The organism is Streptomyces sp. NPDC001728 (assembly GCF_040297565.1).
GTDB lineage: Bacteria > Actinomycetota > Actinomycetes > Streptomycetales > Streptomycetaceae > Streptomyces.
In genome coordinates, this window is the sequence record NZ_JBEOZK010000001.1 from 511,656 (window position 1) to 567,320 (window position 55,665).

The 55,665-nt window shown below is 71.8% G+C and carries 53 protein-coding genes, 4 tRNA genes, 1 other RNA gene and 3 pseudogenes (2 of these 61 running past the window's edge); 29 read left to right on the forward strand and 32 right to left on the reverse strand.

The annotated features are described in order from the left end of the window. Together ABT154_RS02290 and ABT154_RS02295 are read right to left on the reverse strand one after the other, a co-directional pair. Nucleotides 1-2,096, reverse strand: the 5' portion of a protein-coding gene (locus tag ABT154_RS02290) for a PAS domain-containing protein (RefSeq protein ID WP_351851748.1). It extends 1,900 nt beyond the left edge of the window; the window shows 2,096 of its 3,996 coding nt (coding positions 1-2,096); it begins with the start codon at nt 2,094-2,096; its stop codon lies beyond the left edge, outside the window. 164 nt (nt 2,097-2,260) lie between these two features. Continuing rightward, nucleotides 2,261-2,686, reverse strand: a complete 426-nt coding sequence (locus ABT154_RS02295; protein WP_351851750.1) for an SSI family serine proteinase inhibitor — start codon at nt 2,684-2,686, stop codon at nt 2,261-2,263. Between the two features lie 236 nt (nt 2,687-2,922). Between ABT154_RS02295 and ABT154_RS02300 the strand changes: the two genes are divergently transcribed. From ABT154_RS02300 to ABT154_RS02360, 13 genes are all read left to right on the forward strand, one after another. Then, a tRNA-Ser gene (locus tag ABT154_RS02300) sits at nt 2,923-3,013 on the forward strand. Nucleotides 3,014-3,292: 279 nt separating this feature from the next. After that, nucleotides 3,293-3,365 (forward strand) — tRNA-Arg (locus ABT154_RS02305). 142 nt (nt 3,366-3,507) lie between these two features. Then, the gene (locus tag ABT154_RS02310; protein WP_030204774.1) at nt 3,508-3,873 is read left to right on the forward strand and encodes a PH domain-containing protein; all 366 of its coding nucleotides are present in this window, start codon (nt 3,508-3,510) and stop codon (nt 3,871-3,873) included. Between the two features lie 128 nt (nt 3,874-4,001). Further along, nucleotides 4,002-4,826, forward strand: coding sequence for a BRO family protein (locus ABT154_RS02315; RefSeq protein ID WP_351851753.1), 825 nt, complete (start codon nt 4,002-4,004; stop codon nt 4,824-4,826). A 282-nt stretch (nt 4,827-5,108) separates the two neighbouring features. Then, nucleotides 5,109-5,969 carry a DUF2797 domain-containing protein gene (locus tag ABT154_RS02320; RefSeq protein WP_351852038.1) on the forward strand — a complete coding sequence of 287 codons (861 nt, stop codon included), beginning with the start codon at nt 5,109-5,111 and terminating at the stop codon, nt 5,967-5,969. A gap of 170 nt (nt 5,970-6,139) precedes the next feature. After that, nucleotides 6,140-6,475 (forward strand): antibiotic biosynthesis monooxygenase family protein, encoded by a 336-nt coding sequence (locus tag ABT154_RS02325; protein WP_351851755.1) that lies wholly within the window; start codon nt 6,140-6,142, stop codon nt 6,473-6,475. A 43-nt stretch (nt 6,476-6,518) separates the two neighbouring features. Further along, nucleotides 6,519-7,379: an amidohydrolase family protein gene (locus ABT154_RS02330; protein WP_351852040.1), complete on the forward strand. Its 861-nt coding sequence runs from the start codon at nt 6,519-6,521 to the stop codon at nt 7,377-7,379. Nucleotides 7,380-7,465: 86 nt separating this feature from the next. After that, entirely contained in the window at nt 7,466-8,263 is a 798-nt protein-coding gene (locus tag ABT154_RS02335; RefSeq protein ID WP_351851757.1) for a response regulator transcription factor, read from the forward strand. A 6-nt stretch (nt 8,264-8,269) separates the two neighbouring features. After that, nucleotides 8,270-9,793 carry a sensor histidine kinase gene (locus ABT154_RS02340; RefSeq protein WP_351851759.1) on the forward strand — a complete coding sequence of 508 codons (1,524 nt, stop codon included), beginning with the start codon at nt 8,270-8,272 and terminating at the stop codon, nt 9,791-9,793. 162 nt (nt 9,794-9,955) lie between these two features. After that, a complete protein-coding gene (locus ABT154_RS02345) occupies nt 9,956-11,227 on the forward strand; it encodes a bifunctional glycosyltransferase family 2/GtrA family protein (protein WP_351851761.1) in 1,272 nt (423 codons plus the stop codon). Further along, the gene (locus ABT154_RS02350; RefSeq protein ID WP_351851763.1) at nt 11,224-13,374 is read left to right on the forward strand and encodes an ArnT family glycosyltransferase; all 2,151 of its coding nucleotides are present in this window, start codon (nt 11,224-11,226) and stop codon (nt 13,372-13,374) included. Before ABT154_RS02345 ends, ABT154_RS02350 begins: the two co-directional genes overlap by 4 nt. An 87-nt stretch (nt 13,375-13,461) precedes the next feature. Beyond that, entirely contained in the window at nt 13,462-14,961 is a 1,500-nt protein-coding gene (locus tag ABT154_RS02355) for an MFS transporter (RefSeq protein WP_317878917.1), read from the forward strand. 35 nt (nt 14,962-14,996) lie between these two features. Further along, nucleotides 14,997-15,782 carry a TetR/AcrR family transcriptional regulator gene (locus ABT154_RS02360; RefSeq protein ID WP_351851765.1) on the forward strand — a complete coding sequence of 262 codons (786 nt, stop codon included), beginning with the start codon at nt 14,997-14,999 and terminating at the stop codon, nt 15,780-15,782. Nucleotides 15,783-15,984: 202 nt separating this feature from the next. On the opposite strand, the pseudogene ABT154_RS02365 reads toward ABT154_RS02360, so the two are convergent. Further along, a pseudogene (locus tag ABT154_RS02365) lies at nt 15,985-17,472 on the reverse strand (MDR family MFS transporter); the annotation flags it as partial. A 93-nt stretch (nt 17,473-17,565) separates the two neighbouring features. Then, a complete protein-coding gene (locus ABT154_RS02370; protein ID WP_351851769.1) occupies nt 17,566-18,018 on the reverse strand; it encodes a MarR family winged helix-turn-helix transcriptional regulator in 453 nt (150 codons plus the stop codon). A 190-nt stretch (nt 18,019-18,208) separates the two neighbouring features. On the opposite strand from ABT154_RS02370, the gene ABT154_RS02375 reads away from it, so the two are divergent. Then, nucleotides 18,209-18,436: a hypothetical protein gene (locus ABT154_RS02375; RefSeq protein ID WP_351851771.1), complete on the forward strand. Its 228-nt coding sequence runs from the start codon at nt 18,209-18,211 to the stop codon at nt 18,434-18,436. A 132-nt stretch (nt 18,437-18,568) separates the two neighbouring features. Here ABT154_RS02375 and ABT154_RS02380 read toward each other — a convergent pair whose 3' ends face one another. Further along, a complete protein-coding gene (locus ABT154_RS02380; protein WP_351852043.1) occupies nt 18,569-19,216 on the reverse strand; it encodes a TetR family transcriptional regulator in 648 nt (215 codons plus the stop codon). Between the two features lie 146 nt (nt 19,217-19,362). Between ABT154_RS02380 and ABT154_RS02385 the strand changes: the two genes are divergently transcribed. The 3 genes from ABT154_RS02385 to ABT154_RS02395 all read left to right on the forward strand — a co-directional run bounded on the left by ABT154_RS02385 (nt 19,363) and on the right by ABT154_RS02395 (nt 21,849). After that, complete coding sequence (locus tag ABT154_RS02385; protein ID WP_351851773.1) at nt 19,363-20,295, forward strand: oxidoreductase; 933 nt, start codon at nt 19,363-19,365, stop codon at nt 20,293-20,295. A 142-nt stretch (nt 20,296-20,437) separates the two neighbouring features. After that, nucleotides 20,438-21,010 carry a TetR/AcrR family transcriptional regulator gene (locus ABT154_RS02390; protein ID WP_351851775.1) on the forward strand — a complete coding sequence of 191 codons (573 nt, stop codon included), beginning with the start codon at nt 20,438-20,440 and terminating at the stop codon, nt 21,008-21,010. Then, nucleotides 21,007-21,849, forward strand: coding sequence for an alpha/beta fold hydrolase (locus ABT154_RS02395; protein WP_351851777.1), 843 nt, complete (start codon nt 21,007-21,009; stop codon nt 21,847-21,849). The genes ABT154_RS02390 and ABT154_RS02395 overlap by 4 nt, the downstream gene beginning before the upstream one ends. Here the strand turns inward: ABT154_RS02395 and ABT154_RS02400 are convergent. The 9 genes from ABT154_RS02400 to ABT154_RS02440 form a co-directional block, all read right to left on the reverse strand. After that, complete coding sequence (locus ABT154_RS02400; protein WP_351851779.1) at nt 21,830-22,165, reverse strand: hypothetical protein; 336 nt, start codon at nt 22,163-22,165, stop codon at nt 21,830-21,832. The two genes, ABT154_RS02395 and ABT154_RS02400, sit on opposite strands and share 20 nt — an antisense overlap. Before the next feature lie 554 nt (nt 22,166-22,719). Continuing rightward, nucleotides 22,720-23,634 (reverse strand): RNA polymerase sigma factor SigF, encoded by a 915-nt coding sequence (locus ABT154_RS02405; protein ID WP_351851781.1) that lies wholly within the window; start codon nt 23,632-23,634, stop codon nt 22,720-22,722. 235 nt (nt 23,635-23,869) lie between these two features. Further along, the gene (locus tag ABT154_RS02410) at nt 23,870-24,715 is read right to left on the reverse strand and encodes an RNA polymerase sigma factor SigF (RefSeq protein WP_351851783.1); all 846 of its coding nucleotides are present in this window, start codon (nt 24,713-24,715) and stop codon (nt 23,870-23,872) included. A gap of 223 nt (nt 24,716-24,938) precedes the next feature. Next, nucleotides 24,939-25,232, reverse strand: a complete 294-nt coding sequence (locus ABT154_RS02415) for a Dabb family protein (protein ID WP_351851785.1) — start codon at nt 25,230-25,232, stop codon at nt 24,939-24,941. Between the two features lie 9 nt (nt 25,233-25,241). Continuing rightward, nucleotides 25,242-25,406: a hypothetical protein gene (locus ABT154_RS02420; protein ID WP_351851786.1), complete on the reverse strand. Its 165-nt coding sequence runs from the start codon at nt 25,404-25,406 to the stop codon at nt 25,242-25,244. Nucleotides 25,407-25,856: 450 nt separating this feature from the next. After that, nucleotides 25,857-25,941: transfer RNA gene (locus ABT154_RS02425), tRNA-Ser, on the reverse strand. Nucleotides 25,942-25,996: 55 nt separating this feature from the next. After that, complete coding sequence (gene tadA, locus ABT154_RS02430) at nt 25,997-26,425, reverse strand: tRNA adenosine(34) deaminase TadA (protein ID WP_351852046.1); 429 nt, start codon at nt 26,423-26,425, stop codon at nt 25,997-25,999. Between the two features lie 80 nt (nt 26,426-26,505). Next, nucleotides 26,506-27,039, reverse strand: coding sequence for a tRNA adenosine deaminase-associated protein (locus ABT154_RS02435; protein ID WP_351851788.1), 534 nt, complete (start codon nt 27,037-27,039; stop codon nt 26,506-26,508). Between the two features lie 225 nt (nt 27,040-27,264). Beyond that, complete coding sequence (locus ABT154_RS02440; protein ID WP_351851791.1) at nt 27,265-27,474, reverse strand: hypothetical protein; 210 nt, start codon at nt 27,472-27,474, stop codon at nt 27,265-27,267. A gap of 92 nt (nt 27,475-27,566) precedes the next feature. Between ABT154_RS02440 and upp the strand changes: the two genes are divergently transcribed. Next, nucleotides 27,567-28,202 (forward strand): uracil phosphoribosyltransferase, encoded by a 636-nt coding sequence (upp, locus tag ABT154_RS02445; RefSeq protein WP_317874718.1) that lies wholly within the window; start codon nt 27,567-27,569, stop codon nt 28,200-28,202. Nucleotides 28,203-28,325: 123 nt separating this feature from the next. Here the strand turns inward: upp and ABT154_RS02450 are convergent, their stop codons facing one another. Then, nucleotides 28,326-28,955: a LytR C-terminal domain-containing protein gene (locus ABT154_RS02450; RefSeq protein ID WP_351851793.1), complete on the reverse strand. Its 630-nt coding sequence runs from the start codon at nt 28,953-28,955 to the stop codon at nt 28,326-28,328. Between the two features lie 115 nt (nt 28,956-29,070). Continuing rightward, nucleotides 29,071-29,367 (reverse strand): type II toxin-antitoxin system VapB family antitoxin, encoded by a 297-nt coding sequence (locus ABT154_RS02455; protein WP_015034993.1) that lies wholly within the window; start codon nt 29,365-29,367, stop codon nt 29,071-29,073. A gap of 97 nt (nt 29,368-29,464) precedes the next feature. Here ABT154_RS02455 and ABT154_RS02460 point away from each other — a divergent pair, with 97 nt between their 5' ends. Continuing rightward, nucleotides 29,465-31,051, forward strand: a complete 1,587-nt coding sequence (locus tag ABT154_RS02460; RefSeq protein ID WP_351851796.1) for a helicase HerA-like domain-containing protein — start codon at nt 29,465-29,467, stop codon at nt 31,049-31,051. A gap of 3 nt (nt 31,052-31,054) precedes the next feature. Here the strand turns inward: ABT154_RS02460 and ABT154_RS02465 are convergent, their stop codons facing one another. The 5 genes from ABT154_RS02465 to ABT154_RS02485 form a co-directional block, all read right to left on the reverse strand. Continuing rightward, the gene (locus tag ABT154_RS02465; protein ID WP_351851799.1) at nt 31,055-32,608 is read right to left on the reverse strand and encodes a M28 family metallopeptidase; all 1,554 of its coding nucleotides are present in this window, start codon (nt 32,606-32,608) and stop codon (nt 31,055-31,057) included. A gap of 127 nt (nt 32,609-32,735) precedes the next feature. Next, entirely contained in the window at nt 32,736-33,344 is a 609-nt protein-coding gene (locus ABT154_RS02470) for an HhH-GPD-type base excision DNA repair protein (protein ID WP_351851801.1), read from the reverse strand. A 110-nt stretch (nt 33,345-33,454) separates the two neighbouring features. Next, complete coding sequence (pip, locus tag ABT154_RS02475) at nt 33,455-34,390, reverse strand: prolyl aminopeptidase (RefSeq protein ID WP_351851804.1); 936 nt, start codon at nt 34,388-34,390, stop codon at nt 33,455-33,457. Between the two features lie 10 nt (nt 34,391-34,400). Further along, a complete protein-coding gene (locus tag ABT154_RS02480; protein ID WP_351851807.1) occupies nt 34,401-34,964 on the reverse strand; it encodes an RBBP9/YdeN family alpha/beta hydrolase in 564 nt (187 codons plus the stop codon). 88 nt (nt 34,965-35,052) lie between these two features. Further along, nucleotides 35,053-35,691: a TetR/AcrR family transcriptional regulator gene (locus ABT154_RS02485; RefSeq protein ID WP_351851810.1), complete on the reverse strand. Its 639-nt coding sequence runs from the start codon at nt 35,689-35,691 to the stop codon at nt 35,053-35,055. Nucleotides 35,692-35,973: 282 nt separating this feature from the next. Between ABT154_RS02485 and ABT154_RS02490 the strand changes: the two genes are divergently transcribed. After that, a complete protein-coding gene (locus ABT154_RS02490) occupies nt 35,974-36,711 on the forward strand; it encodes a sulfite exporter TauE/SafE family protein (RefSeq protein ID WP_351851813.1) in 738 nt (245 codons plus the stop codon). A gap of 254 nt (nt 36,712-36,965) precedes the next feature. Here the strand turns inward: ABT154_RS02490 and ABT154_RS02495 are convergent, their stop codons facing one another. Continuing rightward, complete coding sequence (locus ABT154_RS02495) at nt 36,966-37,253, reverse strand: metal-sensitive transcriptional regulator (protein WP_317879144.1); 288 nt, start codon at nt 37,251-37,253, stop codon at nt 36,966-36,968. 81 nt (nt 37,254-37,334) lie between these two features. On the opposite strand from ABT154_RS02495, the gene ABT154_RS02500 reads away from it, so the two are divergent. After that, nucleotides 37,335-37,928 (forward strand): rhodanese-like domain-containing protein, encoded by a 594-nt coding sequence (locus tag ABT154_RS02500; RefSeq protein ID WP_351851815.1) that lies wholly within the window; start codon nt 37,335-37,337, stop codon nt 37,926-37,928. On the opposite strand, the gene ABT154_RS02505 is transcribed toward ABT154_RS02500, so the two are convergent. After that, on the reverse strand, nt 37,910-38,635 hold the full coding sequence (locus ABT154_RS02505; RefSeq protein WP_351851818.1) for a TetR/AcrR family transcriptional regulator: 726 nt from the start codon (nt 38,633-38,635) through the stop codon (nt 37,910-37,912). The genes ABT154_RS02500 and ABT154_RS02505 overlap by 19 nt on opposite strands. Nucleotides 38,636-38,699: 64 nt before the next feature. Between ABT154_RS02505 and ABT154_RS02510 the strand changes: the two genes are divergently transcribed. Beyond that, nucleotides 38,700-40,157, forward strand: coding sequence for an MFS transporter (locus tag ABT154_RS02510; protein ID WP_351851821.1), 1,458 nt, complete (start codon nt 38,700-38,702; stop codon nt 40,155-40,157). A gap of 69 nt (nt 40,158-40,226) precedes the next feature. Here the strand turns inward: ABT154_RS02510 and ABT154_RS02515 are convergent, their stop codons facing one another. Beyond that, on the reverse strand, nt 40,227-40,643 hold the full coding sequence (locus tag ABT154_RS02515; protein ID WP_351851823.1) for a YciI family protein: 417 nt from the start codon (nt 40,641-40,643) through the stop codon (nt 40,227-40,229). Nucleotides 40,644-40,987: 344 nt separating this feature from the next. Then, nucleotides 40,988-41,129, reverse strand: a pseudogene (locus ABT154_RS02520) (aldo/keto reductase); the annotation flags it as partial. On the opposite strand from ABT154_RS02520, the pseudogene ABT154_RS02525 reads away from it, so the two are divergent. Next, nucleotides 41,125-41,451: pseudogene (locus ABT154_RS02525) on the forward strand (integrase core domain-containing protein); the annotation flags it as partial. The pseudogenes ABT154_RS02520 and ABT154_RS02525 overlap by 5 nt on opposite strands. Here ABT154_RS02525 and ABT154_RS02530 read toward each other — a convergent pair. From ABT154_RS02530 to ABT154_RS02550, 5 genes are all read right to left on the reverse strand, one after another. Then, nucleotides 41,448-42,299: an alpha/beta fold hydrolase gene (locus ABT154_RS02530; RefSeq protein ID WP_351851826.1), complete on the reverse strand. Its 852-nt coding sequence runs from the start codon at nt 42,297-42,299 to the stop codon at nt 41,448-41,450. The pseudogene ABT154_RS02525 and the gene ABT154_RS02530 sit on opposite strands and share 4 nt — an antisense overlap. 56 nt (nt 42,300-42,355) lie before the next feature. Further along, nucleotides 42,356-42,565: a DUF4287 domain-containing protein gene (locus tag ABT154_RS02535; RefSeq protein WP_351851828.1), complete on the reverse strand. Its 210-nt coding sequence runs from the start codon at nt 42,563-42,565 to the stop codon at nt 42,356-42,358. An 81-nt stretch (nt 42,566-42,646) separates the two neighbouring features. Then, entirely contained in the window at nt 42,647-44,902 is a 2,256-nt protein-coding gene (locus ABT154_RS02540) for an FtsX-like permease family protein (protein WP_351851831.1), read from the reverse strand. Continuing rightward, complete coding sequence (locus ABT154_RS02545) at nt 44,899-45,573, reverse strand: ABC transporter ATP-binding protein (protein WP_351851834.1); 675 nt, start codon at nt 45,571-45,573, stop codon at nt 44,899-44,901. Before ABT154_RS02545 ends, ABT154_RS02540 begins: the two co-directional genes overlap by 4 nt. Nucleotides 45,574-45,635: 62 nt before the next feature. Continuing rightward, complete coding sequence (locus tag ABT154_RS02550) at nt 45,636-46,043, reverse strand: hypothetical protein (RefSeq protein ID WP_351851836.1); 408 nt, start codon at nt 46,041-46,043, stop codon at nt 45,636-45,638. A 214-nt stretch (nt 46,044-46,257) separates the two neighbouring features. Here ABT154_RS02550 and ABT154_RS02555 point away from each other — a divergent pair, with 214 nt between their 5' ends. After that, entirely contained in the window at nt 46,258-46,818 is a 561-nt protein-coding gene (locus ABT154_RS02555) for a hypothetical protein (RefSeq protein ID WP_351851838.1), read from the forward strand. Nucleotides 46,819-47,321: 503 nt separating this feature from the next. On the opposite strand, the gene ABT154_RS02560 is transcribed toward ABT154_RS02555, so the two are convergent. Next, nucleotides 47,322-48,149 (reverse strand): serine/threonine-protein kinase, encoded by an 828-nt coding sequence (locus ABT154_RS02560; RefSeq protein WP_351851841.1) that lies wholly within the window; start codon nt 48,147-48,149, stop codon nt 47,322-47,324. Nucleotides 48,150-48,449: 300 nt separating this feature from the next. Continuing rightward, nucleotides 48,450-48,537, reverse strand: a tRNA-Ser gene (locus ABT154_RS02565). Between the two features lie 117 nt (nt 48,538-48,654). Between ABT154_RS02565 and ffs the strand changes: the two genes are divergently transcribed. The 5 genes from ffs to ABT154_RS02590 all read left to right on the forward strand — a co-directional run. Continuing rightward, nucleotides 48,655-48,753: signal recognition particle sRNA small type (ffs, locus tag ABT154_RS02570), an RNA gene on the forward strand. A 160-nt stretch (nt 48,754-48,913) separates the two neighbouring features. Next, entirely contained in the window at nt 48,914-51,106 is a 2,193-nt protein-coding gene (locus ABT154_RS02575) for a DNA polymerase III subunit gamma and tau (protein WP_351851843.1), read from the forward strand. Nucleotides 51,107-51,167: 61 nt separating this feature from the next. Continuing rightward, on the forward strand, nt 51,168-52,418 hold the full coding sequence (purD, locus tag ABT154_RS02580; protein ID WP_351851846.1) for a phosphoribosylamine--glycine ligase: 1,251 nt from the start codon (nt 51,168-51,170) through the stop codon (nt 52,416-52,418). A 280-nt stretch (nt 52,419-52,698) separates the two neighbouring features. Beyond that, nucleotides 52,699-54,618 (forward strand): M48 family metalloprotease, encoded by a 1,920-nt coding sequence (locus ABT154_RS02585; protein ID WP_351851848.1) that lies wholly within the window; start codon nt 52,699-52,701, stop codon nt 54,616-54,618. Between the two features lie 247 nt (nt 54,619-54,865). Beyond that, on the forward strand, nt 54,866-55,665 hold the 5' portion of the coding sequence (locus ABT154_RS02590; RefSeq protein ID WP_351851851.1) for a N,N-dimethylformamidase beta subunit family domain-containing protein. The gene runs 661 nt beyond the window's last position; only the first 800 of its 1,461 coding nucleotides appear in the window; its start codon is at nt 54,866-54,868; its stop codon lies off the right edge, out of view.

Genomic DNA, 55,665 nt, shown 5'->3' on the forward strand with positions numbered 1-55,665 from the left:
TGCTCGGCGACCGCGACCGCGCGTGCGGAGTCGGCGGCGGAGTTCTGCTGGGCCGGAATCAGCTCGGCGGCACTCGCGGCGGCGGCCGTGTCTCCCGTACGGCCACGGCGGCGGCCACTGGGCTCGGCGGCACCGCCCTCGGGCGCGACCGGGCTCTCAAGGAACGCGTCCGTGGAAGCGCGCCGGGCCCGCCGCCGCCCCCCACCGGAGGTCTCGTCGGGCCCGTCGGCGAACGCGCCGGGAGCGGGGACGAGCCCCGGGCCCGACCCCGTACCGGAAACCGTGTCAGGAGCGACGACGGACGCGGAGCCCGCCGGAGGGAGCTGCGGGGCGGAACCCTCCGGACCGGCCGGTGAGGACGGCTGCGGGGACACCTGCGGGGACGGCTGGAGGGACGGCTGCGGGGACGCCTGGAGGGACGGCTGGAGGGACGGCTGCGGGGACGCCTGCGCGGGCAGCGCGAGCGCCTCCCGCCCACCACGGCCGCCAGTGCTTCCGGCCCCGTTACCCGTACCCGTCCCGGTCTCCGAGGGCGGTACCGTGCCCCGTCCGGCGCCGAGCGGGACTTCGAGGACGTACGCGCCGCCGCTCGTCCCCGGCACCTCATGGGTCTGCACGACGCCGCCGTGCGCCGCCACGACCCCGCGGACGACCGGCCCGTGGACGGGGTCGCCGCCCGTGTACGGACCGCGGACCTCGATGCGTACGACGTCACCGCGCTGGGCCGCCGCGACGACGATGGTGGAGTCGGCCGGTCCGGAGCCCTGTGCGGTGGCCCGGTTCCGGCCGGTCGCGTCGACGCCGGCGACATCGGCGACGAGATGCGCGAGCGCCGTCGCGAGCCGGGCCGCGTCGACCTCGGCCTCGATGGGCGGCGCGTGCACGGCGAACTGGGCGCGGCCGGGCCCGATCAGCTCGACGGCCCCGTCGATGCCGGCGGCCACCACCGAGTCGAGCAGCACGACGGTCTTGTCCAGCGCTTCCGTGCCCTCGTCCAGGCGCTGGTAGCCGAGGACGTTGTCGACGAGGGAGGTCATCCGGGCGTACCCGGCGGCCAGGTGGTGCAGGACCTGGTTGGCCTCGGGCCAGAGCTGCCCGGCGTCGTCGGCGGCGAGGGTGCCCAGCTGGGTGCGCAGCTCCTCCAGGGGGCCGCGCAGCGACTCGGCGAGCACGGCGGTGAGCTGTTCGTGCCGGGCGGCGAGGGAGGCGTACCGCTCCTGCTGCAGCTCGCGCTCGGCGGCGTTGCGCTCGGCGCGGTCGGCGAGTTCGGCGGCGTGTTCCTCGACGAGCTGCTCGTACGGCCTGCGGTCGGTGAAGGTCATGACGGCGCCGACGAGCTGGTCGCCGTCGCGGACCGGGGCGGTCGTCAGGTCGACCGGCACCCGGTCGCCCTTCTTCGCCCACAGGACCTGGCCCCGGACGCGGTGCTTGCGGCCGGACTTGAGGGTGTCGGCGAGCGGCGACTCCTCGTACGGGAAGGGCTCGCCGTCGGCCCGCTTGTCGAGGATCAGCGGGTGCAGTTCCTGGCCGCCGAGCTCGCCGGCGCGGTAGCCGAGGATCTGCGCGGCGGCGGGGTTGACCAGGACGACCCGGCCGTCGGTGTCGGTGCCGACGACGCCCTCGGCCGCGGCGCGCAGGATCATCTCCGTCTGGCGCTGCGAGCGGGCGAGTTCGGCCTCGGTGTCGAGGGTGCCGGTGAGGTCGCGGACGACCAGCATGAGGAGTTCGTCGCCGGTGTAGCCGCCGTAGGAGTCGTAGGCCTCCCGGCCGTCCTCCAGGCTGGCGCTGGTCACCTCGACGGGGAACTCGCTGCCGTCCGTACGGCGGGCGATCATCCGGGCCGGCTTGGTACGGCCGTGCTCGTCGGTGCCCTCGGGGCGGCGCATGGAGCCGGGGATGAGGCGCGAGTCGAACTCGGGCAGCAGATCGAGCAGACCGCGCCCGACGAGCGCGGTGCCCGGCGTCTCGAACATGCCGAGGGCGATGGTGTTGGCGTTGACGACCGTGCCGTTGCAGTTGACGAGCACGAGGCCGTCGGGGAGGGCGTCGAGTATGGCTGCGAGGCGAGCAGCGCCTCGGGATGGCCTGCTGCTCACGACGACGCTTCCTCCCTGACGCACTGCACGTGCTTGCCGATCGGCGGGCCCATCTTGCCCCTCGGGCCGCAGCCTGTCACTCAGGGGAGTCTAAGGGAGCCGCCGGGCGGTACTCCTGCCTCGTCCCCCCGTCACCGCCTTCTCACGCTCTCCTCACTCCCTCCTCATCCCCTGACGAGCGGAAGGACGGGCTCCAGGTTCTCCCAGCGGTCGATCTCGCAGCCGTTGGCGCGGGAGAAGCGGGCGTCGATCCGCCGGCCCTGCCAGGTGCCGGTGATGTGGGCGAGGGCGGGGCCGCCGTAGACCTGGGTGCAGAGCTGGTCGGCGGGGACGGGCTTGAACGGGTTCCCGCCCTCGGTGGCGAGCTGTCCAAGGCGCTTGCAGGCGGTCTCGGCGGCGGGATGGTTCCCGCCGGCCCGGTCGTCACATGTCAGGTCGAAGGTGCCGTCGGCTTCGGGATAGCCGCTCTCGGAGATCGTCACGGTCAGCGAGTCGGGCGTCGGGAGCAGCGGGAGCGGAGGCAGCGGGCCGAGCCCGGCGGTACCGGCGGCGGCGGTGGCGAGGGTGGCGATGGCGAGGCTGCGCAGCATGCGGATCTCCAGGGACGGGGGTGTGCGAGGGACGCCGGTGCACGGTGCGTCCCGCCCCGTCTAACGCTCCGGGAGCCGGGGCGTTGCGCAAGCGGGGTGCGCGGGTGGGCGGCAAGACGTGGCCGTGGGGCTTTGCTCTCGACCCCGGAGGGCTAGTACGGTGAGAATCGATTGGTGACGGGCGCTTCGCCTGTGTCATCATCTGCACGCACCACCCGCGTATGCGCGAGGTGCATGGAGGCGTCGCCTAGTCCGGTCTATGGCGCCGCACTGCTAATGCGGTTTGGGTCTTAAAGCCCATCGAGGGTTCAAATCCCTCCGCCTCCGCCCCACCCGAAGCCCCGGCCCCCAAGGCCGGGGCTTCGCCCGTTCCCGGCTTCTTCCCCCTGCCGACCCGAACGTGTGACCCCGGTCTCTTTCACCCGTCTTCCGCCCCGGCACCCCGCTCGGGCGCCTCCTGCCCCACGACGCCTCGACGCGACGTTTTCGCAGGTCACAATGGGTGTGGCCAATGGATTTCACATGGCGGCGGCAGTCATGTAATGTTCTTCCTGTCGCCGCGAGCGGGTCGAAAGACCGGGGAGCGAAGACAAAACAAAAGAACAAGCACTCGTAGCTTAACGGATAGAGCATCTGACTACGGATCAGAAGGTTGCAGGTTCGAATCCTGCCGAGTGCACAGCAGGACAGAGGCCCCCAGGAGAAATCCTGGGGGCCTCTGTCGTTGTCGTTGGCGCGGCGGCGGGGCCTTCGGGGGACTGTCTGTGAAGTCTGTGGGGGTTAGGGTCGGATGATCATTCTTTCTCTTCTGGGGGTGGGGCATGGCGCTCTTCGGGAACGCGCACGCGATCGATCCGGCTCAGGCTCAGCAGGACTTCGCCCGGCTGCTCGGGCCGGGGGAGCAGGTGCACGCCGCGTATCTGCTGATCCGCGACACGATCTTCTTCACCGACCGGCGGCTCGTGCTGGTCGACAAGCAGGGCATCACCGGCAAGAAGGTCGAGTACCACTCGATCCCGTACCGGAGCATCACGCACTTCGCCGTCGAGACCGCCGGCACCTTCGATCTCGACGCCGAGCTGAAGATCTGGATCTCGGGCAGCCAGCTGCCCGTCCAGAAGACCTTCACCAAGGGCGTCGACATCTACGAGGTGCAGGCGATCCTCACGCAGTTCGTCGCCAAGTAGGGCGTGGCGGAGGGGAGGCTTGTCGGGGAAGAATCCCCGACAAGCCTCCCCTTTTGGGTGAACCTGTCTGATTTGCATGTCAGTTGAATATGCCCTCGGCCTAACTTGCGTGGCGGAGGTGATGATCGATGGACGCAATCGACATCGATGACTTGGCGTACGTCGCCACCGGCGGGCCCCTGCGGCGGTTGACCGCGCCCGGCGGAGCCCACTGGTTCCCGGTGGTGGACGTGGCGAAACAGCTCGGGTACGCCGGGACCCGGGAGGCGCTGCGCACGGTGGCTCTGCCCGAGGCCTGCCTGGCGTCCGCCCGGGAGCTGGCCGGCGACGAGGAGTTCCTCCGCCGGTGCGGCATCAGGGCCGCGACGCGGATGGTGAGCCTCCAGGGGCTCGTCCAGCTCGTCGCGGTCTGCGGAAGACCGGAGGCCGCGCCCTTTCGCGCATGGGTCGCCGAAGTCGTGGCCGCCGTCCAGCGGGACGGCCGCTACGATCTCGAACCCTCGCCCGTCCAGGCCGGGTTCGTCCTGCCCCCGGAGCTCCTGGACGTCCTCGTACGCCTGGAAGGCCGGTTCGACGAGCCGGCCTCCTCCTGCGCCGAGCGTGCCGGGTACGCCGAGTTGCTCCGTGAGACCCGGCGCAGCCTCTCAAGGGTCGCCGACTCCCTTGAGCGGCTCGCCGTGCCCCGCCAGCGCACCGGCGCCGCCGTCGCCCTCACACCACAGGCACTCGTCGACTCCTGGGCCATCACCGGGGACGTGCGGACCGTCGCCAGCTGCCTCGCACCCGCCCTCGTCCGGGGCGGCGTGCGCTACCGGCCCCAGGACGTCACCCGCCGCACCGGGCTTTCCGGCGAACGCGTCCGGGACTGCGTAAGGCTCCTCCTCGAACGCGGCTGCATGCGCGAGGTCGGCAGCCCCGACGCGGACGGCGCCCGGATCTACGTCCTGCCCTGAGCGGCGGGGCGGGGAAGCCCGGATCTACGTCCTGCCCTGAGCGGCGGGGCGGGGAAGCCCGGATCTACGTCCTGCCCTGAGCGGCGGGGCGGGGAAGCCCGGACCGTTCGGGGCAGGGGCGCCGGGGGCGCGTCGGACGAGGCGGAGACCGGACCCCGGGTGGGCGCAGGGAGGCGTAGGGGCGTGGCGGAGACTGGACCTCCGGTGGGCGCAGGGAGGCGTGCGGGCGTGGCGGAGACTGGACCTCCGGTGGGCGCAGGGAGGCGTGCGGGCGTGGAGTGGATGTGCCGGGGGATCACCTGGGCCGGCGGTGCCCCCGGGCTGCGCTGGCGGGGCGGCCGGGTCAGTGCCCTCACCTATGGGCAGGACCTCGCCTTCCTTGCCGTCGGCGTCCGGTGCTGCCCCGGCGCCCGGGGGAACCCCTGCCCCCTGCACGCCGCCGTCCCCGGGCGGGCCACCGGCGGGCGCTGCCCCGAGTGCGCCCGGCTCGACCGGGCCCACTCCGTCGCCGCCGACACCTTTCTGGACGATCCGCAGCCCTACCGCGTCTACCTGGCCTGGTTCGGGCCGGGCATGACCAAGGTCGGCATCACCGCCGAGGCCCGGGGCGGCGCCCGCCTCCTCGAACAGGGCGCCGTCACCTTCAGCTGGCTCGGGCGGGGGCCGCTGATGGCCGCCCGCCGTACCGAGGAGGTCCTGCGCCACGCGCTCGGCGTCCCCGACCGGGTGGCGTACGAACGGAAGCGAGCGGCCCGGCACGCCCTGCCGCCCGCCGGGGACCGGGCCCGGGAGGTCGAGCAGCTGTACCTCCGCGCCCGTGCGGTCGGCGGCTGGACCGAGACCCTGGAACCGCTGGACTTCGTACCGCAGGACCACGCCGGGGCCTTCGGGCTCACCGGGCTGCCGCCGCTCGCCGGTTCCGTCGCCGAGCTCGTCGACGGAGGCGTCGTCACCGGGCGGCTGCTCGCCGCCGCCGGGCCCGATCTGCATCTGCTCGCCTCCGACGGGCGCTGCCTCGCCCTGGACACGCGGCTGATGGGCGGGTGGGCGCTCCGGAGTGCGGGGGAGGGGGCGGCCTTCTCCGTCCCTGTGACGGAGGTGGCGCCCGCCGCCGACCCGAGCGCGCAGGGAGAGCTTTTCTGACGGTCGCCCCCGCCGCCACGCTGACGGGTCGCCCCCCGGCCATGCTGACGGGGCACCCGCGCCACCACCGCACGGACCCGACTTCTCTCCCGCTGCCACCGCGTAAAGACTTGGATCCCTTTCCCCGGGCGCCGTGGACATCCCCGGCCCCGTCCCGCGAGGGTGATCGCATGACTCCCCAGCTGGTGGCGGGCCTCGAACCGCCCTACTACACCGCCGTGTTCACCTCCGTCCGGCCCGACGCCCCCGAGGGCTACGCCGAGACGGCCGCCGAACTGCGCGAGGTCGTCGGTACCGTGCCCGGGTTCCTCGGCTACGAGTCCGCCCGGACCCCCGGCGGCATCGGCATCACCGTCGCCTACTTCCGCGACCTGGAGGCGCTCGACGCCTGGCGGCTCGACACCCGGCACCAGGCGGCCAAGGCACACGGGCGGGAACACTGGTACGACAGCTACAGCGTCCACATCGGCAAGGTCGAGCGGAGTTACAGCTTTGAGCGCGAGTGACAACAGCGGCAGCCACAGCAGCCACAGCAGCGAGGTCGGCGACATCCAGGCCCTCGTCCGCCGGCTCGGGATTCCCGGGCTCGTCGACGTGCACACGCACTTCATGCCGCAGAACGTCCTCGACAAGGTCTGGGCCTACTTCGACGCCGTCGGCCCCCTGACCGGCCTGGAGTGGCCCATCACCTACCGCGAGGAGGAGGACCGCCGGCTCGCCCTCCTACGCGGGTTCGGCGCGCTCGCCTTCACCGCGATGCTCTACCCGCACAAGCCCGGTATGGCGGCCTGGCTGAACTCCTGGGCCGCCGACTTCGCCGCGCGTACCCCCGACTGTCTCCACACGGCGACCTTCTTCCCGGAGCCGGGCGTCGACGGATACGTCCGGGACGCGCTGGCCGCCGGTGCCCGGGTCTTCAAGGTGCACCTCCAGGTCGGCGGTTTCGACCCGGCCGACACCTTGCTGGACGCCGCCTGGGGCACCCTCGCCGACAGCGGCACCCCGATCGTCGTGCACTGCGGCTCCGGGCCCACCCCGGGCGCCTTCACCGGCCCCGGGCCGATGGGGCAGGTGCTCGCCCGCCATCCCCGACTGCGCGTGATCGTCGCCCATATGGGGATGCCGGAGTACGGGGAGTTCCTCGATCTCGCCCAGCGGTACGAGGGCGTCCACCTCGACACCACCATGGCCTTCACCGACTTCAGCGAGCGGCTCGCGCCCTTCCCCGAGCGGGAACTCAAGCGGCTCGTGGAGCTCGGGGACCGGATCCTCCTCGGCTCCGACTTCCCGAACATCCCGTATCCGTACGTGCACCAGCTCCACGCCCTGGAACGCCTCGGGCTCGGGGACGACTGGCTCCGGGGGGTCCTGTACGAGAACGGGGCCGCGTTGTTTCACGTGAAACGCTGAGTCGCTGAACCCGCCCCGGGCGTTTCTCAGGGAATTCACAGGAAAGGGCAAGAGGCCTCTCAGCGGCGCCCGACAGCGTGGGGCCCATGACCGTCACCACACACCGCACGAGCACCAACACCGGCACCGGAGCCCGTACCGGCACCGGCAACCCCGCTCGTACCGGCACCCGCGCCGAGCTGCTCCGCGCCGACGGAACCGCCGTCCGGGTCCTCGTCGTCGACGACGAGGACTCGCTCGCCGAGCTGCTCTCGATGGCCCTGCGGTACGAGGGCTGGCAGGTGCGCAGCGCGGGCGACGGGGCCGGGGCCCTGCGCACCGCACGCGAGTTCCGGCCCGATGCCGTGATCCTCGACATCATGCTCCCGGACGTCGACGGGCTGAGCCTGCTCGGGCGGATCCGGCGCGAGCTGCCCGACGTACCGGTGCTGTTCCTGACCGCGAAGGACGCCGTCGAGGACCGGATCGCCGGGCTCACGGCGGGCGGCGACGACTACGTCACCAAGCCGTTCAGCCTGGAGGAGGTCGTGGCCCGGCTGCGCGGTCTCATCCGCAGGTCGGGGGCCGCGCTCGCGCGCAGCGAGTCGCTGCTCGTCGTCGGCGACCTCACCCTCGACGAGGACAGCCACGAGGTCACCCGGGAGGGGGTCTCCATCCACCTGACCGCGACCGAGTTCGAGCTGCTGCGCTACCTCATGCGCAATCCGCGGCGCGTGCTCAGCAAGGCGCAGATCCTCGACCGCGTCTGGTCGTACGACTTCGGCGGCCAGGCCAACGTCGTCGAGCTCTACATCTCCTACCTCCGGCGGAAGATCGACGCGGGGCGCGCCCCGATGATCCACACCCGGCGCGGGGCCGGTTACCTGATCAAGCCGGGGGAGTAGCCACCGGTGTTCCGAGGTGCAGGGCGGCGGCCGTGGTCGCTGCGGACCCGTCTCGTCGTCTCGGCGGTCGCGCTGATCGCGGTCGTCGCGGCCGTCATCGGCACGGTCACGACGATCGCGTTCCGCTCGTACCTGTACGACCAGGCCGACGAGCAGGTCGACGGTCTCTCGCAGCGGGCCGCCGGGCCGCCGGCCGTCCTGCCCGTGCCCGATCCGGTCCGGGACCGGGAGCCGCTCGCCTTCCTCGGCGGCCCCGGGGTCCCGATCGGTACCCTCGGCGCCGTCGTCACCGACACGGGCGTCTCCTACGCCGGGTACTCCACCGAGGAGAGCGGGGGCGGCGGGACGGGGCCCCGGTTCCCCACCAAGGCGCTCGACGAGGCCCAGCGGGCCGCGCTCGCGGCCGTCCCGCGCGACGGCGAGCCGCACACCGTCGAGCTGCCCGGCGGCCTCGGCTCCTACCGGGTCGCTTACGCGGAGGGCAGCCACGGCACCTTCCTCACCGGCATCCCGCTCACCGAGGTCGACGACGCCCTCTCCACCCTCGTCCTGGTCGAGCTGAGCGTCACCGGCGCCGGGCTCTTCGCGGCCTCGCTCGCCGGGACCGTGCTCGTCCGCGTAGCCCTGCGGCCACTGCGGCGGGTCGCCGCCACCGCCGGTCAGGTCGCCAAGCTGCCGCTGCACAGCGGCGAGGTGGCGCTCCATCAGCGGGTCCCGGAGACGGAGGCCGACCCCCGGACCGAGGTCGGACAGGTCGGCGCGGCCATCAACCGCATGCTCGACCACGTCCACTCGGCCCTCGACGCCCGTCAGCAGAGCGAGACCCGCGTCCGGCAGTTCGTCGCCGACGCCAGCCATGAGCTGCGCACCCCGCTCGCCTCGATCCGGGGGTACGCGGAGCTGACCCGGCGCGGCCGGGAGGAGTGCGGGCCCGACACCCGGCACGCGCTCGGCCGGATCGAGTCGGAGGCGACCCGGATGACGGGCCTGGTGGAGGACCTGCTGCTGCTCGCCCGGCTCGACACCGGCCGCCCGCTCTCGTACGGGACCACGGATCTCGCCCCGCTCGTGGTGGACGCGGTGAGCGATGCCCGCGCCGCCGGGCCCGAGCATCACTGGAGCCTCGAACTGCCCGAGGACGGCGGGAATCCGGTACGGGCGGACGGCGCCCGGCTCCACCAGGTCCTCGTGAACCTGCTCGCCAACGCCCGTACGCACACCCCGCCCGGCACGAAGGTCACCGCGAGGGTCCGTACGGGAAGGGACGCCATGACGGTGGAGGTCGAGGACGACGGGCCCGGCATCCCGCCCGGCCTGCTGCCCACCGTCTTCGAGCGGTTCGCGCGCGGTGACGCCTCCCGCTCCCGCAACGCCGGATCCACCGGCCTCGGCCTCGCCATCGTCCGGGCGGTCGTGCTCGCGCACGGCGGCGAGGTGAGCGTCGAGAGCGCCCCGGGCCGGACGGTGTTCACCGTCCGGCTCCCGGCGCGCTTCTCCGCCGACCGGGCCTCCGGCGCGCATCCCCGCTGACCGGGCCCCCGGCGCGCATACCCGCTGACCGGGCCTCCGGCGCGCATACCCGCTGACCGGGCCTCTGCGCATACCCGTAGAACCCGGTTCCTGACACGCACTCACAGGCAGCCCACAGCCTCGTCACACAGCCGTGACAGCGGTCCTGCCGAGGGTCGTTCCATGCGAACCCCAACGATCGCGGGGCCCACGTCCGGCGCCCTCCCCGCCCGGGAACACCTGCCGGTGAGCACCGCGGGGCGGCCCGTCCTCGACGTGGTGATCCCCGTCTACAACGAGGAGAAGGACCTGGAGCCGTGCGTCCGCCGGCTCCACGAACACCTCTCCCGGACCTTCCCGTACGGCTTCCGCGTCACGGTCGCCGACAACGCCTCCACCGACAGCACTCCCGCCGTCGCCGCAGGGCTCGCCGACGAGCTGCCCGAGGTGCGCTCCGTGCGCCTCGAACAGAAGGGGCGCGGGCGGGCGCTGCGGACGGTGTGGTCGGGCTCGGACGCGCCCGTCCTCGCCTATATGGACGTCGACCTGTCCACCGACCTCAACGCCCTGCTGCCGCTGGTCGCCCCGCTCATCTCGGGCCACTCCGATCTGGCGATCGGCTCCCGTCTGGCCCGCTCCTCGCGGGTGGTGCGCGGGCCGAAGCGGGAGTTCATCTCCCGCGCGTACAACCTGATCCTGCGCGGCTCGCTCGCCGCCCGGTTCTCCGACGCGCAGTGCGGGTTCAAGGCGATACGGCGGGACGTCGCCGAGCGGCTGCTGCCGATGGTGGAGGACACCGGCTGGTTCTTCGACACCGAGCTGCTCGTCCTCGCCGAGCGGGCCGGGCTCCGCATTCACGAGGTGCCGGTCGACTGGGTCGACGACCCCGAATCGACCGTGCACATCGTCAGCACGGCCACCGACGACCTGAAGGGCGTCTGGCGGGTGGGGAGGGCCCTCGCGACGGGTTCGCTGCCCCTCGACCGGCTGGCCAGGCCCTTCGGGGACGACCCCCGGGACCGTGAACTCAGCGGTGTGCCGGGCGGGCTCGCCCGGCAGCTGGTGGGCTTCTGCGTGGTCGGGGTGCTGTCCACGCTGTTCTATCTCGCCCTGTACTCGGCCTTCCGGCTCGGTGTCGGCCCGCAGTTCGCCAACGCGGGCGCCCTCCTCGTCTCCGCCCTCGCCAACACGGCGGCCAACCGGCGGCTCACCTTCGGCGTGCGGGGCCGCGACCGGGCCGTCCGCCACCAGGCGCAGGGGCTCGTCGTCTTCGCCATCGGCCTGGCCCTGACCAGCGGTTCCCTGGCCGCCCTCGGCGCCGCGACGGGTGACCCCGCGCACTCGACCGAACTCACCGTCCTGGTCGTCGCCAACCTCGCCGCGACCGTCCTGCGCTTCCTCCTCTTCCGGCTCTGGGTCTTCCCCGAGCGGCCCACGACAAGGAACGAACGATGACCACCGTGTCCACCCCCGCCACGGCCTCGGCCGCGCCGGGAAGCGGCCGGGCCGCCCGTCTGCTGCGCGGTCGCGCGGACGACGCGCCCTGGGTCAGGCCGGCCCTCCTCGGCCTGCTGGCGGTGACCGCCGTGCTCTACCTCTGGAACCTGAGCGCGTCCGGTTACGCCAACTCCTTCTACTCCGCGGCCGTCCAGGCAGGCGGCGAGAGCTGGAAGGCCTTCTTCTTCGGCTCGCTCGACGCGGCCAACGCCATCACCGTCGACAAGCCGCCGGCCGCCCTCTGGCCGATGGCGCTCTCGATCCGTCTCTTCGGCCTCGGCTCCTGGCAGATCCTGGTGCCCGAGGTGCTGATGGGCGTGGGCACGGTCGCCGTGCTCTACGCGGCCGTCCGGCGCCGGTTCGGCGCGGGCGCGGGGCTGCTCGCGGGCGTGGTGCTCGCGCTGACGCCCGTCGCCGCGCTGATGTTCCGCTTCAACAACCCGGACGCGCTGCTCGCGCTGCTCATGACGGTCGCCGTGTACTGCGTGCTGCGGGCTCTGGAGCGGGACCGGGGCGCGGCGAAGTGGCTGGTGTGGGCGGGGGTGGCGTTCGGTTTCGCGTTCCTCGCGAAGACGCTCCAGGCGTTCCTGATCCTGCCGCCGCTCGCCCTCGTCTACCTGGTGCGCGCGCCCGGCGGCTTCGGGCGGCGGCTCGGCCGGCTCGCGCTGGGCGGCCTCGCGATGCTGGTGTCGGCGGGCTGGTGGGTGGCCCTGGTGGAGCTGTGGCCCGCGTCCTCCCGCCCCTACGTCGGCGGTTCGCAGAACAACAGCTTCCTGGAGCTGACCTTCGGCTACAACGGCCTCGGCCGGATCAACGGCAACGAGACCGGCAGCGTCGGCGGTGGCGGTCGTGGCGGCGGCCAGGGCGGCGGCTGGGGTGAGACCGGCATCGGCCGGATGTTCAACGACTCGGTCGGCGGCCAGATCTCCTGGCTGCTTCCGGCCGCGCTGATCCTGCTCGTCGCGGGGCTCGTCGTGACCTGGCGGGCGCCCCGTACGGACACGGCCCGCTCGGCGTTCCTGGTGTGGGGCGGCTCGCTGCTGATCACGCTCGCCGTGTTCAGCTTCATGGCCGGCATCTTCCACGAGTACTACACCGTCGCCCTGGCCCCGTATCTGGCGGCGCTCGTCGGCATGGGCGCGGCCGTGCTCTGGGAGGAACGCACCCGGCTGCTCGCCTCGGTGACCCTCGCGGTGACAGTGACGGTGACCGCGTACTGGGGCTGGACGCTCCTCGGGCGTACGCCGGAGTGGCAGCCGTGGCTGCGCTGGGCGGTCCTGGCGGCGGGCGCGGTGGCCGCGCTCGGGCTGCTGTTCGCGGGCCGGGTGGACCGGCGGATCGGGCTCGGGGCCGCGGGCCTGGGCCTGGCGGCGGGGCTCGCGGGGCCGTTCGCGTACACCCTGGCGACGGTGGACTCCGGGCACCAGGGCTCGATCGTGACGGCGGGCCCGGCGGGAGCCGCGAAGGGTGGCCGCCCAGGTGGCGGCCGGATGTTCGAAGGCGGCGGGATGATGCCGCCGGGCTTCCAGGGCGGCCGGATGCCTGGAGGCCAGATCCCCGGCGGCCAGGCCGGCCGGATGCCCGGCGGACAGATGCCTGGAGGCCAGGGCCAGGGGCGCGGGATGCCCGCCGGAACCCCGCCCGGTGGCGCCGCCCCGGAGGCCTTCGGCCCCGGTGGCAACCAGCGCCCCGGCACCGGCGGCATGGGCGGTCTCCTCAACGGCGCGAGCGTCGGTGCGCAGGCGAAGGCCGCGCTCCTCGCGGACGCCGACGACTACACCTGGGTCGCGGCCACCGTCGGCGCCCAGAACGCGGCCGGCTACCAGCTCGCCACCGAGAAGCCGGTCATGGCGATCGGCGGCTTCAACGGCAGCGACCCGTCCCCGACGCTCGCCCAGTTCAAGCGGTACGTCTCCGAGGGCCGGATCCACTACTTCATCGGTGGTGGTGGTGGTGGTGGGGGCGGCGGCGGTGAGACCGGCGGTCGCACGGGCGGCGGCGGTCCCGGCGGCGGCAACTCGGAGATCTCCACCTGGGTCGCGGAGACCTTCCGGGACGTCACGGTCGGCGGCGCCACCTTCTACGACCTGACGCGGGAGAAGTAGCCCGGAAAAAATCCCTATACAGCGTACGAGAGTCCTTGTACGGTGTACGAGCCTTGGCCCCGTACACCGTATAAGGAGTCCCTTCCCATGACAGCTACCGGCGGCCACCCACAGCGCTGGCTGATCCTCGGCGTCATCTGTCTCGCCCAGCTCACCGTCCTGCTCGACAACACCGTCCTCAGCGTCGCCATCCCCTCGCTGACCTCCGAACTCCACGCGACCACCACCGACATCCAGTGGATGATCAACGCGTACTCGCTCGTCCAGTCCGGCCTGCTGCTCTCCGCGGGCAACGCCGCCGACCGCTACGGCCGCAAGAAGCTGCTCGCCACCGGTCTGGCGCTCTTCGGCCTCGGCTCGCTCGCGGCCGGCCTCGCCGACTCCACCACCCAGCTGATCGCCGCCCGCGCGGGCATGGGCGTCGGCGGCGCGCTCCTGATGACCACCACCCTCGCCGTCGTGATGCAGATCTTCGACGAATCGGAGCGGGTCAAGGCCATCGCGCTCTGGTCCACGGTCGCCTCGCTCGGCTTCGCCGGCGGCCCGCTGATCGGCGGCGTGATCCTGAACCACTTCTGGTGGGGAATGATCTTCCTGATCAACATCCCGGTCGCGGTGGTGGCCCTCGTCGCCGTCCTCAAGCTCGTGCCGGAGTCCAAGAACCCCCAGGGCGAGCGCCCCGACCTGCTCGGCGCGCTGCTCTCCACCATCGGTATGACCGCCGTCGTGTACGCGATCATCAGCGGCCCCGAGCACGGCTGGATCTCCGCCCAGGTGCTGGTCCCGGCCGTGGTCGGTGTGCTCGGTCTCGGCGCGTTCGCGCTGTGGGAGCTGCACACCCCGTACCCGATGCTCGACATGCACTTCTTCCGGAACCAGAAGTTCATCGGCGCCATCGGCGGCTCGATCCTGGTCGTCTTCGGTATGGGCGGCTCGCTCTTCCTGCTCACCCAGCACCTGCAGTTCGTGCTCGGTTACGAGCCCCTGGAAGCCGGTCTGCGGATGGCGCCGCTCGCGCTGACCATCGTCGGCCTCAACCTCACCGGCATCGGCCCGAAGATCGTCATGAAGCTGGGCACCCCGCCCACCGTCGTCCTCGGCATGACCCTGGTGGCCGCAGGCCTCACCTCGATCGCGCTGCTCGGCGGCGGCACGGACGGCAGCTACGCGGGCATGCTGCTCGGCCTGGTCCTGATGGGCGGCGGCATCGCCGTCTCCTCCCCGGCCATGGCCAACGCGATCATGAGCTCGATCCCGCCGGAGAAGGCGGGCGTGGGCGCCGGGATCAACGGCACCCTCGCCGAGTTCGGCAACGGCCTCGGCGTCGCCGTCCTCGGCGCCGTCCTCAACGCCCGCTTCGCCGCGCTGGTCGCCGTCACCGCGACCTCGCTCCCGGCCGCCCTGGCCGCCGCCGGCGGCGCCGCCGAGCGGCAGCAGATCGCCGACGCCTTCGCCTCCGGCCTCCAGACCAGCCAGCTGGTCGGCGCCACCGCCGTCTTCGCGGGCGGTCTGGTCGCGGCGGCCCTGCTCAGGCGGGCCGAGCGTACGGAGAAGGCGGTGCGCCCCGAGCAGCCGGTCGCTGCCTAGCATGGTGTCGGACAGCTGACAGACGGAGGAACGCGATGGTCAAGGCAGCCGATCGGGCCAAGAACCCGGCGCGTTCCAGCGTCTGGCTGGAGCGGAGGACCGCGCGCAGCGGTGGCGGTCCCGCCGGGCTCGACCGGGACCGGATCGTCACCGCCTCGATCCGGATGCTCGACGAGGAGGGCCTCGCCAAGTTCTCGATGCGCAGACTCGCCACCGAGCTGGGCGTCACGGCCATGTCCCTCTACTGGTACGTGGACACCAAGGACGACATCATCGAGTTCGCCATGGACAGTGTCTACGGCGAGTTCGACCTCGCGGCCGTCGAGGCGGCGGGGGACTGGCGGGAGCGAATCCGCGTACTCGCCCTGGAATACCGGCGGATGCTGGTCCGGCACGCGTGGATGTCGCCGTGCGCGGGCCAGTACCTGAACATCGGCCCCAACGCGATCGCCGTCGGCCGGCAGATCCACTGGGCGATCCGGAACACCGGCCTCTCGCCGGACCGCCAGCCGAGCGCGATGTCGGCGGTCTTCCAGTTCGTGTACGGCTACGGGACGATCGAGTCCCAGTTCGGCCGGCGCGCGGCGGAGGCCGGGATGTCGCAGGACGAGTTCTACGTGGACGCGATCAAGGCCTTCCGGGACGACCCGGACTTCGTGGAGCAGACCGGGGGTATGAAGGAGATGCTCGACGAGCGGGCCTCGCAGGGCAGCGTCACCGCCGTCTGGGACCGGGACTTCGCCTACGCCCTGGACGTCCTGGTCGCCGGCATCGAGGCGATGGTCGCGCGCGAGGCCGAGGACATCCGACGGCGGACATGACGGAGCGGCGGGCCGTCCCCTGCCCGCCGCTCCGTACCGGACCCGGCCGCGCCTCCGCTCGAAGCGCGGCCGGGAGCTTTTTCAGCCCTCCCGGCCTCTAGGCCTCCCGGCCATCGGGCCCCAGACCACCCGGCCTCTAGGCCTTCACGTCGGCCGTGAGGTCGGGCTTCGCGTCAGCCGTCCCGTCCGGCTTCACCGTGTTGCTCTTGAGCGCGACCTCCTTGATGAACAGCGTCACCACGAAGGCCAGCAGCGCGAAGGGCGCCGAGTAGAGGAAGACATCGGCGACGCCGTGCCCGTACGCGTCCTCCATGACCGTACGGATCGGGGCCGGCAGCTTGTCCATGTCGGGGATGCCGCCGCCGCCCTTGCCCATGGCACCGGCCGCCTTCGGACCCAGCTCGGCCAGGCCCTCCTGGACGTAGGTCGTGACCCGGTGGGCCATGACCGCGCCGAGCGCCGAGACACCGATCGCACCGCCCAGGGAGCGGAAGAAGGTGACGACGGAGGAGGCGACGCCGAGGTCGGCGGGGGCCACCTGGTTCTGGGTGCAGAGCACCAGGTTCTGCATCATCATGCCGATGCCGAGGCCCAGCACCGCCATGAACAGCGCGATGTGCCAGTACGCCGTGTCGTAGCGGATCGTGCCCAGCATGCCGAGGCCGCCGGCGGCGAGGGCGCCACCGCTGACCAGCCACGCCTTCCACCGGCCGGTCTTGGTGATGATCAGGCCGGAGACGGTCGAGGAGACGAACAGGCCCGCGATCATCGGGATGGTGAGGACGCCGGACATCGTCGGCGACTCGTTCCGCGCCAGCTGGAAGTACTGGCTGAAGAAGACCGTGCCGGCGAACATCGCGACACCCACGAAGAGCGAGGCGAGCGAGGCGAGGGTGATCGTGCGGTTGCGGAAGAGGCGGAGCGGGATGATCGGCTCGCTCGCCTTCGACTCGACGAGCACGAAGATCCCGCCGAGCGCGATCGAGCCGAGCACCATGGCGGCCGTCTGCCAGGAGATCCAGTCGTACTTGTCGCCCGCGAAGGTGACCCAGACGAGCAGCAGGGAGACGGCGGCGCTGATGAAGAAGGCACCGGCCCAGTCGACCTTGACCTGACGCTTCACGACGGGGAGCTTCAGGGTCTTCTGCAGGACGAGCAGCGCGATGATCGCGAACGGCACGCCGACGTAGAAGCACCAGCGCCAGCCGAGCCAGTCGGTGTCGGTGATGACGCCGCCGAGCAGCGGGCCGCCGACGGTGGCCACGGCGAAGGTCGCGCCGAGGTAGCCGCTGTACCGGCCGCGCTCACGCGGGGCGATCATCGCGGCCAGGATGATCTGGGAGAGGGCGGTCAGACCACCGACGCCGATGCCCTGGACGACCCGGCAGGCGATCAGCATGCCGGTGCTCTGCGAGAGACCGGCGACGATCGAGCCCGCCACGTAGATGATCAGGGCTATCTGGACGAGCAGCTTCTTGGAGAAGAGGTCCGCGAGCTTGCCCCAGAGCGGGGTGGTCGCGGTCATGGCCAGAAGGGAGGCGGTGACCACCCAGGTGTAGGCGGACTGGCCGCCGCCCAGGTCGGAGATGATCTGGGGGAGGGCGTTGGAGACGATCGTCGAGGACAGGATGGCGACGAACATGCCGAGCAGCAGCCCGGACAGCGCCTCCATGATCTGCTTGTGCGTCATCGGGGCGCCGCCGGAGACGGTGTCCCCCTGCTTGGCGCTCCCGCCGCGCACACCCGTGTCCGGTGTGGTGGTAGCCATCAACTTCCTTCGTTCTCAAGCGTGGTGGGCCCGGCAGTCCCCGAAGGAATCGCGGAGGCGGGCGAGCAGGGTGGTGAGCGATTCGACGTCTTGGTCGGACCACTCCGCGAGGGTGCGGGCGAGCATGTCGGTCAGCCGTCGGTCGAGGACGGCGAGCATGTCTTCGCCCGCCCCGGTCAGGTGGAGGATGCGGGAGCGCTTGTCGGCCGGGTCGGGCAGTCGCTCGACCCAGCCGCGGTCCACGGTGTGGGCCACGTGGCGGCTGCTGACCGACATGTCGACGGCCATCAGCTCGGACACCCGGCCCATCCGCATGTCGCCGTGGTGGTTGAGGAGGGCGAGGACGATCGCGGATCCACCGGGGCATTCGGCGGGCAGGGTCCGCGCGAGTCCGCGCTTCACGGCTCCGATGGCGCTCACTTGGCGAGCGAGGTTCTCGTAGAGGCCGCCTCGTTCCAGTGCTTCCATCGGACACCCCATCGATGTTGTTGCTTAGGGCAACCATAGAGATGGATGGTTGCTCCAGGCAAACTAAACCGGTCAAACAGCGCTAAAGAATAGGTAAAGGCGGGCGCGTCGGGCGGGCTCCGGCCTCCCGTGCGGGGCCGGGGGGACGGGGCTTGGGCCCGCCACCCGTATTTCGCTAGGGTCCTGACTCATGGCACACAACCCCCAAGCACCGTACGGCCAGGGCCAGGGCCCCGAGGGCTCCTTCGACCCCGCCGGCAACACCCAGATGTTCCGCGCCTTCGTCGACGAGGGGGCTCCGCAGCGGCAGCAGCCGCAGGCCGTGGCCACCTCGGGCGGCCCGAAGGTCGGTCTGATCGTGGGCGTGGTCGCCGTCATCGTCGTCCTGGCGGCCGTCGCCTGGCTGGCCCTGGGCTGACCGCCCGTCCGCTCCCGAACGAGGGGTGGGCCGGATCCGCGCCGAGCGGACCCGGCCCACCCTTCTTTCTTCTCGGGTACGTCTACGGGGCCGCCGAGGCCATCTCTCTACGGGGCCGCCGTGGCCCTGCGTCTACCGCGCCGCCGGGTCCAGGGCCGGCGCGAGCACCGCGAAGGCCTCCGCGATCAGCGCGCCGGGGTCCTCCGTACTCTCCGCGTCCTCGCCGTCGCTCCACCGGTGCAGTACGGCGTCGAACGCGGCCAGCGCCATGCCCGCCGCCAGCCGGGGGCGAAGGTCGGCCCGGGGGTCGCGTCCCAGGCGTTCCCCCAGCTCCGCCGTCAGTTCCTCGCGCCAGCGCGCCTGGTGCTCCAGGAAGCGGGCGAGCAGCGCGGGCGTCCGCAGGATCAGCCGGACCACCGGCAGGGCGCGCTCGGCGTGGTCCCCGCAGGCGGTGAGGGGGACGGAGACCGCGTGCAGGAGCGCCTCGGAGGGGTGCTCCCCGGCGGGCCGGGCGGCGAGCCCGGCGCGCATGTCGGCGCCCATCCCGGCGAGGAACTGGACGACCACGTCCTCCTTGGACGCGAAGTACCGGAAGAAGGTCCGCTTGGAGACCCCGGCGGTGGTCGCGATCTCGTCGACGGTGACCGCGTCGAACCCCTTGAGGGCGAGCAGCTGGAGGGCCGCCTCGGTCAGCTCGGTCGCGACCAGCTGACGCTTGCGCTGGGCCAGGCTCGCGGGAACGGCGACGGGACCGGAGGTGGAGCCGGTGGTGGGACCGATGCCGGTGCCGGTGTCCGGGACAGGGCCGCTTTCGGCGGCAGGGCCGTTTTCGGGGCGGGTGTTCACGCGGGAATGGTACGCGGTGTCCCGCGCGGCACCAAGTAGCGTGCTTGACACTCGGTGACACGAGCGGCAACGTGTGCCGCATGACCAAGAAGCAGCGCTGGACCGCCGACCGGATCCCGGACCAGACCGGGCGGCTCTTCCTCGTCACCGGGGCCAACAGCGGCCTCGGCCTCGCCACCACCCGGGAGCTCGCCCTCCGGGGCGGGCGGGTGATCCTCGCCGTACGGGACGAGGAGAAGGGCCGCCGGGCCGTCGAGCGGCTCGCGGCGGAAGGAGTCGCGCCGGACCTCCTCGCCGTACGCCCGCTGGACCTCGCGGACCTCGACTCGGTACGCGCCTTCGCCGGCCGGGTGCGCGAGGAGCACCCGCGCCTCGACGTCCTCATCAACAACGCGGGCGTGATGGCGCCGCCCCGCACCCTGAGCCCCCAGGGCCACGAGCTCCAGTTCGCCACCAACCACCTCGGCCACTTCGCGCTCACCGGGCTGCTGCTCGATCTGCTCGCCGCCGGACGGGACCCCCGGGTGGTCACGGTCAGCTCGATCAACCACCGGCAGGGAAGCCTCCGCTTCGACGACCTGACCGGTGAGCACGGCTACGGACCCATGGCCTTCTACAACCAGTCCAAGTTCGCGAACGCCGTCTTCGGCCAGGAGCTGCACCGCCGTCTGACCGCGGCCGGCAGCCCGGTCCGTGGCGTGCTCGCGCACCCCGGCTACACCGCGACCCGGCTCCAGACCCGGGACAGCTCCGGCCTCGCCAAGCTGGTCCTCGGCCGCATCGGCAACCCGCTGCTCGCCCAGCGCCCGGAGCGGGGCGCGCTGCCGCAGCTGTACGCGGCGACGGAACCGGACCTCGCGGGCGGCGGGTTCATCGGCCCGGACGGCCCGGGGGAGCTGCGCGGCACCCCGACCCGCGTCCGTCTCTCGGACGCGGCGGCCGACCCCGCGACGGGCCGCCGGCTGTGGGAGCTCTCGGAGGGGCTGACCGGGGTCCGCTTCCCCGGCCGCTGAGCCGCCCGGGGGCGGGTACCGGCCGCCTCCACCGATTCCCCGGGTCACGGCCCGGCGGAAATTCCCGGCGCACTCGAACCTAGGGCCGCTAGGTTTCTGCCTAGGTGCTCCAGGAATTCGGCGATCAGGAAGAGGGAACCCCGTGGTGCGTGCGGGAATCACCGTCGGCGGGCTGGTGCGGGCCGCCGCCGAGATGGCGGACGAGAGCGGCCTCGACCAGGTCACCGTCTCGGCGCTGGCCCGGCGCTTCGGGGTCAAGGACGCGAGTCTCTACTCGCACATCAGGAACCTGCGGGACCTGCGGGTGCGGCTCGCGCTCCTCGCCTCCGGCGAGATGAACGAGGCGATCGGGGCCGCCGTCGCCGGCCGGTCCGGCAAGGCGGCGCTCATCGCCTTCGCCGACGCCTACCGCGACTACGCCCTCGCCCACCCCGGGCGGTACGCGGCCACCCAGCAGCGGATCGACCCGGCGGAGGTCGCCGACACCGCCGTCTTCCTGCGGGCCGTCGAACTCACCCACGGCATGCTGCGCGGCTACGGCCTCGAAGAGCCCGGCCTCACCGACGCCGGACGACTGCTCCGGAGCGCCTTCCACGGCTACATCCACATCGAACTGAGTGGTGGCTTCGCGCACTCCAGGCCGGTCGCCGCGTCCTGGGCGCGCTCGCTCGACGCCCTCCACGACATTCTGGACTCCTGGGGGAATCCTTCATGAACCACGGAACGCTGCCCGTCCCCGGCGCCACCCTGCGGTACGAGACGCGCGGCAGCGGCCCCGTCCTGCTGCTGATCCCCGGCGGCGCCGGGGACGCGGGGCTCTTCGTGGGGATGGCGGACCTGCTCGCCTCCGCCGGCCACACCGTGGTCTCGTACGACCCGCGCGGTCTCTCCCGCAGCCCGCTCGACGGGCCGCCCGCCGACCAGTCGGTCGAGGAGTGGAGCGAGGACGCCGCCCGCCTCCTCGACCTGCTCGCGCCGGACCAGGAGGCGTACGTCTTCGGCAGCAGCTCCGGCGCGATCGTGGCGCTCGACCTGCTCGCCCGCCACCCCGGGCGGCTGCGGCGGGTCGTCGCCCACGAGCCGCCCCTCCTCGGGCTGCTGGCCGAACCGGCCCCGCACCAGGCGCTCTTCGCCGAGGTGCGCGAGCTGGCCCGGACGGCCGGGGTCGGCCCCGCGACGGCCCGGTTCGCCGAAGGCCTCGGCGGCGGGGGCGGGCCCACCGACGAGGAGCGTCACCGTGAGTCGACCGAACTTCCCCCGAGCATCAGGGAGATGGCCGGGCGGATGACCGCCAACATGCCGTTCTTCCTGGAGCACATGCTGTGCCCCTTCTCCTCCTCCACCCCCGGGACCGACGGGCTGCGGGCCGCCGCCGGCAAGCTGGTCCTGGGCGTCGGCGAGATGTCCGCCGGTCAGGAGCCGCTGGTCGGACCGGCCACGCGGCTGGCCGAGCTGACCGGCGTCGGCACGACGGAGTTCCCGGGCGGGCATCTGGGCTGCACGGAGCACCCGGCGGAGTTCGCGGAGGCGCTGCTCACCGCCCTGCGGCGGTGACGGCCCGGGTGTCGATCCGCATCCCCAGCGGCACCCGCCAGGAGTCCACGCACACGGTGTACGTCTCCGTACGCGCCGCCCCGGCGGCGATCGGCGCGGGCAGCGGCTGCGTGGAGGTGAGCGTGGCCCAGTCGACGCCGAGGGCGCCGATGACATGGGTGGCGAAGGTGACCGTGCCCGAACGGGCCGCCGTGTCCCCGCTGTTCCGGATGGTGACGGTGACCCGCTCGCACCAGCGCTGGTCCCCGTCGGCGAGGACGGGCGCGGAGACGCTGAGCAGGGCGGGCCCGGGGGCGGGGGTGGGGCTGGGCGGCACGGGCGTGCCGGTGCCGGGCGCGGGCGGGGAGGGCGGCGTCGAGGGCGTACGGGGAGGGGTGCTGGCACCGGGACGCGGGGACGTGGTCCCGGTGCCGCCACCAGAGCCCGTACCCGTATCCGTACCCGTACCCGAGCCGGACCCCGAGCCGGACCCCGTACCGGAGCCCCCGCCCGTGGACGAATCACCCGCGTCCGGGGCCGCGCCCGCACCGGACCCCGACCCCGAGCCCGCACCGGACCCTGATCCCGACCCTGATCCCGGCCCCGTGCCGGCCCCAGCCCCCGCCTCCGGCGAAGGTGACGACGTGCTGGAGGTGTCCCCGCTCGACGTCGGCCCGTCCAGGGGGATCAGTGTGACCGCGCCCGAGGGGGCGGTCGCGCCGCCGGGGGAGGGGCCGGCGCCGACCGCCGCGTACCCCTCGCCGTCTCCTCCGCCACAGGCGGTCAGCGCCCCGCCGAGGCAGAGCGCCACCGCCACGAGTACCGGCTTCCTTCGCCTCATGCCTTCCAGTTTGACTGACGGACCGTCAACTGGGCAGGTTTTTGGGGAAGTCAGTCGCCGATGAGGCCATCGCGCAGCTGGGCGAGGGTACGGGTGAGCAGCCGGGAGACGTGCATCTGGGAGATGCCGACCTCCTCGCCGATCTGCGACTGGGTCATGTTGGCGAAGAAGCGCAGCATGATGATCTGCCGCTCGCGGGGCGGCAGTTTGGCGAGCAGCGGCTTGAGCGACTCGCGGTACTCGACGCCTTCGAGCGCCGTGTCCTCGTAGCCGAGGCGGTCCGCGAGCGAGCCCTCGCCGCCGTCGTCCTCGGTCGAGGGGGAGTCGAGGGAGGAGGCGGTGTACGCGTTGCCGACGGCGAGGCCGTCGACGACGTCCTCCTCCGACACCCCGAGCACGGCCGCGAGTTCGGGAACGGTGGGGGAGCGGTCGAGCTTCTGGGCGAGCTCGTCGCTGGCCTTGGTGAGGGCGAGACGCAGTTCCTGGAGCCGGCGCGGGACCCGCACCGACCAGGAGGTGTCGCGGAAGAAGCGCTTGATCTCGCCGACGACGGTCGGCATGGCGAAGGTCGGGAACTCCACGCCGCGTTCGCAGTCGAAGCGGTCGATCGCCTTGATCAGGCCGATGGTGCCGACCTGGACGATGTCCTCCATCGGCTCGTTGCGCGAGCGGAAGCGGGCCGCCGCGTACCGCACGAGCGGCAGGTTGAGCTCGATGAGGGTGTCGCGGACGTAGGTCCGCTCCGGGCTGTCCGCGGCGACGCCCTCGGTGTCGAGGGCGCGCAGCCTCAGGAAGAGGGAGCGGGAGAGGGTGCGGGTGTCGAGGGCTCCGGACGTGACGACCATCGGCGGCGGCGCGGTCGTGGCCGTCCCCGTGCTGTCGGTCGCGGCCGGCGCCGTCGTCTGCGTGGGCACGGGAACGGGCGTGAGCGTGAGCACCTTCGAGCTGCCCAGTTCTGTGGACATGCCACCCCCTTGAGGTCGCGGACGGTCGCGGTGGCCGCGACCATCTGAGGAACGCAGCTTCCACCTGAATACCGGCGGCGGGGCTGCGGCAAACTCGGTTCCAGCAGAATGTCACATGTCGGCAACACGCTGTAGTGACTTGTCGACAAGGCAACGGTGCATATCCGCAGGAAACAAGGGGTGTGCGGCATTTGGGGTGCCGCAGAACTGCTCCGAACCGGTCTACCCGTTCCGGTTACGCCTCGATTCTGTTTGCGGATCTCAAACGCGCGAAGCTCCGGGCGAGGAGCCTTGACACATGCATCTGGGAGACGCCGAGTTCCTGGCTGATCTGAGACTGGGTCAGGTTGCTGTAGTAGCGCAGCATCAGGATCCGCTGCTCCCGCTCGGGCAGCTGGACGAGCAGGTGTCGAACCAGGTCGCGGTGCTCGACGCCGGCCAGCGCGGGGTCCTCGTAGCCGAGCCGGTCGAGCAGTCCGGGCAGCCCGTCGCCCTCCTGCGCGGCCTCCAGGGAGGTGGCGTGGTACGAGCGGCCGGCCTCGATGCAGGCGAGCACCTCGTCCTCGCCGATGCGCAGCCGCTCGGCGATCTCGGCGGTCGTGGGGGAGCGCCCGTGGGCGGTCGTCAGGTCTTCGGTGGCGCCGTTCACCTGCACCCACAGCTCGTGCAGCCGGCGCGGCACGTGCACGGTGCGGACGTTGTCGCGGAAGTACCGCTTGATCTCCCCGACGACGGTCGGCATGGCGAAGGTGGGGAACTGGACGCCCCGGTCGGGGTCGAAGCGGTCGATGGCGTTGATCAGGCCGATGGTGCCGACCTGGACGACGTCCTCCATCGGCTCGTTGCGCGAGCGGAAGCGGGCCGCCGCGTACCGCACGAGCGGCAGGTTGGCCTCGATCAGGGCCCCGCGCACCCGGTGGTGCTCCGCAGTGCCCGGTTCCAGGTTCTTGAGCTGCCCGAAGAGCACCTGGGTGAGGGCGCGGGTGTCGGCGCCGCGGGTGCTCTGGGGGCGGGGGCGAGGGGTCTCCGCGCCGCCTGCCTCGTGCTGGGGCGGGACCTGAGGCGCTGCACTGGCCGGCACGTTCACGCCACCCCTTTGGCTGGTCTTGCTGGTCGATTGGGTCAACTACGGTCAACTCATCCATCAAAAGCGGTCATAGCATCACAAGACATGTCCACTGTGTGCAAGCACCGCATAGCGACGTGTTGAGGGCATGTTGACGGAAAAAGGGGAGGTCACGCACGGAAAAGCCCCCCGCCGCGACGGCAGGGGGCCCGGTCGGCGTCCTGGGGACGCCCGTGGTCTAGAACGCGTAGTCCGCGATCACCCAGGTGGCGAACTCGCGCCACTGGGCTACACCCGCCTGGTGCGCGGGGTGGTCCAGGTAGCGCTGGAGCGCGTCGGTGTCCTCGACGGCCGAGTTGATGGCGAAGTCGTACGCGATCGGCCGGTCGGTGATGTTCCAGTCGCACTCCCAGAAGCGCAGCTCCGGGATCTGGCCGCCGAGCGCGCGGAACGCCTCGACACCGGCGACGACACGGGGCTCGTCCCGAGAGACGCCGTCGTCGAGCTTGAAGAGGACCAGATGGCGGATCACGAAGGGCTCCTAGTTGATGAGTTCGGTCATGAACTCGCCGACACCCTGTGCGGCGCTGGCTATGCCCTCGAACCCTACTCCCACGAGGGCGGCGGCCCTCTGTGGGGAGTTGATGATCGTGTACAGCACAAAGACCGCGACCGCGTACAGCACGACCTTCTTCGCTTGCGCCATGTGCCCGCTCCCCTGTTCCCCCGCCCGTACGACCGCGCCAGCCTAACCGAGGCTTTATGGACCAAGGACCCTGAGACCGAGGCCTTTTGCCGCCCCCCGGAAGGGTGACGGCAGAGCAGTATGGATGTCGAGCCCGGAGGATCTGGCAGGAATCCGAAGGGCTCCTGGAACCGGCCCGCACTGCGGGGTCCGCGCCGCGAGCTTCCCCCCTGACTGCGGCGCAGGACTTGTCGGGCCCGGTTCTCATCGGGGGGAGCGGCTTGTCCCCCCGATGCCGCTCCCCCCGTCCTAGGGCCTGTCTTTCGGACGATGCCCCAGCCCCCGTCCCCACGGAGAAGGCCCCGGACGCCGCCGAGCGCGACCGGGGCCTTTCGCGTGCGTGCACCGACCGGACGTGCCGGGGATACGCCGAAGGGCCCGGTGCTGATGCACCAGGCCCTTCGATCGAAGCGGTAGCGGAGGGATTTGAACCCTCGGTGAGTTTCCCCACACTCGCTTTCGAGGCGAGCTCCTTCGGCCGCTCGGACACGCTACCGAGAGAGAGCTTAGCCGAAACTCGGGCTGCGATGAAATCCGTATCCCGCGGCAGGTCAGCGGTCGCGGAAGAAGGCCGTGAGCTGCTCGGCGCACTCCTCGCCCAGCACGCCCTGGATCACCTCGGGACGGTGGTTCAGCCGCCGGTCCCGTACGAGGTCCCAGAGCGACCCGGCCGCCCCCGCCTTCTCGTCCACGGCGCCGAACACCACCCGCTCGACCCGCGACTGGACGAGGGCGCCCGCGCACATCACGCACGGCTCCAGGGTCACGACCAGCGTGCACCCCGTCAGGCGCCACTCCCCGGTCGCCGCCGCCGCCCGCCGGAGCGCGAGCACCTCTGCGTGCGCGGTGGGGTCGCCGGCCGCCTCGCGCTCGTTGTGGCCGCGGGCGATCACCGTGCCGTCGGGGCCGAGCACGACGGCACCGACCGGTACGTCACCGGCCGGCGCGGCCATGTCGGCCTCGGCGAGGGCGAGCCGCATGGCGTTCCGCCAGGGGTCCCTCACGGGATCGCGATCGGGATCGGGACCGGGGTCGGATGCGGTGGGTACGGCACGTGCCACTAGCGCACGGCCTCCAGGACCTCGGCGGCCCCCAGCGCGTCCGCGATCTCCGCGAGCGCGTCACTGTCGAGCGCCAGCAGGTCGGCGGTGGACATGCCGAGGTCCGCGAGGATCAGCCGGTCGCCGACGGGAGCGGCCGGCACCGCCTCGGCGGCGACCCCCGTCGTCTCGTCGTCGTCCGAGTCGCCGTCGAGCGGCTCCCCGTCCTCCGTGCCGTCCAGGTCCAGCGACTCCAGTTCGTCGACGAGGGCGTCGACGTCGTCGCCGAGGATCTCCCGGGTGAGGATCTCCCCGTACGAGGAACGGGCGGCGGCGGCGCCGTCCGAGACGTAGATACGAGGGTCTTCCTCACCCTCGATCCGTACGATCCCGAACCACGCGTCCTCCTGCTCGATGAAGACGATCACCGTGTCGTCGTCCGAGGCCTCGCGGGCGAGCTCGGTCAGATCCGACAGGGTCTCCACGTCGTCGAGCTCCGTGTCGCTCGCTTCCCACCCGTCTTCGGTGCGCGCGAGCAGTGCGGCGAAGTACACCTGACTCTCTCCCACTGATCAGAGGTGTGACGATCCGGCGGTGCGCTCCATGCCCCGCCCAATCGGCATCGTGACAGAAACGACGCTCTCAGGAGAGGTCTTCGGCTCTTGCGTCGTGCATCAGTCTGAACGACCCCGCGATCGGGCGGGCGTGCGACCCCGGCGCACGCAGGGGGCGCACGGCCGGGACCGGCCGTGGTCCGCCGCCGTGTCGCCGCGGGGCCCTCACCAGCGGAAGGTCCGCATGCGCATGGCCTGGCGCATCCGGGCGGCCCGCGCGCGTCTCGGCTGTACGCGCTCGCGCAGCGCCTTCGCCTCGCCCAGTTCGCGGAGGAACTGGGCGCGGCGCCTGCGGCGCTCCGCGTCCGTCTCCGATGCCGGCTTCCGGGCCGCCCTCTCGGCGGCGTCCTCGGCCGGTTCTTCCAGGTCGGGCATCGGCCACTCCACCCCATCGCTGGGTCCCCGTGCTCCCACCTTCCCCCAGTGGCGTGGGTCGACGCCAGTGCGCGGCGGGCTACTGTTGAGCCATGCGTCTCCACGTCGTCGACCACCCCCTGGTCGCCCACAAGCTCACCACCCTGCGCGACAAGCGCACGGACTCCGCGACCTTCCGCCGTCTGGCCGACGAGCTGGTCACCCTGCTCGCCTACGAGGCCACCAGGGACGTCCGGACCGAGCAGGTCGACATCGAGACCCCCGTCACCCCGACCACCGGCGTGAAGCTGTCGTACCCGCGTCCGCTGGTGGTGCCGATCCTGCGCGCCGGGCTCGGCATGCTCGACGGCATGGTCCGGCTGCTGCCGACCGCCGAGGTCGGCTTCCTCGGCATGATCCGCAACGAGGAGACGCTGGAGGCGTCGACCTACGCCTCGCGGATGCCGGAGGACCTCTCGGGCCGCCAGGTGTACGTCCTGGACCCGATGCTGGCGACCGGCGGCACGCTGGTCGCGGCGATCCAGGAGCTGATCAGGCGCGGCGCCGACGACGTGACCGCCGTGGTGCTCCTCGCCGCCCCGGAGGGCGTCGAGGTGATGGAGCGGGAGCTCGCGGGCACCCCCGTCACCGTCGTGACGGCCTCGGTCGACGAGCGCCTCAACGAGAACGGCTACATCGTCCCGGGCCTGGGCGACGCGGGCGACCGCATGTACGGCTCCGCCGAGTAGGGGACGGCCGGCTCCGCCGAGTAGGGGACGGCCGGCTCCGCCGAGTAGGGGACGGCCGGCTCCGCCGAGTAGGGAACGGCCGGCTCCGCCGAGTAGGGAACGGCCGGCTCGGCGGAGTAGGTACTAGCACTTCCCGGTCGGTGCGGGCGCGGGCTTGGTCAGGGCGACCAGGGCCGCGTCCGCCGTCGTTTTCGGGGCCAGGTTCTTGAAGGCGGTCCCGATGATCAGGTCCACGTCCGCCGTGGCCCGGGTGTCCGTCCTGGTCGTGGCGCCCTTGAGCTGGGTGCCGAGGACCGGGAAGGCGCCCTTGGTGGCGGTCGTGGCACCGAGCAGCAGACCCGCGCCGGTGACCTTCTTGTCGTACGCGGTGGGCGCGTTGCCCACCTTGCCGATCTTGAAGCCGCGCTTCTTGAGCTCGTCCGCGGTCGTCTTGGCGAGACCGCTGCGCGGGGTCGCGTTGTAGACGTTGACCGTGATCTGGGCGGGCTTGGGGAGCGCTGCGGCGGGCGCGGTGGTGGCCTGGGCGGCGGGTTTGCAGTCGGACTGCCTCCCGGCTGTCGTCTTCTTGCCCTCGTCGCCGGAGAAGACGTCGACGAGCTGGAGCGTGCCCCAGCCGGCCGCGCCGAGCACGACCACGGCGGCGGTGGCCGCGAGGATGATCCTGCGCCGGCGGTGGGGGCGCCGCATCCGGGGATAGACATCCCCCGTGATGCGGTACTTTCCGCCCATTCCGGGGGGAGTGAGCATGCTCATGAACGCAGCGTAGTGCCGCCCGTCGGCGATGCCTACTTGATGATCATGTGATCGCGTCCGGATGGGGGCGAACTGACCCCGAAAGGGTCAGCGGGAGCGGCCGAGAGGCGCCGGCTCAGTCCATTTCCAGGACGCGGGCGTGCAGCACCTGGCGCTGCTGGAGCGCCGCGCGGACCGCGCGGTGCAGTCCGTCCTCGAGGTAGAGATCGCCCTGCCACTTCACGACGTGCGCGAAGAGGTCGCCGTAGAAGGTGGAGTCCTCGGCGAGCAGCGTCTCGAGGTCCAGCTGGCCCTTGGTGGTGACCAGCTGGTCGAGGCGGACCGGGCGCGGCGCGACGTCCGCCCACTGCCGGGTGCTTTCCCGGCCGTGGTCGGGATACGGCTTTCCGTTTCCGATGCGCTTGAAGATCACACGGAAAGCCTACCGGGCGAGCGGCTACCGGCGCAGCCACGCGAGGGCAGTGGGATGCTGGTGCAAAACGTGACAAGACCGAAATCGGGGTCCCCTCATGAGCGTCAGTGAGCAGCCGCCGGCCGCCGAGATCGCCGCCGAGATCGCCGCCGGGTACGCCTTCGAGGGCGCGGCACTCGATCTGGGGGCCCTGCTCTGGGACGGCGTCTGTCACCCGGACGCGCCGATCCGGATCCCGCTGCCCGTCCTCAACCGGCACGGTCTGGTCGCCGGCGCGACCGGCACCGGCAAGACGAAGACGCTCCAGCTGATCGCCGAGCAGCTCTCGGCGCACGGCGTGCCCGTCTTCCTCGCCGACATCAAGGGCGACGTCTCCGGCATCTCGGCCCCCGGCGCCGACGGGGAGAAGGTCAGGGAGCGGGCCGGCCAGGTCGGGCAGGAGTGGCGGTCGACCCGATTCCCCTGCGAGTTCTACGGACTCGGCGGCACCGGCCCCGGCATCCCGGTGCGCGCCACGGTGACCAGCTTCGGCCCCGTCCTGCTCTCCAAGGTGCTCCAGCTCAACCAGACGCAGGAGCAGTCGCTCGGCCTGATCTTCCACTACGCCGACGCCAAGGGCCTTGAGCTGGTGGACCTCAAGGACCTGCGGGCGGTGGTGGCCTTCCTGGTCTCGGACACCGGCAAGGCCGAGCTGAAGGGGATCGGCGGGCTCTCGACGGTGACGGCGGGGGTGATCCTGCGGTCGCTCACGGCCTTCGAACAGCAGGGCGCCGGCGGCTTCTTCGGGGAGCCGGAGTTCGACACGGGAGAGCTTCTGCGGACGGCGCCGGACGGGCGCGGGATCGTCTCGGTCCTTGAGCTGCCGGCCGTGCAGGACAAGCCGCAGCTGTTCTCGACCTTCCTGATGTGGATGCTGGCGGACCTCTACAACGATCTGCCGGAGGTCGGCGACCTGGACAAGCCGAAGCTGGTCTTCTTCTTCGACGAGGCCCATCTGCTGTTCAGCGGGGCCTCGAAGGCGTTCCTGGAGTCGATCACCCAGACGGTCCGGCTGATCCGCTCGAAGGGCATCGGCGTCTTCTTCGTGACGCAGACGCCGAAGGACGTACCCGGGGACGTGCTCGCCCAGCTGGGCAACCGGGTGCAGCACGCGCTGCGCGCCTTCACCCCGGACGACGCGAAGGCGCTGAAGGCGACCGTGCGGACCTTCCCGAACTCGCCGTACGACCTGGAGGAGGTGCTGACCGGGCTCGGTACGGGCGAGGCGGTGGTCACCGTACTGAGCGAGCGGGGGGCGCCGACACCGGTGGCGGCGACCCGGCTGCGGGCGCCGGAGTCGCTGATGGGTCCGGTCGACGCGGCGGCCCTGGAGGCGGCGGTGAAGGCCTCGCCGCTCTACGGGCGGTACGCGGAGGCGGTGGACCGGGAGTCGGCGTACGAGAAGCTGACGGCCGAGCAGCACGCGGCGGAGTCGGCGGCGCTGGAGGCCGCTGCCGCCGCGGCGGCGGAGAAGGCCGCGAAGGCGGCCGGGAAGCCGGGAGCGAGGGCTCCGAAGCCGGAACCCTCGCTCGCCGAACAGGTGGTGGGCAGCGGGATGTTCAAGTCCCTCGCGCGGTCGATCGGAACCCAGCTGGGCCGGGAGATCAGCCGCTCGCTCTTCGGGACCGCCCGCCGCGGGCGCTAGGGCCTACTCCGTGACCTGGTCGTGGTCGGCGTGCAGGCCGCCGTCGCTGCCCGCGTCGCCGGTGGTCGGGACCGAGACGACCGGCTTGCGCAGCGAGGAGATGTCGTGGGCGTAGGTGCCCACGGCGTTGGCGATGACCTTGATGTTCGCGTCGAAGGCCGTCATGTTGACGTTCTTCAGGTCGTCGCCCTTGGCGTGGTAGTTCACGTCGTACGCGACACCCGCCTCGCCGCCGAACAGGGCGGCCTGCGCGGCGGTCTTGATGCCCTCGGCGCCGGTGAAGGTGCCGCCGGAGGGGATGCCGACCTCGATGAACGGGCCGTAGTCGGAGCGGCCGTCGAAGTCGGTGCCCGCGTGCGGGAGTCCGCGCTTGTCCATGAAGTCGGTGATGTCCCGCTCCAGCTGGGCCGAGCCCTCCGGCCCCGCGCCCTCGCCGACGTTGTCGGAGTTGTCGCCGTCGTAGACGAACAGGCCGTAGTTCGGCGAGGCGATCATGTCGAAGTTGAGGTAGAGCTTGATCTCGCTCTTGTCGAGCGCGGTCAGGTTGTTGACGTAGTGCTCGGAGCCGAGGAGGCCGTTCTCCTCGGCCGACCACCAGGCGAAGCGGACCTTGTTGCGGACCTTGTCCTTCGACTTGGCGAGTTCCAGGGCGGTCTGGAGGAGACCGGCGGAGCCCGAGCCGTTGTCGTTGATGCCGGGGCCCGCGGTGACGGAGTCCAGGTGCGAGCCGAGCATGACGGTGTTGGCGGCGTTGCCGCCCTTGGTCTCCGCGAGGACGTTGTTGGTGGTGCGCTTCTCCTGGAACTCGCGGATCTCCAGCGACAGCGAGACCGGACCCGCGGCGGCGTCGGCGGCGAGCTGGGTGCCCTGCGCCAGGCTGAGACCACCGGTCGGGATCTTGCCCGAGGCCACGTCGCCGAGGGTGCCGGAGAGCGCGCCCTCGACGTTGTTGTAGACGACGGCGGCGACGGCACCGGCCGCGGCGGCGTTCTGCTGCTTGATCGCGAAGGAGCAGGCGCCGCGCTTGATCAGCGCGATCTTGCCCGTGTAGGTGCCGGTGGCGAAGTCCGACGGCTGGCAGCCGGTCGAGCCGTCGGCGTCGACGGGGACGGCCGCGAGGGCCGCGGTGACGCCGCCGACCGGGGTGGACCGGGTGTACGTCATCGCCTTGACGTCGAGGGCCCGCGGGGCGGGGGAGACGACGGAGGCCTTCTCGGCGAGCGTCTGCGTGTACCAGAAGTCGAACTTCTCGTACGAGACCTCGTAGCCGGCCTTCTTGAGCTGCGTGTAGACGTACGCGGCCGAGGCGTCGTGGCCGAGCGTGCCGGCCGCGCGGTTGCCGCCGGCCGAGTCGGCTATCGCCTGGAACTTCTGCAGGTGCGTGAAGGCGTCCTTGGCGGTGGTTTCGCGGACCAGCTTCTTCGCCAGCTTGGCGGCGTCGCGGGCGGGCGCGGCGGCGGGGTCCTGCCCCGCGGTGGCGGGGGAGGCGAGGACCAGCGGGGTGGCGAGTGCGGCGGCGGCGAGAACGGCCGCGGCCCGGCGCTGGGTTGCGTTCACAGAAGTCCTTCCCGTTACGGACGAGGTTGAGGGGAAGCTAGCGATCTGCGGGGCCTTCTGTGAACACCTTCTCCACAATTCCTGTCGCATTGAGCAGGATTGACATGTGGAGTTGATAATTCCCTGCCTATTTGGGTGCCTTGGCGGCCTTCGCGGCCTTCGCCGCCGCCTTCATCTCCTGCTTGTGGGCCCGTACCTTCGCGAGCGACTCCGGGCCCGTGATGTCGGCGGCCGAGCGGTGGGACCCCTGCTCGCCGTACGGGCCCGCCGCCTCCCGCCAGCCCTTCGGCCGGACCCCGTACTGCTTGCCCAGCAGGGCGAGGAAGATCTGCGCCTTCTGCTTGCCGAACCCGGGCAGTGCTTCGAGCCGGGCGAGCAGTTCCTTCCCGGTCGCCGCGTCCGACCAGACGGCCTCGGCATCGCCCCCGTACTGCTCGACGAGGAACCGGCACAGCTGTTGCACCCGCTGGGCCATCGAACCCGGGTAGCGGTGCACGGCCGGCTTCTCGGAGAGCAGCGCGGCGAACTCCTCCGGCTCCCGGGAGGCGATCTCGTGCGCGTCGAGGTCGTCAGCGCCGAGCCGCGAGGCGATCGTGTACGGCCCCGAGAACGCCCACTCCATCGGGACCTGCTGGTCGAGCAGCATGCCGACGAGCGCGGCGAGCGGGGACCGGCCGAGCAGCGCGTCGGCTTCGGGCTGCTGGGCGAGGTGGATCTCGGGGGGCTGGGGACTCATGCACCGATCATCACGTGTGCGCGTGACGGCCGCCCGGTGGATTCACCCCTTCGCGAACCGTCCGTCCCTTCGAGAACCCTCGGGTCCGCCCCTCCGCGATCCGGTCGGGTTCATTCCTTCGCGAACCGGTCCAGGGCGCTCAGGATCAGGTTCCGGGTCTCGTCGCCGCCCAGGTGCCCGGCGTTCTCGACCACGTGCAGCTCGGCGTCCGGCCACGCGCGGGACAGCTCCCAGGCCGTGGAGAGCGGCCCGCCCATGTCGATCCGGCCGTGGACCAGCACACCGGGGATGCCGGCCAGCCGGTGGGCGTCACGGATCAGCGCGCCCTCCTCCAGGAACGCGCCGTGCGCGAAGTAGTGCGAGCAGATCCGGACGAAGCCGAGCCGGGCGTCGTCGACGCGGTCGGTGTACGGGGTGCCCATGCCCTCCATCGAGAGCACCGCGTCCTCCCAGGCGCACCAGTCGGCCGCCGCCTTCTCCCGTACGGCGAGGTCGGGGTGGTTCATCAGCTCGGCGTACGCCCCCACGAGGTCGGCGGCCCCCTCGACCCCGGCCCGGAAGCGCTCGTGGGCCTCCGGGAAGAAGCGCCGGACTCCCTCGTACAGCCAGGCCGTCTCGGAGCGGCGGGTGGTCGTCACGGCCGCGATCACGATCGCCGACACCCGCTCGGGATACGCCTCCGCGTACGCCAGGATCAGCGTGGAGCCCCAGGAGCCGCCGTACAGCAGCCACTTCTCGATCCCGAGGTGCCGGCGCAGCAGTTCCATGTCCGCGACCAGGTGCGCGGTGGTGTTCATGGACATGTCGGCGGCCGGGTCGCTCGCGTGCGGCGTGGAGCGCCCACAGCCGCGCTGGTCGAAGAGGACGACCCGGTACGCCGCCGGGTCGAAGAGCCGACGGCTGCGCGGGGAGGAGCCGGAGCCGGGCCCGCCGTGGACGACGAGCGCGGCCCGGCCCTCCGGGTTGCCGGAGACCTCCCAGTGGATGAGGTTGCCGTCGCCCACGTCGAGCAGGCCCTGGTCGTACGGTGCGGTCTCGGGGTGCATCCGGCCGACCCTACCGGCCCTCGATCCGCACCGCCGGTTCCTCGCACCAGGCGAGGAGCGAGGCCCAATCCCCGTATCCCGAATCAGGGTTGAGGTGCTTCCCGCCCGGCACGTGGTCCATGTCGAGCCCGAGCGGAAGGCCGTAGTGCAGGTCGGCGCCCTCGGGGCAGTACGGGTCCCCGTCCCCGTACACCAGGCGCGCCGTCCCGAGCCCCCGCTCGGCGAGGTCGAGCCCGTCGGCGAAGGCGGCGATCGGCGGGATCGAGGCGGTCACCGGCGGCGAGGGCGGGGCGACGAGCAGCACCCGGTCGGCGTCCGGCCGGCGCTTCCCGGCGCGCAGCCAGAGCAGTACGGACAGGCTGTGCGCGAGAACCACGAACTCCCCCTCGGCGGGCCGCTTCCCGTACTCCTCCAGGGCCGCGAGCCAGTCGGCGAGCACGGGCGCGTCGGGCTCGGGGAGCTGCGGGTAGCGCACCTCGTGCCCGCGCGCCCGCAGCTCCCCGGCGAGCCAGTGCTGCCAGTGGCCGGGTGGACGGTGGTTCTCGTAGCCGTGCAGGATCAGATACGTGGTCATGGCAGGATCCTGCGACCGGCGGGCGTCCCGGGTCCACCGTCGTCCACCAGACGGTCGCCCGTGGCCGCACGGCTCGCGGCGCTTCGGCTCAGGCGCGGAGGCGGAGGAGTTCGCGCAGGCCCGTCTTCAGGTGGTCCGCCGACAGTTCGCGTTCGACCGTCAGATGGTGCATGACGTCCGGTGAGAACGGTGCGAGCAGCAGGTGCGCGAGGAGCGCGCTGTCGGCCTCGGGCCTGAGGCGGCCGATGAGCAGGGCCACATGGGTGTGCATCAGCCCGTACGCGCCGCCGTGGTAGCGGGCGCGGGGCGCGGCGGAGTGGGCGGCGAGCAGGATCTCGCGCTGCTCGCCGACCCGGTCGACGAGGGCGTCGAGGAAGGCGTCGAGCCGTTCGTCGGCGGGGACGCCGGGACCGAGCGGCGGCGGGCCGCTCATGTACGCCTGCTGGAACTGCCGCTCGCGGTCGTCGAGGAGGGCCCACAGAAGCTGGGTGACGTCACCGAAGCGGCGGTAGACGGTGCCGACGCCGATGCCGCTGGCGTGGGCGACCTGGTTCATGGTGACGGCGTCGGGGCCCTCCTCGGCGACGATCCGGGCGGCGGCGTCGAGGATCTTGCGGCGGTTGCGGGCGGCGTCGGCGCGCTCGGGGGCGGGGGTCCCGACGGTGGGCAGCAAGGTGGGCGTCACCGCCGCCGGCGTGCCTCCGGCCCGCTGGTTCTCGGTGCTCATCTGTCGGCTCCTCTGCCGGTCGTGCGCGCCCCGTCTCCCCCTGTCCCGGCCGCTTCCTGTCGCTCGTGCTCCCGAGCATACCTGGCGGTTCCTGGAAGCGGATAATGATCCGTTTACGCCCTCCCGGGTAGCCTCCCGGATGCCCGCCCAAATACCCCTGGGGGTACATCTGTTAGGGTCGTTGGCATCACCATGTATACCCCTGGGGGTAAGTTCGACCCTCCCTCCGGATTCCGAAAGGGGCAGGCCCGTGCCGCTCACCGACCCACCTCGGCCCGTCCGATGGTGATCGCCCTCGCGGCCGGCGCCGTCGTCGGGCTCGCGCTCGGGGCGCTCGGCGGCGGCGGCAGTGTCCTCGCCGTCCCGGTCCTGATCTACCTGCTCGGCTTCAGCCCGCCCTCCGCCGCCACCGCCAGCCTCCTGATCGTCCTCGCGACCTCCGCGACCGCGCTCTACGGCCACGCCAAGGACGGGAACGTCCGCTGGAGGACCGGGGCGCTCTTCGCGGCGGCGGGACTCGTCCCGGCGGCGCTCGGCGGCCTCCTCGCGACCCGGCTCCCGGAGGCACTGCTCACCGCCGGGTTCGCGGCGGTGGCGGGGATCGCGGCGGTACGGATGCTCAGGCCCGCGTCCGGCGCCGAGGGCGTCCGCAGGTCGGCTCCCGCCGTCGCGGGCGCCGGCGCCGGGCTCGGCGCGGTCACCGGGGTCCTCGGGGTGGGCGGCGGCTTCCTCACCGTGCCGGCGCTCGTGCAGGTCGTGGGCCTGCGGATGCGTACGGCGGTGGGGACGAGCCTGCTGGTCGTCGCCGCGAACGCGCTGGCCGCGCTGCTGGCCAGGGCGGGCACGGCGGACGCCCTGGACTGGGCGGTGATCGCCCCCTTCGCGGGGGCGGCGATCCTCGGCGCCTGGGACGGCCGGCGCCTCGCGTCGAAGGTCTCGGGCGACACCCTGCGCCGGATCTTCGGTGTGGTGCTGCTGGGGGTGGCGGGGCTGATGCTGCTGGACGCGGTGGTGTTCTGAGCGCCGATGCCCAAGCCCATGCCCCGGCACACGCCGATGCCCAAGCCCATGCCCAAGCCCATGCCCATGCCCATGTCCACGGCCAAGCCCATGCCCATGCCCATGCCCAAGCCCATGCCCATGTCCATGCCCACGGCCATGTCCATGCCCACGGCCATGCCCAAGCCCATGTCCATGCCCATGCCCACGGCCATGCCCGCGCCCATGCCCACGGCGCCGGCCGGGCGCGTACCCGCCCCGCGCCCCGCCCCGGCCTACGCCAGCGACAGGAAGAGCTTCTCCAGGCGGGCGCGCATCGCGTCGCGGTCCTCGCCGTTCCTGCGGCCGTCCTCGACGTCCGTCAGGCACTGCTGGAGCCCGGTCGCGATGATCGCGAACCCGGCCCGGTCGAGGGCGCGGGAGGCGGCGGCCAGCTGGGTCACGACCTCCTCGCAGTCCCGGCCCTCCTCGATCATCCGGATCACGCCGGAGATCTGTCCCTGAGCACGGCGGAGCCTGTTCAGCACCGCCTTCAGCTCCGCACCCGCGAGATCCAGTTCCACAGCCACTCCTCCACAGATACCCCAGGGGGTAATTTACTCCCCAGCACGGGGCCCCGTCGAAGACCAAGGATGACACCTGCCATGAACGCACCCCTCCTGCTCGACCCCGACCAGGCCCGCACCCGGCTGGCCGGCCTGACCGTCGTCGACGTGCGCACGCCCGGCGAGTACGCCTCCGGCCATGTGCCCGGCGCCGTCAACGTCCCGCTCGACCGGCTCGCCCGCGCCGTCCCCGCACTCCGGGAGGCGGCGGCGCGCGGCGGAGTGCTGGTCGTCTGCCAGTCGGGCAACCGCTCGGCCAGGGCCTGCGCGCAGCTCGCGGCGGAAGGCGTGAGCGCGTACGACCTCGACGGCGGTACGAGCGGCTGGGCGGCGCGCGGTCACGGCCTGGACCGTCCGGCGGGCGCCCCGGCGAAGCCGGTGTGGGCGATGGACCGCCAGGTGCGGCTGGTCGCGGGCTCGCTGGTGCTGCTCGGCCTGGTGCTCGGGGTGCTGATACACCCGGCGTTCCAGCTGCTCTCGGCGGGCGTCGCGGGCGGCCTCGTCTTCTCGGCGCTCACCAACACCTGCGGCATGGCGCTGATGCTCGGCAAGCTCCCGTACAACCGGGGAAGCGCGTGCGCGGTCGACATGGACGCGACGCTGGCCCGGCTGCGTCAGGGGGCGGGGGAGTAACGCCGGAGGAACATCTCCACCCCGTCGACGAGCAGCCGCTCGCCCAGCCCGTCGGCCAGCTCGGTCCCGTACTGCTCGAACACCATCTGCGGGAAGACGAGCAGCGAGTAGAGCTGGAGGACGGCGACCTCCAGGTCGGGGATGTCGAGGAGGTTCCGGTCGGCGAGGGCGCGCAGGGCCTCCGCGACGGCGGGGTGGTGCCCGGCGGGGCCGTGTGCGCGCCAGGCGCGGCCCAGTTCGGGGAAGCGGTGGAGTTCGGTGGCGACGAGGGTGCGCAGGGCGCGGCCCTCGTCGTCGGCGCGTACGGCGCGGCTCCAGGCGCGGCCGGCCTCGGTGAGGGCGGCGCGCAGCTCCTCGGGGCCGTCGGCGGCGACGAGCCGGGCGAGGTCCGGGGTGTCCTCGGCGCGCCCGTCGCCCGTGCGTCCGGCACCGGACAGGGGCTCGTCGACGGCGCCGGTGACCACGGCGGTGAAGAGGGCTTCCTTGCTGCCGAAGTGGTTGTAGACGGTCACCTTGGAGACGCCGGCCTCGGCGGCGATGGCGTCCATGCCGACGCCGAAGCCCTCGCGGAGGAAGAGGTCGCGGGCTGCCCGCAGGACGGCCTGCCGCTTGCGGGCGGCGCGGGGGCCGGAGGGGCCGGGAGGAGTGGCCGAACCGGCGGGACCGGCGGAGCCGGAAGGACCGGCAGCGCCGGAGGGGACGTCCATGGGTCCACCCTACCAACTGAACTGTACTCTTGAGTTCAACTGTACTGTGCCGTACAGTTCAGTTATGCCCACCGACTCCGCCGTACCCACCCCTGCCCGGACACACCCCGACCCCGACCCGCGCCGCTGGACGGCCCTGGCGCTGATCTGCGCGGCGCAGTTCATGCTGATCCTCGACGTGACCGTGGTGAACGTGGCCCTGCCGGCCGTCGCGGCCGACCTGGGCCTCGGGCGTACGGCCCTGACCTGGGTCGTCACCACGTACACCCTCTGCTTCGGCGGACTGATGCTGCTCGGCGGCCGGCTCGCGGACGCCCTCGGTGCCCGCCGGGTCCTCCTCGCCGGGCTGGCCCTCTTCACGGCCGCGTCCCTGACCTGCGGCCTCGCGCCGAACGCCGATGTCCTGCTCGCGGGCCGCGCGGCCCAGGGCGTCGGCGCCGCACTCCTCTCCCCGGCGGCACTGGCACTGGTCACCACGATGTTCCGGGGCGCGGAACGCCCGAAGGCGCTGGGCGTCTGGGCGGCCATCGGCGGTACGGGATCGGCGGTGGGAGTGCTGCTTGGCGGCGCGCTGACAGCGGGCCCGGGATGGCCCTGGATCTTCTACGTGAACGTCCCGGTCGGCCTGGCGCTGCTGATCGCGCTCCCGAAGGCCGTACGAACGACGGCACCGCCCCTGCCCACGGGGAAGCGGACCGGAACCGGCGGCCTGGACATCCCCGGCGCCCTCCTCGTCACCACCGCGACCGGTGCGCTCGTCTACGGCCTGGTCCGGGCGGGGGACTCCGGCTGGACGGCGGCGGCGACCCTGCTCCCGCTGCTCGGCGCGCTCGCGCTCTACGGCGCCTTCGCGGCGGCGGAACGACGGACCCGGGCCCCGTTGATGGACCTGCGGATGCTCACCCTGCGACCGGTGGTCGCGGGCTCGCTCCTGATGCTGGTCGCGACGGCTCTGCTGATCTCGTTCTTCTTCCTGGGCTCGCTGCGGCTCCAGTACGTCCACGGCCTCGACGCGTTCCGCACCGGCCTCCTGTTCCTGCCGGTGGCCCTGGCGACGGCGATCGGCGCCCACCTGGGCTCCCGCCTGGTCATGACGGCGGGCCCACGCGCCTGCGCGGCCGGCGGCATGGCGGTCGCGGCCCTGGGCTGCCTGCCACTGGCCGTACTGGACCCCGAGTCGGGCCCGTGGACCACGGTCCTGCCGGCCCTGGCGACGGCGGCGTTCGGCCTGGGCGCGGTCTTCGTGACGGCGACGACGACGGCCCTGGGCCTGATCACCCCGCATGAGGCGGGCCTCGCCTCCGGCATCGTGAACACCTTCCACGAACTGGGCGGCTCCCTGGGCGTGGCGATCGCCTCCACCCTGGCCCTGACCACGACACCCCCCACCCCGTCAGGCTTCACCAGGGCCTTCACGGCCTGCGCCCTGACAGCAGCGCTCACAGCCCTGACAGCCCTGACCCTGACCCCCCGATCCCACCCCCACACCCGATCGGGCCCGCACGGACACGGGATCCACTGACCAACCACCCCTCAGGCGCGGGCCGGCCCCGCCGGCCCGCGCTCCGGTGTCCGTCGCCGGTCGCCGCGCTCAGTCCTGGCTCGGGCCGGTTTCGTCGATCGGGCGGATGACCACCGGGTATTCCGGGGCGCCGGGCGGCTGCGGGCAGCGGGCCACTTGGGCGGCGATCTCCGTCACGCGGTCCAGGGAGGCGCAGTCGAGGATCCAGAAGCCGGCGATGACCTCCTTGGTCTCCGCGTACGGGCCGTCCGTGACGACCGGCTTGCCGTCGCCGTCCACCGCCACGAAGCGGGTCGTGGCCGGGGCGGTCAGGCCCTGCGCGTCGAGCATCTCGCCGGAGGCCACCAGCTCCTCGCTGATCCCGTTCATGTGGTCGAACATCGCCTTGAGGTCCGACTTGGTCCAGGCGGGACTGTTCGCGGTGGGACGGCCCACCATCGCCTCGTAGTCGGCATCCGAGCCCTGCACCATCACCAGGTACTTCATGACGTCCTCCTCGTTTCCCGCTTCGCGCTTCTCGCTCCCGGCTTCTTGCCGGTCACTGCCTTTCGCAGGACAGTCGGAGCCGCCCGCCCGTTCTCGACACCGCGCGGGCACCGGCCCAAAAAACGGGAGAAATCACCCGGCCGCACCATGATTCCGGTGTGAACGCCTTCACCTTCTCCGCCGCCTTCATCACCTTCTTCTCCGTCGTCGGCCCCCCCCGAAGGTCCTCCTCTCCTTCGCCGGCCTCGCCCAGGTCCACCCCGTCGGGCAGCTTCGCACCATCGCCCATTGAGCGGGAGGGGAGGATCGGCTCGGCTGGGCCCGGCCCGGCTTCCGACCGGACCGCCGGTCGATCCGGTCGGTGCCGAGCCGCCGGAGGCTGTCCTCGACGGCCCGGACGATCCAACGGCGGGAACTGCCACCCCGGTTGGGGCCTTCGCCGCCGACGGGGAAGTACACCTTGGTGGCGAGTACGGTGTCGTCGCGGGCCGGGATCACCGTCCAGCGGGTCCTGACCGACAACGGCGCCTGCTACAAGTCACACCTCTGGCGCAACTCCCTTGCAACACAAGGCATTTCACACGAGCGCACCCGCCCTTACCGGCCGCAGACGAACGGGAAGGTGGAGCGGTTCAACCGGACCCTGCTGGAGGAGTGGACCTACGTAAAGCTCTACCGAACCGAGGCCGAGCGACGGGACGCCTACCCGCAGTGGCCGCACACCTACAATCACCACCGCGGACACACCGCGCTCAAGGGCCGACCACCCGCCAGCCGCGTCCCCAACCTCACAGGGCAGTACAGCTAGGGCTCGGACGGCGCGAGGTCCCCGAGAAGTCCGACGATCAGCCGGTGCAGGGTGGTGGGCTGTTCGAGGTGTACGTCGTGCCCGGTGGCGGGCAGGCTCGCGCCGCGCAGACCGGGCTGGAGCCGCACCATCTCCGCGTACTCGGCGCCGCCGATGATCCCGCCCTGCTCGCCCTGCCCGAGGACGGCGAGGGTGGGGCAGGTGATGGCCGCCCACTCGTCCCAGAACGCGCGGGTGGAGATCTCGTCGAGGGACCGCACCATGACGCCGGGGTCGAAACGCGGCCAGAGCCCGTCGGCGCGTTCCTCGAGCCCGCCAGCCCAGCCGTCCCCTACGGGTTGCTTCCCGCCGCCGAGGTAGGCGGCGGCCACCTCCAGGGAGGGGAAGGGCACCGGCCAGGCGGCCAGCCAGCCGCCGATCTGCTCCTGTACGCCGGGGTTGCCGCCGCCAGGCCCGGCTTCGACGAGAACGAGGGCGCGCAGCAGCTCGGGATGGGCGGCGGCGGTGAGAAGGGCGGTGCTGCCGCCGAGCGACTGCCCGACCAACAGGGGCCTTTCCAGCCCGAGTTCCTCGATGACGGCGAGGGTGTCGGCGACGTAGGCGGCGCGCGTGACATCGCCGGGGTGCCGCTCGCTGGCCCCGTGCCCGCGCTGGTCGAGAGCGACGACCCGATGGCCGGAATCGCGCAGCAGCCGGGCGGTGGCGTCCCATTCGCCGGCGTGCCCGGCGAGCCCGTGAAGCAGGAGTACGTCAGTGCCGGAGCCGCCCCAGTCGCGCGCGGAGAGCCGTACCCCTTCCCGTATGACGAACCGTTCTGACCAGGGGGAAGGGGCGGAGGAATGAGTCACCCCTCCATGATCCCTTACGGGTCGGGAAGCCGATCGGCGCGCACGTCGCAGGAGGGCTACTTGCCCTCGGCGAGGGTGTGGGCGACGAGAGCGTTGGCGTGCCCGTGGCCCAGCCCGTGCTCGGCCTTGAGCCAGGAGACGAGCTCCAGGTGCTTGGTGAGCGGCGAGGAACGGATGAGCTCCTGCCACTCGGAGACCGGGCGCCCGTACTTCTTCTCGATGGAGGGGAAGTAGCTGGCGGGGCCCTTGACGACGTTCTCGGCCATGGTCATCTCCTCGGTGATCAGTAACTGTGCGACTGAGGGTATGACCGGGGCCGAAGGGAAAACTCATCGCGGGAGAGGGGATCAGTCCCGCCGGATCTGCTCGGGATCGACATGACGCCGCACCATGGGCAGGGAGGCGAGACCGGCGGCGAGCAATACGCCCAGGGCGCAGAGAAGAAGCAGGGGCAGCCCGTCCCAGTCCCAGTGCACGGCGCCGCCACCGGTGATCAGGTAACTGGACTCGGCAAGCCACCCGGCGACGATGGCGGCCCCGAGCCCCACGACGAGCGGCAACAACACCTGCACGACCTGCACCACCCGCAGTGTCCCGGCCCGAGCCCCCAACAACACGAGCGCGGCAACCTGCCCACGCCGCTCCATGGCCCGATCGGCCACGGACACGACGAAAGCGGCAACACCGATGACAAGCCCGAGAACCATGCCGACGGCAAGCAGACTGCGGATGACGGCGAGCTGGGCGAGCGAGTCGATGACGATCCCGACAGGCTCGACGGAGGCGGTGGGGGCGATGGCCCCGATGCCGTCGAGAACGGAGCGGATCGTGGCGGGGTCGGCGTCACTGACGAGGGTGAGGGTGCCGGCGGAATCGTCGAGGTTGGCGGGGAGGAGCGAGGGAGGGACGAGGATGGCGCCCGTGGTGATGGCGGAAGGCTGGTATGCGGTCATGTGGATGCGGTCGTGGGGAACGGTAAGAATAGTCCTTCCTTTGCCGCGTGTTTCGAACGGGAACCGATCACCCGGTTGAGGGTCTTCCCGGAACGCGGAGTTGGCATCGTGTAACTGCATGGATTGGCCCTCTACACAGTCCTCTGTCCACTTCGTAGTTGCGATCAGTTGGGAGCAGGTAGCGACAACCAGGCTGACGGACTTCGGCATGGTGCCGTCCAGCGGGATCCACGAGTCGTACGTCATCAGATCTGTCCGAATGCCTCGGATGTCTGTGAGTTGTTTCCTCTGGGTATGGCTCAACTCGTCCAGCTTGATGGCGTATTCCTGTACGGGGGTTGTTCGGCGACTGACCTGGTCCAGTTCGACCAGCACTCCCTGGGTCAAAGACGCACCGAATACCAGCAGCACAAGGCCGGTGACCACCCGTAGTGAGGAACCCGGATCAACCTCAGTGCGCCGCATCGCCAATGCCACGGGCAACGACTTCGCTGCTCCGGCAAATCGCCGCGCCAGCGATGCCGTGATCGGCGCCAATCCGAAAACGAGTCCGGCCCCGGTCAGTAGAACGGCACCGGGTACCAGCAGCGAGCTCGCAGACCCTCCAGAGGGGTCTCTTCCCAGCACGCTGAGCGCACAGTAGCCGCCGATGATCCCCAGCCCGGGAATGAGGAGCAGCGTTCCGAACTTTCTTGGAGGCTTGCGTTCCCCGGTGCGGCGCACACTGATCGGCGACAGTGCGGCCTGCTTCGCGCTGAACTGGCTGACAGCCCACGCGAGTGCCGGGCATCCCACTAGGCACGCGGCAAGGGTCGTTGCCTCCGGGCGCCCATCTGATGGAAACCAGTGCAGCCCAGGCAATCCGACTCGGGCGGAGAGTTCGTTGACTCCGAGATACCCCACGACTCCGAGCGCGGCCCCGATCGACGCGGCGACAACGCTTTCACCAGCATTGACTCGGAGGGTGTCCTTCACGCTGAGCCCGATGAGGCGTAGGGCGGCAAGGCGACGGGCTCGAGATTCCCCGGAAAGTCGTGCGCAGACGGAAAGAAAGATAATGAGGGGGAGCAGCACGATGCAACCGAGCGTAAACCGCAGAATGTCAAGGGTGGAGGAGTCGATAAGCTCTCCCCGTACGTACGGGGAGCCGAAATCGCCGAGTTCTCTTCCTTCCGGAAGCTTGGCGTGATCGATGCCGATGTAGGCGTACAGCTCCTCCGGCCCACCCAACCCCGCCGGCGCGATCGTCCCGATCACACGGCCCGGCACAAGCCCCGCAGCATTCGGATTGGCCGCCAGGATTTCCGCCAGCTTCGGCGAAACAATGGCTTCACCCGTCCGCGGGAGTCGCTCGATCCCAGGAGGGACCGGCGCGGGGCCGGTACCGACGCGACCGAAGAAGACCCGCCGCAGGGGCTGTGAGCCGTAAGGATCAAGGAACTCCTGGTAGACGACATTCTTGTTGTAGCCCGGGTTCACCGCGCGGCTCGTCGTACGGGCATCGTGCGCGGCGATGATCGTGGGAATGGTGAGGACGGCGGCAAGGCATGCCACGCCGAGGGCGGAGCCGAGCGTCATCAGCAGAAAGCGAACGCGCCCCCGGCGGCCACTGCCCCAGAGCAGGCGAAGTCCGAGGAGGAACGGGCTCACACCGCCACCCGCTGAGCCAGTACACCGTCCGACATCGTGTACTGCGTATCGGCCTTCTCGGCGACCTCGGCGTCGTGCGTCACCATGATCACGGCAGTCTTCTGGCTCCGCGCCAGCCAGAGGAACTCCTTCAGTACGACGGCCGCGTTGGCGCTGTCGAGTGCCCCGGTCGGCTCGTCCGCGAACACCACGTCCGGCCGGTGGACCAGAGCCCGCGCAACCGCGACGCGCTGACTCTGGCCACCCGACAACTTCGAGGTCCTGCGCCGCAACAGCTCACCCATTCCGAGCCGCCGCAACACATGGGCGGCCATCACATGGGCGTGATCCTTGCTGATTCCGGCGAGCCGGAGGGGAAGCGCCGCGTTCTCCTCGACGGTCAACTCCGGGAGGAGTTCTCCGTACTGGAAGACGAACCCGAGCCGCGTACGGCGCAGGGCGCTCAACTCCCCGTCGGGGAGGGTGGAGAGCTGAACTCCGTCGAAGGTCACGGTCCCGTTCGACGGGGGCAGCACCCCCGCGAGGCAGTACAGCAGCGACGACTTCCCCGACCCGCTGCTGCCCATGATGGCGGCCACTTCACCGCGCTTGAGCGTGAACTCGGCACCGCTGACAGCCTGCTCGGTGCCGTAGAAGAGATCCACGCCCTCGGCGCGGAGGATGACATCCATCGTGGTGCGCACTCCTTAAGGGAGGGAGCCGCTGGGGCAGCGGCTCCCTCAGCCGTTGACTGTTAGCGCCGGAACTTCCGAAGTCCCGAGCAGTTGTCCGGACGCAGCGAGCCGCGGTCGCGGCACACTTGGATCTCCGCGTGGTTGGTCTGCAGAACTGCGCCGTCGAAGAAGATCTTGTCGACGGTGACGGTCTTCCTCTGGGCACCCTTGACGCGATTCCAGCCGTAGCCCTCCACCTTTGCGCGAAGGTAGGTGTTGTGGCCGTCCGCGTGGTCGCCGTCCGACAGGTATCCCTGTACGTGGAACCCACCGTGGTTCTGGAGTTTGGGCTCCCACTTGTACCCACCGGAGAACGCGGCGCCGGTCGTGGACATCTTCAGCTCATGCCAGGACGAGTCCGCCATCGCCACCCCCATCCCCCCGAAGAACAGCCCCGCGGCCACCACCGCCGTAGCCAACTTCCTCATCGATAACCCCTGTTTGGTCGTGCCGACTGGTCATCACAGAAAGTATCGGCATCACTACACACCGGATACCGCAGTAACGTCCCTCCCTCCCAGGACCCCCCGATCCGGTGAATGTGCCCTCCTGGCGTGCGCGCGGGCTGCCCGATCGCCTCGTAGGAGTGATCAGCGGTGCGCCTGCGTGAAGGGGTGCGGTGGCGTCGACAAGGTTGCGCGCATGCGTTCTTCCTCTTCCCGACTGAGGCGTGCCCTCGTTCCCCTCGTTGCCACCGTCGCCCTGCTCGGTACCGGCGGGGCCTCCGTCGCCGGTGCCGTCGAAGCGTGCGGTTCGGTCATCACCGCCCCGCTCGCCCCGCCCGTCGCCGCCGACGACCCCTGCCCCAGCACCGACCCCGTCGTGTGCCGCATCCGCGTCCTGCCGATGGACGAGAAGGTCGAGGCCCAGCGGACCCGGATGCGCTACCACGGGCTGCTGGAGGACATGCACCGGACGGAGGCGGCCATGCGCGAGGCGGGCGCCTCCGACGAGGAGATCGCCCGCGAGCTCGTCGACATGCGGAACCAGGCGAAGGAGATCACCCGCGCCGGCATGAGCCCTGAGGAGGTCCGCATCCTGGAGGAGCGGAACATCGCCAAGTACGGCAACCCGCTCGGCCCCACCGCCGACCAGCTCTACGCCAAGTACGGGTCCTGGCCTCAGGTGATCGACGCGTCGATGCGCACCAGCTACGCCGTCGACCGTGCGCTCAGCCTCGAGTACCGTCCCTGTCCCGTGTAGCCGAAGGAATCGAGACGGGAAACGTCGAAGGGCCCGACCGCGAACGGTGGGGCCCTTCAACGACTTGCCCGGCGAGAGCGTGTTCGGGGGCACGCTCTCACGTGTTCGAATCTCGTATCCTCCGCCACTGCAGCAGCTGGACGAGTGGGCGGAGGAATCATTCCTCGCCCCTTCTTCATGCCCGGTCAGAGCGAGAGCCGGGGCGCATCGGTCACTCGCTCACGTCTCGCTGCGGATCACCGCGAGCACCCCGTCCAGCTCGTCCGGCTTGACGCCGTCGTTCAGAGGCGAGGGAGGCGAGGGAGGCGGGCCGGAGAGCAAGGCCCCATCGAGTTCGGCGGCAGCCGCTGCGGCGAGACTCGCCGGATCGAACGGCTGCCGTTGGGGGACAGGTGGGGGCGATGCGGGATAGGGCGGGATCCGCATCGGCGCAGATGATCGCCAGAGGCGCTGGGCCAGCTTCCGGATGGCTGTACCCGCCGACGGACCTGAGCGGGGAGCGCTCATGCCACGCAGGCGATCCGCCACTTCCACCGCACTCTGCGGCCGGTCTGAGGGGTGCTTCTCCTCGCGAGAATCAGCTCGTCCCACCCGCTGGGAAGGCCCAAGCGACGGTGCCCGGGTGCCAGGGGAGTCTCAGTGACGTGCTTGACGAGCAACGCGATGTCATTGGCCGCTGAGAACGGCGGCTGACCGGTAACCAGGGCGTAGAGGACACAGCCCAGGGAGTACAGGTCGCTTCGGTGGTCCACCGGAACCGCATGGGCCTGTTCCGGAGACATGTAGGCCGGGGTTCCGATGGGCGTCCCGGCGGCTGTCAGCGTTGTGTGGGGCGACGCGGTGTCCAGGAAGGCGGCGATCCCGAAGTCCAGGATCTTGGCGACGCCACCGGTCGTGATCATGATGTTGGCGGGCTTGATGTCACGATGCAGCACTCCTGCCCAGTGTGCTGTCGCGAGCCCGTCGCACACGTGACCGCCCCAACTGGTCACATCGTCGAGGGACGGCAGCCTCTGCTTGATGATCTGGTCGAGTGGCAGCCCGCCGATCATCTCCATGACGAGGAAGAGCAGTGAACGCCCGTCCACTTCGGTTGAGCCGAGGTCATGCAGAGTCACGATGTGCTGGCTGTTGAGGCGCGCGACCACTCGGGCCTCACGATCGAACCGGGCGATTGCGCGGGGGTCGGATTCGTTCCCACCGGCTGTCAGCGTCTTGACCGCGACTTCCCGGCCCAAGCGCTCGTCGTACGCACGCCAGACCTGGCCCATGCCGCCTGCGCCAACGAGATCGATCAGCTGATAGCGGCCATCAATCCGTGTCCCCTGCACTGTCCCCTCCCCGACATCAGCAGCGAAGCGGCCTCCGAAGCACGTACACGCTTCCTGGCGATCTCTTCGCGGCGACAGCAGCCTTGGCGATCCTACGGCTCCACCGGACGCGACCCCGGGGGAAAAGCGTCATCGACGGTGGACCGGAGTGTGCGGCACGGTCCTTCGCGTGGTGGACCGTGCGGACCGGGCGGCAGCTCTGACATGGACGGCTCGGGTTCCCGGGAACCGCGACCACACACGAAGAAGGGCCCCACCGCGAACGGTGGGTCCCTTCGACGAATTGCCCGGTGAGAGCAATGGCGGAGGATACGAGATTCGAACTCGTGAGGGGTTGCCCCCAACACGCTTTCCAAGCGTGCGCCCTAGGCCTCTAGGCGAATCCTCCGCCGCGAACATTACATGACCTCGGGGGGTGCTCGCGAACTCGATCGGAGGAGGGGTCCGCGAGGTGTTCCAGGTGGGGGGAGCGGGTCGAGCCGGGTTCGGGATCGGGTACGCTGGGCGGAGCCCCTCACGCGGTGCTATCTGACTGAACTCCCCCAGGGCCGGAAGGCAGCAAGGGTAGGTCGGCTCTGGCAGGTGCGTGGGGGGCGCTTGCGTTCCCGGGCGCGGACCCGGATCTCGGCTCCCCCCGTGCCCGTACGGGTACGGGTCGGACCCCTACGGGCGGCCCCCGGATGCAGCGAGCGGCAGCCGCCCCGCACCCCCCGCCCCCGGTCGTTTTTCCCGGGTTGTCGGTGGGCGCCTATAACCTCGTACATGTGTCGTCTCTCGCGCTCTACCGCCGCTATCGTCCCGAGTCCTTCGCCGAGGTCATCGGGCAGGAGCATGTCACCGACCCGTTGCAGCAGGCCCTGCGGAACAACCGGGTCAATCACGCGTACCTGTTCAGCGGGCCCCGTGGGTGCGGCAAGACGACCAGTGCGCGCATTCTCGCGCGGTGTCTGAACTGTGAGCAGGGGCCCACGCCCACGCCGTGCGGGGAGTGCCAGTCCTGCCGGGACCTCGCGCGCAACGGGCCGGGGTCGATCGACGTCATCGAGATCGACGCCGCTTCCCACGGTGGTGTGGACGACGCCCGTGACCTGCGCGAGAAGGCCTTCTTCGGGCCCGCGTCCAGCCGCTACAAGATCTACATCATCGACGAGGCCCACATGGTCACCTCGGCGGGCTTCAACGCCCTGCTGAAGGTGGTCGAGGAGCCGCCGGAGCACCTGAAGTTCATCTTCGCCACGACCGAGCCCGAGAAGGTCATCGGCACCATCCGGTCCCGGACCCACCACTACCCCTTCCGGCTCGTGCCCCCCGGCACCCTGCGGGAGTACCTGGGCGAGGTCTGCGGGCGCGAGGGCATCCCCGTCGCGGAAGGGGTGCTGCCGCTGGTCGTGCGCGCCGGTGCCGGGTCCGTGCGTGACTCGATGTCCGTCATGGACCAGCTCCTGGCCGGCGCCGCCGACGACGGCGTGACCTACGCCATGGCCACCTCGCTGCTCGGCTACACGGACGGGACGCTGCTCGACGCGGTCGTGGACGCGTTCGCGGCCGGGGACGGCGCCGCCGCCTTCGAGGTCGTCGACACCGTCATCGAGGGCGGCAACGACCCCCGCCGGTTCGTCGCCGACCTCCTGGAGCGGCTCCGCGACCTGGTGATCCTGGCCGCCGTTCCCGACGCCGCCGAGAAGGGGCTCATCGACGCCCCGGTCGACGTGATCGAGCGGATGCAGGCCCAGGCGTCCGTGTTCGGTGCCGCCGAGCTGAGCCGCGCCGCCGATCTCGTCAACACCGGTCTGACCGAGATGCGGGGCGCCACCTCGCCCCGGCTCCAGCTGGAGCTGATCTGCGCGCGCGTGCTGCTGCCCGCCGCCTTCGACGACGAGCGTTCGGTCCAGGCCCGCCTGGACCGTCTCGAGCGCGGAGCCGCCGCCGCTCCGGCCGCCGCCCAGGCGCCGGTGTTCACCGCCGGGCCGCCCGCGACCGCGCCCGGCCCCGCGCTGGGGTACGTCCCCGGGCCCGACGCCCACACGCCGATGGCCCCGCCGCCGCTTCCGCCGTCCCACGCCCCGGCACCGTCGCGGGCTGCACCCGCCCCGGCACCCACCCACACCCCGGCACCCGTAGCCCCCTCAGTACCCGCCCACGCCCCGGCCCCGGCCCCGTCCGAAGCGGTACCCCCCGCGCAGACGCAGCCGTCCGCCCCCGCCGCCCCCCGCCCCGGCGCCTGGCCCGGTGCCGCCACTCCCGGTGGTGGCGCGCCCGGCGCCTGGCCCGGTGCGTCCGCGCCCGCCGCCCCCGCTTCCGTACCGGCTCCGCAGCCGTCCGCACCGCAGGCCCCGGCCCCCGTACCCACCGGCGGCGGCGGTGGCGGCGGTGGCGACACCGCCCAGGTGCGCAACCTCTGGCCGCAGATCCTCGACGCCGTCAAGAACCGCCGCCGCTTCACCTGGATCCTGCTCAGCCAGAACGCGCAGGTGGCCGGCTTCGACGGGACGACCCTCCAGCTCGGCTTCCTCAATGCCGGCGCCCGCGACAACTTCGCGAGCAGCGGCAGCGAGGATGTCCTCAAGCAGGCCCTCGCCGAACAGTTCAACGTGAACTGGAAGGTCGAGGCGATCATCGACCCCTCGGGCGGTGCCGCGCCCCCGCCGGCGGCCACCGGCTTCGGCGGCTCGGGCGGAACCGGCGGCTTCGGCCGCCCGCAGGCCGCCGCTCCGGCGTTCCAGCAGGCCCCGCCGCCCGCCCCCGTGCAGCCGCCGCAGGCGCAGGCCGGGCCCGCGTTCTCCCCGCCGCCCCCGCCGGCGCAGGACTCCGCGCCCGCGTACGCGCCGCCCGTGGCGCCCGAGGACGACGTGCCCGAGGAGGACGACCCCGACCTCGTCGACTCGGCGCTCTCCGGGCACGACCTGATCGTGCGCGAGCTCGGAGCCACGGTTGTGGAGGAATACACGAACGAGTAGGGGCGTCTCGCTCGGTGGCCCGCACAAGGGGCATCCCGGCCAGCGGGCTACTCTGGCAGGCGTGAAGGTCCTCGTCATCGGCGGCGGCGCCCGCGAACACGCCCTGTGCCGCTCTCTCTCCCTCGATCCCGACGTCACCGCTCTGCACTGCGCGCCCGGCAACGCCGGAATCGCGGAGGTCGCCGAGCTGCACCCCGTCGACCAGCTGGACGGCGAGGCCGTCGCGCGCCTCGCCACCGGGCTCGGCGCCGACCTGGTCGTCGTCGGCCCGGAGGCCCCGCTCGTCGCCGGTGTCGCCGACGCCGTCCGCGCGGCCGGCATCCCCGCCTTCGGCCCGTCGCGTGAAGCGGCGCAGCTGGAGGGCTCCAAGGCGTTCGCCAAGGACGTCATGGCCGGCGCCGGGGTGCCCACCGCCCGCAGCTACGTCTGCACGACCCCCGAGGAGATCGACGAGGCGCTCGACGCCTTCGGCGCTCCGTACGTGGTGAAGGACGACGGCCTCGCCGCCGGCAAGGGTGTCGTCGTCACCGACGACCTCGCCGTGGCCCGGGCCCACGCGCTCGCGTGCGACCGGGTGGTCATCGAGGAGTACCTCGACGGCCCCGAGGTCTCGCTCTTCGCGATCACCGACGGCACCACCGTCCTCCCGCTCCGGCCCGCGCAGGACTTCAAGCGCGCGCTCGACGGCGACGAGGGCCCGAACACCGGCGGCATGGGCGCCTACTCGCCGCTGCCCTGGGCCGATCCGAAGCTGGTCGACGAGGTCCTGGAGACCGTCCTCCAGCCGACCGTGGACGAGCTGCGCCGCCGTGGCACGCCGTTCTCGGGCCTGCTGTACGCGGGTCTGGCCATCACCGGCCGCGGTGTGCGGGTCATCGAGTTCAACGCCCGCTTCGGCGACCCCGAGACCCAGGTCGTCCTGGCCCGGCTCCGCACCCCGCTCGCGGGCGTCCTGCTGAACTCGGCCAACGGCACCCTGGACGACCAGGCTCCGCTGAGCTGGAGCGACGAGGCCGCCGTGACCGTGGTCGTCGCCTCCCACAACTACCCGGACACCCCGCGCACCGGGGACCCGATCGAGGGTCTGGGTGAGATCGCCGAGCAGGACGCGCCGCACGCGTACGTGCTCCACGCCGGTACGAAGCGGGACGGCGACGCGATCGTGAGCGCCGGTGGCCGCGTCCTCTCGGTCACCGCCGTCGGTACGGACCTGGCGGAGGCCCGCGAGCGTGCCTACGCGGCGGTCGGCCGCATCCGCCTTGACGGTTCGCAGCACCGCACGGACATCGCGCGGAAGGCCGCCGAGGCCTGATCCGGGCCGGTATCACCCGGAAGCTCCGGGTTCCTCTTGTGGCCGTGCGGTGGAGAAGCAGTGCACCGTACGGCCGCCTGAGCGCCATCACCTTTACCCAAAGCCATTCCATCGAGTGACGGCACGGCCATACGGATGACGCCCGCCACAGCCCCAACTAGGGTGCGGCGAAGGCGTTCCGGCACTTGGCCCACCGGCATTGCGATGTCAGTGGCGGGTGCCACAGTGGGGGAGTGAGCAACACCGCCACAGGCAGTCCCGACGTGGGCAGGAGGGGGTGATGTACGGCGTGTCCGGTACCGGTTCCGTTGTCGGCGAGGAGTGGGGTGCGCGCGCCGCGCACTCCCAGGCCCTCGCGGTCCTCAGGGTCCGCGGCAGGGCGCTGGGCCTCGCGGTCCTCCCCGCCGCCGTCGCCGTCGTGCTGTACGCGGGCGGGGTCACCGGCCACTTCACGGGCGCCGGCTGGGACACGGCGCGGTGGGTGGTGACCGTCCTCGCGGTCCTCGTCCTGGTCGCCGCCATGGCCGTCGCCCTCGTCGTCGTACGGGCCCGCCCGGCCGCGACACCGACGGTGGAGCTCTCCGAATCCGCCGCGCCCGACCTCTACCGGCTCGTCCGGGACCTCGCCGACCGGCTCGACGTCCCCGCCCCCGCCGCCATAGCCCTGACCCCGGACTGCGACAGCTGGCTGGAGGACCGCACCCACCGGGCGCACCGGTCCCCCCACGCGCTGCGCGCGCCGTCCGGTGGGGCGGGCGGCAGCTCAGACGGCCCCCCCGTCCTCGTCATAGGTTCGCCCTTCCTGTGGTGGATGCGCGTGGGCGAGCTGCGGGCCGTCCTCGCTCCCGTCGTCGCCGGTACGGGCCCCGCCGCACACCCCGACATAGCCGCCGCCCGCCGCTTCGTCCGAGGTCTGGACGCCGCCGTGGCCGTCCCCGGCGACCCCGGCCTCGACCCCGTCCGCCGGCTCGGCGCGCGTGGTGTCGGGCAGGTCGCCCGCGTCCTGCTCCGCGCCTGCCGCGGGCACGCCGCCGAGATGGAGCGCGGGGTCGCCGCCGCCGGCTCGGAGCGCGCCCAGGCCGTGGACTACGGCGTGCGGATCGTCGCCCAGGAGCAGGTCGGCCTCGCGTACGCGGGCTGGGACCGCCTCCTGACCCGGGTCGCGCTGCCCGCCTGGCGGATGGGCCGCTGGCCCGCCAAGCTCGACGCGGGCGTGGTCTCCGCCCTGACCGAACTGTCCCGCCGGGACCGGCTCGCGGACGGATTCTCGTCCCGGCTCAGCGAGCGCCCGGCCTGTGACCTGCTGGAGGAGCCGGGCGCGGTCGACGAGGCCACCTCCCTGCTCGCCGCCCGCCTCTTCCACGGCGGCCCGGCCGAACCCGGCCCCGACTGGTCTCCGGTGGAGTGGAGCCAGTACCCGGAGGAGGTCGTCGACCGGAAGTGGCGTACCGACGCGGCCCGGCTCCACGAGGTCCTCGACGGGCTGGGCGTCGCCGACTCCCCGGCCGCGAAGCCGACGGCTGCCGGCGGCCCGACGCTGACCAGGGTGATCGCCCACCTGTCCACGACTCCGGGGAAGCCGACGGGCGACGGGGTGCCGGAGGCGGAGGCGGACGAGACGGTCGGCCTGGACTCCGGCGGTCCGGGCTCTGACGACCCCGGCGTCACCGCCGACGGCGCCACCCACCTCCACGAAACCGGCATCGGTGACGGCACCGACGACGAGCCCGTCAATCCCGCCGCCGAAGCGCTCGCCGCCGCGCTGAGTGTCCTCCTCGCCCGAGAGGAGGCCGCCCGGGAGGCCCGCGTGGCCGCCGGCGCCACCGCGGCCACGGCCTCGGCCGCCGCGGAAGCGGCCCCCCGGAGCGCCGGGAGCGACGACCGGACCGGCACCCCGCCCCCCGTGGTCAGCGGCCCCGACGGGCCCCTGCCGCTGTTCCCGCTCCAGCCGCCCCGCAGTGGCCGCGACCTGCTCGCCGACCATGTGACCGCGATGGTCTGCTGCGCGGCCGTGGACACCGCCGAGGCCGTCCCCGGCCTCGACTGGCTCGACGGGCCCGCCCTCCTGGTCGGCGGCGAGCGGGCGGCCGACCTCGGCCCCCGGGTCCTCGCCCTCGTCGAGGACGGCGATCCGGAGCCGCTGCGCCTCTGGCTGGCGCGTACGGGCGTCCGCCCGGAGAAGCCCGTACGTCTGGTCTGAGCGCGACCGGGACCACGAGAGCGCACCCCTGCCCCACGCGAGCCCGTCTCCTGCCCCACGCGAGCCCGCTCGCGCCCCGCCCCTCCCGGAGCCCCGAGTTCCACTCTCGTCAATTCACGACGAACGGTGACGGAGTGCGTGCGTTATGTGATGTGCTGGAGACCGTCACTGACAGAGGCACGGACCAGCGGCATCGACCAGCCACGAGCCGATCACCGACCCGGGGGAGTCGAGGGAGGGGCGCAGCATGGGGGCTGACCAGATCAGGCGGTGGGAGTCGGGCGCGCTCGCGCACGCCGTCACCGATCCCTTCGGCCAGGGCCCGCTGCCCTGGCTGCGCGGTTCCGAGAACTACTTCGACGACACCGGCCAGATGGTCCCCTGGTACGCGGACGAGATCCTGGCCAGGGGCGGCTGCGGAGGCCCGCGTACGGCCGACGACGTCCGGCGCCAGATCAAGGGCTTCGCGTCCGTCGGCGCCGTTTCACCGGGCGAGTCGATCGACTTCCACATCACGGTGGACCCGCCGCAGCAGTTCTCGGTCGACGTCTACCGGATCGGCCACTACGGCGGCGACGGCGCCGCGAAGATCACCACGAGCCCGCGTCTCTCCGGGATCGTCCAGCCCGCCCCGCTCACCGCCGACCGCACGGTCTCGTGCCACCACTGGTGGCAGTCCTGGCGGCTGCAGGTCCCGTCCTACTGGTCGATCGGGGCGTACGTCGCCGTGCTCACCACCGCCGACGGCCACCGCTCGCACATCCCCTTCACGGTCCGCGACGACCATCCCGCCGATCTGCTCCTGGTCCTCCCGGACGTGACCTGGCAGGCGTACAACCTCTATCCGGAGGACGGCCACACCGGCGCGAGCCTGTACCACGCGTGGGACGAGGAGGGCAGGCTGCTCGGCGAGGAGGAGGCGGCCGTCACGGTCTCCTTCGACCGCCCGTACGCGGGCGCGGGGCTGCCGCTGCACGTCGGGCACGCCTACGACTTCATCCGCTGGGCCGAGCGCTACGGCTACGACCTGGCGTACGCCGAGACGCG

Coding starts and splice junctions, on each gene's coding strand:
- ABT154_RS02320 (WP_351852038.1), top strand. CDS start 5,109: ATGTGCCGGGGGATCACCTGGGCCGGCGGTGCCCCCGGGCTGCGCTGG.
- ABT154_RS02585 (WP_351851848.1), top strand. CDS start 52,699: ATGTACGGCGTGTCCGGTACCGGTTCCGTTGTCGGCGAGGAGTGGGGT.
- ABT154_RS02550 (WP_351851836.1), bottom strand. CDS start 46,043: ATGAGGAAGTTGGCTACGGCGGTGGTGGCCGCGGGGCTGTTCTTCGGG.
- ABT154_RS02345 (WP_351851761.1), top strand. CDS start 9,956: ATGCGAACCCCAACGATCGCGGGGCCCACGTCCGGCGCCCTCCCCGCC.
- ABT154_RS02535 (WP_351851828.1), bottom strand. CDS start 42,565: ATGGCCGAGAACGTCGTCAAGGGCCCCGCCAGCTACTTCCCCTCCATC.
- ABT154_RS02450 (WP_351851793.1), bottom strand. CDS start 28,955: ATGAGCATGCTCACTCCCCCCGGAATGGGCGGAAAGTACCGCATCACG.
- ABT154_RS02355 (WP_317878917.1), top strand. CDS start 13,462: ATGACAGCTACCGGCGGCCACCCACAGCGCTGGCTGATCCTCGGCGTC.
- ABT154_RS02440 (WP_351851791.1), bottom strand. CDS start 27,474: ATGCCCGACCTGGAAGAACCGGCCGAGGACGCCGCCGAGAGGGCGGCC.
- ABT154_RS02555 (WP_351851838.1), top strand. CDS start 46,258: ATGCGTTCTTCCTCTTCCCGACTGAGGCGTGCCCTCGTTCCCCTCGTT.
- ABT154_RS02545 (WP_351851834.1), bottom strand. CDS start 45,573: ATGGATGTCATCCTCCGCGCCGAGGGCGTGGATCTCTTCTACGGCACC.
- ABT154_RS02515 (WP_351851823.1), bottom strand. CDS start 40,643: ATGAAGTACCTGGTGATGGTGCAGGGCTCGGATGCCGACTACGAGGCG.
- ABT154_RS02485 (WP_351851810.1), bottom strand. CDS start 35,691: ATGAGCACCGAGAACCAGCGGGCCGGAGGCACGCCGGCGGCGGTGACG.
- ABT154_RS02335 (WP_351851757.1), top strand. CDS start 7,466: ATGACCGTCACCACACACCGCACGAGCACCAACACCGGCACCGGAGCC.
- ABT154_RS02310 (WP_030204774.1), top strand. CDS start 3,508: ATGGCGCTCTTCGGGAACGCGCACGCGATCGATCCGGCTCAGGCTCAG.
- ABT154_RS02315 (WP_351851753.1), top strand. CDS start 4,002: ATGGACGCAATCGACATCGATGACTTGGCGTACGTCGCCACCGGCGGG.
- ABT154_RS02325 (WP_351851755.1), top strand. CDS start 6,140: ATGACTCCCCAGCTGGTGGCGGGCCTCGAACCGCCCTACTACACCGCC.
- ABT154_RS02350 (WP_351851763.1), top strand. CDS start 11,224: ATGACCACCGTGTCCACCCCCGCCACGGCCTCGGCCGCGCCGGGAAGC.
- ABT154_RS02490 (WP_351851813.1), top strand. CDS start 35,974: ATGGTGATCGCCCTCGCGGCCGGCGCCGTCGTCGGGCTCGCGCTCGGG.
- ABT154_RS02295 (WP_351851750.1), bottom strand. CDS start 2,686: ATGCTGCGCAGCCTCGCCATCGCCACCCTCGCCACCGCCGCCGCCGGT.
- ABT154_RS02420 (WP_351851786.1), bottom strand. CDS start 25,406: ATGGCGCAAGCGAAGAAGGTCGTGCTGTACGCGGTCGCGGTCTTTGTG.
- tadA (WP_351852046.1), bottom strand. CDS start 26,425: ATGCGGCTCGCCCTCGCCGAGGCCGACATGGCCGCGCCGGCCGGTGAC.
- pip (WP_351851804.1), bottom strand. CDS start 34,390: ATGCACCCCGAGACCGCACCGTACGACCAGGGCCTGCTCGACGTGGGC.
- ABT154_RS02405 (WP_351851781.1), bottom strand. CDS start 23,634: ATGTCCACAGAACTGGGCAGCTCGAAGGTGCTCACGCTCACGCCCGTT.
- ABT154_RS02480 (WP_351851807.1), bottom strand. CDS start 34,964: ATGACCACGTATCTGATCCTGCACGGCTACGAGAACCACCGTCCACCC.
- ABT154_RS02360 (WP_351851765.1), top strand. CDS start 14,997: ATGGTCAAGGCAGCCGATCGGGCCAAGAACCCGGCGCGTTCCAGCGTC.
- ABT154_RS02385 (WP_351851773.1), top strand. CDS start 19,363: ATGACCAAGAAGCAGCGCTGGACCGCCGACCGGATCCCGGACCAGACC.
- ABT154_RS02460 (WP_351851796.1), top strand. CDS start 29,465: ATGAGCGTCAGTGAGCAGCCGCCGGCCGCCGAGATCGCCGCCGAGATC.
- ABT154_RS02510 (WP_351851821.1), top strand. CDS start 38,700: ATGCCCACCGACTCCGCCGTACCCACCCCTGCCCGGACACACCCCGAC.
- ABT154_RS02500 (WP_351851815.1), top strand. CDS start 37,335: ATGAACGCACCCCTCCTGCTCGACCCCGACCAGGCCCGCACCCGGCTG.
- ABT154_RS02505 (WP_351851818.1), bottom strand. CDS start 38,635: ATGGACGTCCCCTCCGGCGCTGCCGGTCCTTCCGGCTCCGCCGGTCCC.
- ABT154_RS02395 (WP_351851777.1), top strand. CDS start 21,007: ATGAACCACGGAACGCTGCCCGTCCCCGGCGCCACCCTGCGGTACGAG.
- ABT154_RS02370 (WP_351851769.1), bottom strand. CDS start 18,018: ATGGAAGCACTGGAACGAGGCGGCCTCTACGAGAACCTCGCTCGCCAA.
- ABT154_RS02375 (WP_351851771.1), top strand. CDS start 18,209: ATGGCACACAACCCCCAAGCACCGTACGGCCAGGGCCAGGGCCCCGAG.
- ABT154_RS02470 (WP_351851801.1), bottom strand. CDS start 33,344: ATGAGTCCCCAGCCCCCCGAGATCCACCTCGCCCAGCAGCCCGAAGCC.
- upp (WP_317874718.1), top strand. CDS start 27,567: ATGCGTCTCCACGTCGTCGACCACCCCCTGGTCGCCCACAAGCTCACC.